Origin of the sequence: Sphingobacterium sp. UDSM-2020, assembly GCF_016132525.1 — a bacterium.
In the GTDB taxonomy this organism is placed as follows: Bacteria; Bacteroidota; Bacteroidia; order Sphingobacteriales; family Sphingobacteriaceae; genus Sphingobacterium; species Sphingobacterium anhuiense.
Genome location: NZ_CP066166.1, coordinates 4,173,819 through 4,231,489 on the forward strand (window position 1 = coordinate 4,173,819; position 57,671 = coordinate 4,231,489).

Genomic DNA, 57,671 nt, shown 5'->3' on the forward strand with positions numbered 1-57,671 from the left:
TACAACGGTGTGTCCAAGATTTATAATGTTATATTTACTGCTGATTAAGTCTCTAGATAAACCTAAAAAATAGATAAGTATTATGAAAATTCATGTAACAGGTATATACAGATCATCGTATTGGGTTTTACTTTTGTTTTTATTTATAAATCCAATTTATGGACAGCAAAAGGATCAGAAAGCAAAAAATCCGATCATCTTTGCCGATGTTCCGGATCTGTCGATGATCCGTGTAGGTGATACTTATTATATGAGCAGTACGACCATGCATATGAACCCGGGCTTGCCGCTCATGAAATCCAAAGACTTAGTTAACTGGGAAATGATCGGTTATGGACATCATACTCTTGCTGCTATTGATGAGCTGAATCTGGATCATAACCAAAGTACGTATGGTCGGGGATCATGGGCAAGTAGTTTACGCTTTCATCAAGGAACCTATTATGTCAGCACATTTGCACAGACTACGGGCAAGACTTATATCTATTCGACTCAGGATATCGAAAAAGGACCTTGGGAGCGAAAGGAGTTTAAGCCTGCTTTGCATGACCATAGCCTATTTTTTGAAGGGGATAAAATCTATATGATCTGGGGTGGCGGTCAGATCAATATGGTTGAACTGCTGCCCGATTTATCTGGAATAAAACCCGAGACGCAACGGGTATTAATTGAAAACGCAACGTTACCGACTACACCTGTGGGTGCGCAAGGTGGCCTTCCGGCCGAGGGATCACAGTTTTTTAAAGTAAATGGCAAATACTATCTGTTTAACATTTCCTGGCCTCCAGGTGGGATGCGGTCTGTGATTGTGCACCGAGCCGATAAAATAGATGGACCATATGAGGGGCGGGTGGTTTTGCAGGATCAAGGTGTAGCGCAGGGGGGATTGATTGATATGCCAAATGGTGCCTGGTATGCTTATCTTTTTCAGGATTATGGTGCTGTTGGAAGGATCCCATATCTTGTTCCTGTTACGTGGAAAGCGGGCTGGCCGGTACTGGGTGTGGATGGTAAAGTACCCGAAGTACTGGATCTTCCAGCCAGCAGGGGATTGATCCCGCATCTCGTTAATTCGGATGATTTTGACCGTAAAGCGGGAGAACCGGATTTACCGCTGGTATGGCAATGGAACCACAATCCTGTTGCTCAGTTATGGTCTGTAAGTGAAAATAAAGGAAAACTGAGGTTAAAGACTGGACGTGTAGATCCGCATTTTTTGCAGGCAAGAAACACCTTGACACAGCGCACCTTTGGTCCCACTTGTGAGGGTGAGACTGCAATCGATGTTTCTGCTATGAAAGATGGCGATTTTGCAGGTTTATCTTTACTGCAGCAAAACTTTGGCTTGCTAGGCATACGCATGGAAGGCGGTCAACATTTTTTAGTGAACAGCAATGCTAAGAAAGGAATCGAAGAAGAGCTGGTACGTATCCCGTTGGATCAGCAGAAAGTTTACCTAAAGGTGAAATGTGATTTTACCAATAAAAGAGATGTTGCTACTTTTTTCTATAGCCTGAATGGTGAAAAATGGGAACCCATAGGAACGGAATTTAAAATGACCTATACCATACCACATTTTATGGGCTATCGATTCGGATTATTTAATTATGCGACTAAAAATGTGGGTGGATTTGTGGATTTTGACTATTTCCACATCCGGCCCTAATTTTTTAACGGTCTTAGGACTTTACGGATTTTATAGCTGTATGTCCTTGCTTTATAAAATAAGCGATTCATCAATCCCCTACGTTATAAGACGTAGGGGATTGATTTTTTAGTGGACATCTGTTCAAAATGTAGGGATGAAACCTACACCATCTAAATTTTTAGTAAAGGGGGTTGTTTTTCCAAAAAACTTTCTTTTTAGCCATTTTCGGCCACCATTTAAACATTTTTATCTATTAATAACACATATGTATCATGTGCTAAATCGTCGTACTTGTAATTTTACAATTGTCATCATGAACTTGTGATACTGAACACATCGATAATCTTAAACATTATTGGTGGACCTAAAAAATATCAGGTATGCTTCAGCAGCTGCATGATGCATAAAAACCAATTATTTACAAGACAAAAATGAAAACTGAAACGCAAACTACAGGCGAACAGAAAGGTTTCTATAAACTTTCGTCGTTGCAACGAATAGGATTTGGATCAGGTGATCTGGTGCAAAACCTGATTTACCAAACGGTATCCATGTATCTGCTTATTTTTTACACGAATGTATTTGGGATATCTGCAACAGCGGCGGGAATTATGTTTCTCGTGGTTCGTGTTATTGACGTGATATGGGATCCAATTGTGGGTGCATTTGTTGATAAAAAGAATCCTAAAATGGGAAAATACCGGTCTTATTTAATTCTAGGCGGTATCCCATTAACTGGATTTGCCATACTCTGTTTTTGGAATGGATTTTCTGGATCATTACTCTATGCCTATATAACCTATGTTGGATTATCTATGATTTATACCTTGATCAATGTACCGTATGGCGCACTAAATGCATCGCTGACGCGCGATACGGATGAAGTAACAAAACTGACGTCGACCCGTATGTTTATGGCGAATATGGGTGGTCTGGCAGTAGGATATGGGGTACCTATACTGGTTCAATATCTTTCGCCAAATGGAAAGATCAATTCTCCCGAATCTGCGCAAGCTTGGTTTATTACAATGACGCTCTATGCTATCGCGGGCTTATTGTTATTGGTTTTCTGTTATACGCAAACTAAGGAACGTGTTGTCATGGATGTGAAAGAAACCGAAAATGTAAAAGTTTCGGATCTGTGGACAGCATTTAAACATAATGGACCTTTGCGCATATTGGCTTTCTTCTTTATTACTGCATTTGCCATGATGGCGATCGGAAATGCTGCGGGCTCATATTATATGATCTATAATGTCCAAGCACCAGAAATGCTTCCTTATTTTATGGCATTAGGATCTATTCCCGCCTTTATTTTTATGCCACTGGTGCCTGCGATAAAGCGTGCGATAGGTAAAAAGCAACTGTTTTATGTGTTCTTAACAATCGCCATATTAGGAATGATCATGCTTTATATTATTTCTGTCATACCCGCTTTAAGGAGTCAGGTTTGGTTGGTGTTAGTGGCACAATTTATTAAATCCACAGGCATCATAGTAGCTACAGGATATATGTGGGCATTGGTACCCGAAGTGATTTCCTATGGCGAGCATGCGACAGGAAAACGGATTTCAGGTATCGTGAATGCTTTGACCGGTATCTTTTATAAAGCGGGTATGGCCCTGGGGGGCGTTGTACCAGGTCTCGTGCTTGCATATGTCGGTTTTGATAAAGACAATACCATTACGCAATCGGCTTTTGCCGAGCAGGGTATCCTTTGGTTAGTGGTTGTTATACCTGCTATTTTATTACTGGTAGCCATGTTCATTATTTCAAAATATGAATTGGACGATGCGGTGATCGATAAAATAAATCATGAAATAGAATCAAGACACAAGAATTAAATCGTTAAAAATGAATAAAGTAAAGATCGTTTTTTTTGCAGGCATCGCTACATTGGGTTTGGCATGCACCTCGACTAAATCACAACAGGTAACGGGTGATCGAACCATTGAAGACCAAGTTATATTGAAGCATGCTTTCAAGGATAAATTTTATATCGGTACAGCTTTGAATCTGGAACAAATATGGGAACGCAATGCCGCCGCTATTTCGGTGGTAAAAGCTCAATTTAATTCCATCGTGGCCGAAAACTGTATGAAAAGTATGTACCTGCAACCCCGGGAAGGGGAGTTTAATTTTAAAGATGCAGATCGTTTTGTCGCATTGGGAGAGCAGCATGGCATGCATATCATCGGGCATACCTTAATGTGGCATTCGCAGACGCCAACCTGGTTCTTTATCGATGATAAAGGGAAGGATGTCTCGCGTGAAGTTTTGATTGAGAGGATGCGCAAACATATCCATACCGTGGTTGGACGCTATAAAGGACGTGTTCATGGCTGGGATGTGGTCAATGAGGCTGTGCTGGATAATGGTGAACTGCGGAAAAGTAAGTTTTACAATATCATCGGTAAAGATTTTATTAAGCTTGCTTTTCAATTTGCGCAAGAGGCAGATCCCAATGCCGAATTCTACTACAATGATTACTCAACAGCTATTCCTGCTAAACGAAATGGAATTATGAAGCTGGTCAAAGAGGTGCTCGATTCGGGTGTCCGTGTTGATGCTATTGGTATGCAAGAACATAATGGATTAGATAATCCTGCTCTAAGTGAAGTGGAAAAGACAATTGTCGATTTTGCTAGTTTAGGGACAAAAGTGATGGTGACGGAAATGGATATTTCTGTATTGCCTCATGTAAATCCCAATATGGGAGCAGAAATCAGTGAAACATATCAGTATAAAAATGAATTAAATCCATATAAAGAAGGTTTGCCGGATGCTATAGCGAAAGCTTTAGCTAGCCGTTACAAGGATTTTTTTAAATTATATCTAAAACATGACGATAAAATAACGCGTGTAACGGTGTGGGGGGTAGGTGATGGTGATTCGTGGAAAAATGGATGGCCAGTTCCCGGACGGACGGACTATCCTTTGTTATTTGACCGGGAGTATAAACCTAAACCTTTTGTCAAGGATTTAATTGAATTAGCAAAACAAAAATAACCCTATAATTTTATGAATAAAGGACGATATTTAGTACCCAATGATTTTATGGCTGATCCGTCGGCACATGTTTTTGAGAATAAAATTTACATATATCCTTCGCATGACTGGGAAAGTGGTATTCTGGAAAATGATCATGGCGATCATTTTGATATGAAAGATTACCATGTTTTTTCTATGGATGATATGGATGCCGAGGCGGTCGATCATGGCAAAGTATTGGACGTAGCAGATATTCCGTGGGGTGGAAGACAGCTCTGGGATTCGGATGTGGCGACAAAAAATGGTAAATATTATCTTTATTTTTCATTAAAAGACCAGACCGATGTCTTTAGGCTTGGAGTAGCGGTAAGTGATACCCCATATGGTCCTTTTATTCCGGAGGAGAATCCGATCAAAGGAAGTTATAGTATAGATCCCTGTGCTTTTCAAGATGATGATGGTAGCCATTATCTGTATTTCGGGGGAATATGGGGCGGGCAGCTTCAATATTACAGAAATAACAAAATGACTTATCCCATGGATTTGCCGCACTGGCATGATCTGGCGCTATGTCCAAAAGTTGTAAAACTAACGGAGGATATGTTGCAATTTGATGAAGAACCAAAAGATCTTGTTATTTTGGATCAAGAAGGTAACCCTCTTAAACAGGGAGATCTAGACCGCCGTTTTTTTGAGGCTTCCTGGATGCATAAATATGGCGACAAGTATTATTTCTCGTATTCTACCGGTGATACGCATTTATTGTGTTATGCAATAGGGGATAATCCTTATGGTCCATTTACCTATCAAGGTGTGATTCTGACTCCGGTGGTTGGTTGGACCACTCACCATAGTATACTGCAATTTAAAGAGAAATGGTATTTGTTTTATCATGACTGTGTGCCCTCTGGCGGTAAAACATGGCTGCGGAGTATGAAAGTAGTCGAGCTTGAATATGATGAAAAGGGATTAATCAAGACGATGGATGGGCAAGAATGCTGAACTTGAGGAACTTTTGTAGCCTAACCAATTATAAACCTGATTTTTAATCTTATGATGAAAATAAGTTGTTTTCTTTTGCTTTTTATTTTCCCTTTTTCTCGTATTCAGGCGGAGGACGGAAGTAAGCTATGGCTCAGGTATGTTCCTGTCTCTAAAGAAATAGCTCAAAGTAGATCCATCACGGTTGCTGCTGAAAACCCAATTGCGGTACGTGCACAACAAGAATTAATTACTTTTTGGAGGGGACAGTCCATTGGATTAGAACTAGATAAAAAATTGCCGTATTTAAAAGATGGTTTTAAAATAACAGGTCATCGAGATCGGATCAAGGTGACCGCACATGAGCCCGCCGGTTTATTATATGCAGCTTACCATCTGTTGCAATTACAGGAAACGGATCAACAGGTTTTAAATTTGAATGTGGAAGAAATACCATCATTTGATATCCGTATGCTCAATCATTGGGACAATCTTGATCGCACGATTGAACGTGGTTATGCCGGATATTCGTTGTGGAAATGGGATGAATTGCCAGGTGTCATATCTCCTCGATATGAAGAGTATGCACGAGCTAATGCTTCTATTGGTATCAATGCTGTTGTTATTAACAATGTAAATGCCTCTCCTCAAATTTTGAGTTCGGAATATGTGATTAAATTAAAAAGTCTGGCTGATATCTTTAGAAGATATGGAATCAAAGTTTATTTATCTGTGAATTTTTCTTCACCGAAGGTGTTAGGAGGAACTTCTGATTCGGATCCTCTAAATCCGGAGGTCATTTTATGGTGGAAGAATAAAGTCAAAGAGATTTACAGTGTTATTCCTGATTTCGGCGGTTTTTTGGTGAAAGCGAATTCGGAGGGCCAACCTGGTCCTCAGGATTATGGCAGAACGCACGCTGAGGGGGCAAATATGCTTGCCGCTATTTTAAAACCGTATCAGGGTTTTGTGATGTGGCGGGCATTTGTTTACAATCCTACGACCGAAGATCGTGCCAAGCAGGCCTATCAGGAATTTGTGCCACTCGACGGTTCCTTTAGCGATAATGTGATCATTCAGATTAAAAATGGACCGATCGATTTTCAGCCTCGTGAACCTTTTAATCCGCTCTTCGGAGCGCTCAAAAAAAGTTATGAAATGGTCGAATTTCAGATCACCCAAGAGTATCTGGGATTTTCGAATCATTTGGTTTATTTAGCGCCTTTATTTAAAGAAACATTAGCTAGTGATACCTATGCGGATGGAGCGGGAAGTACAGTCGCCAGATTAACGGATGGTACCTTACGGCCTGCGCGAAAGACAGCAATTGCAGCGGTGGCGAATATTGGCGATGATACCAATTGGACAGGTCACCACTTTGCACAGGCGAATTGGTATGCCTATGGAAGACTGGCGTGGAATCATCATCTCGCGTCTGAACAAATTGCGGAAGAATGGATCGCAATGACATTTTCGAAAGATAAGCAGTTTATAGCTGCTGTGAAAGAAATTATGATGACTTCACGGGAAGCTGCTGTAAATTATATGATGCCACTCGGGCTGCATCATATCTTTGCTTTCGACCATCATTATGGACCGGAACCGTGGGGCGATCAAAAAGGTGGACGTCCCGATTGGATGCCTTGGTATTATCATCAAGCAGATACAATAGGTGTAGGGTTTGATCGGACAGCAAGAGGGAGTAACGCAATCTCACAATACAGTCCTCATGTCGCGAACATATATGGTGATATCCTGCTATGTCCAGATCATTATTTACTTTGGTTTCATCATGTGCCGTGGAATTATACGATGAAAAGCGGCTTATCCTTGTGGGATGAATTATGCTATCAATATGATCTCGGGGTAAAGCAGGTACGCGACATGCAAAAAGTATGGGATAGATTGGAAAATCAGGTCGATCAGCAACGTTTTGCTGAAGTGCAATCGAAACTGAAGATTCAAGCTAAAGATGCGGTATGGTGGAAAGATGCCTGTCTCCTTTATTTTCAAACATATTCCAAAAGACCTATACCTTATGATATCGAAAGACCTGTATATGAATTGGAGGATTTGAAGAAAATCAAGCTGAATATGAAACATCATAATTAACGTCTTATTGCGCATAGCGGTAAGTGTTAGTAAGGGAAATGATCGGTTTTCTATGTTGAATGGACGATAACCTGTTTTACTTATGATGAATTAAAAAATTATTGAAAACATAAATAACAAAGATAAGATGCAAATCATGCAACAGAAAAAACATATAAAAATAGGATTATTGTCCTGCCTATTTGCTTTTACTTTACTATCATCCTGTCAGGCAATGCGCGCAGATGAGAGAAAAGAGCCGATCGGAAAAGTGGTAGGGCAGCCCTTGTACAGTAATTTTAAATACACCGGCAACGATGCTTTCTATAGTGAAAATCCAATTGTGCCAGGTCAATTTTACAGCACCATTTTACAGGGATGCTATCCTGATCCCAGTATCACCAGAAAGGGAGATGATTATTATTTAGTCGCTTCTTCATTTGTGATGTTTCCTGGCGTTCCTATTTTTCATTCCAAAGATATGGTCAACTGGAAGCAGATCGGCCATGTGCTAAACCGCGAGTCGCAGCTACAAGTTGGTACTGCAGGTATCAGTGAGGGGGTATATGCGCCGGATATTATGTATAATCCAAATAATGACACCTTTTATATGATCACAACGCAATTTGCTTCGGGGATCGGTAATATGGTTGTTAAAACTAAAGACCCGAAAGCAAACAATTGGTCTGATCCGATTAAATTACAGTTTGATGGAATTGATCCGGCTTTATTTTTTGATGATAATGGCAAAGCATATGTGGTGCATAATGATGCTCCGGATAAAGGAAAAGAACTGTACACAGGCCATCGGGTGATCAAGATCTGGGAATACGATGTCGCGACTGATCAGGTGATCCCGGGCACGAGTAAGATCATCGTTGATGGAGGAGTAGATCTAGCCAAGCAACCTATTTGGATTGAAGCACCGCATATTTACAAGAAAAATGGACAATATTATTTGATGTGCGCTGAAGGGGGAACGGGAGGGAATCACAGTGAGGTTATTTTTTCGAGCAGTCATCCAATGGGGCCTTATACTCCTGCGAAAAATAATCCGATTCTTTCACAGCGTCATCTCCCTGCAGATAGACCCAATAAAGTGGATTGGGCAGGTCATGCAGATCTAGTTCAAACTGCTGATGGGGAATGGTACGGTGTATTCTTAGCGGTTAGACCAAATGAAAAGAATCGGGTCAACACCGGTCGGGAAACATTTGTGCTGCCCGTTGACTGGTCTGGTGAATGGCCGATTTTTAAAGGTGGAATGGAGCCCCTTAAAGCATTGGTGCATACACCAAAAGGGATTGAAAGCAGTAAAGATAAATCCGGATTTTTCCCCAATGGAAATTTCACCTTTAACGACAAATTAAATGAAAAAACGTTGGATGAGCGGTGGATAGCTTTGCGGGGACCTCGTGAAAAGTTCTTAGTGGGTGAAAAGAAGGGATTGGCAATCAAACCTTTTGCTGTTACTGTTCAGGAAAAAAAACCAATTTCGGCACTGTTTTACAGACAGCAGCACATCGCATTTGTGGCGGAGGTAGAAATGGATTATACTCCAGGTTCTGAAAAAGACTTTGCCGGTATTACCTGTTTACAAAGTGAAAAATTCAACTATGTATTGGGTGTTACAAAATCCAATAATGAATATTACATCCAACTCGAACGGACTGAAAATGGCATAACAAAAGTACTTGCGCAACAGAAGCTCAGTAGATCGGGTAAAATGAAATTGCGTGTTAGCGCCACAGGCGATGATTATACATTTTCGTATGCGTTAGATGGAAGTTCTTTTCAGCATCTGGGCGGAACGGTATCTGGCGATATTCTGTCAACGGATGTTGCAGGCGGATTTACAGGAGCGATGATTGGACTTTATGCAACATCTGCATATGAAACACCGGTAGAAAAATAGCGTGACGGTCTTTATTGATATGCTTATCAAGGAAATTCGAATATGTATTTTCCCTGATAAGCATATTTTTTAGCTTAATTTAAAGCTTTTGTATTCCTATAGATTAAGGTTTTAAACCCAGCATGACCTGCGCATAATTAATCCCCAGCTTTCTATAGCCTGCAACGCTAAAATGCAGGCCATCTGCCACACCTTCACAATCTTTTGAAGAGACAATATGCGCATTTTTGAGGGTTTGGGGTAACGTGTGAATGATGGTATTCATGCTTGCACATCTGCCGCCTTGATCTGCCGCTAATAATTCACCAGCTAGGAGTGGAGTTTTTTCTTCCTGCAATGCTAGATCTTTCAATAGGTTGTGATATACTTGACTGACCTTGTTAGGCCAATCTTGGTCTCCCGTATTTGATTCGCCCTGATGCAGTAAGATGCCTTTGATGACTCCACTTTGCTGTGCGATCTTTCCCATTTCAACTAATCTATCATAGGGATTATTGTCGTACGCAGCTAACATACCCTTCATCCAGTTAGGGGCTTTTTCTACATAATTTGCCACACTATCTTGATCGAACAATTGGATATGGCATCCTCCAATGGATACATTGATGATCCCTATGCGAATACTATCGGGTAGATTTTCAGCTAAGGTTTTACCAAAATAGTCTGCAGGCGTAAGACCGGTATTACATCGGGTGATTGGAGGTTTGGCGAGGTACCATTCTCCTTTTTTACGATTGAGGTCCGGGCAGTCAACTGCTTGAAGTGAATAGAAACGGTTGTTGCCTAAGGTGTCTTGATCTTCAAATTTACTATGTCCTTCCATATTGGATTGACCAAAACACAAATAGATATGAAAGTTTTTGTCTTGTGCATAACCAAGCGTGCAAAAAAACAAAAACAATAAAAGAAATTTAAATTTTAAGGTGCGTTTTTTCATAGTTTTAATTTATCCTATTTTTTTTTAGAGAGGGAAATCTTCCCTCTCTTTTATTCTATACTTGCTTATTATTTTTGCTTTTGAAGTGCTTCTGCTACCGCTTGATATGCGGGTTTACGAACAAAGGATTCTGTCCAGATTCCAATCGGTTCGCCTCTTCTCCAAAAGGAGTTTTCGCGATCAGGACTGTCCAAAGGACTCCAGATGGTGATCCCATATTGTTGTGCTTTCGGGATAATTTCAAAGTATTTTTCAATGACAAATTTGTACATATCTGCTTGTTGCTGATACATTGCCGCTGTTGCATTGGCTGTTTTAATGTTGTCGCCAAGACCAATGTCAAGCTCCGATACTTTTATTAGTTTACCCGTTGCCGCCAGTAGTTTGTACATGTTAACAATGTCATCTTTATTGGCCGTGCTATTGATATGCATCTGCGTACCGATGCCATCTACCTTGGCGCCTTTACTTTCCACATAATTGACGTAGGCAATTAAACCTTTACATTTATTACCACCACCTTCCAGACCATAATCGTTTATAAAAAGGATATCATTGGGATTTCCGTATTTTCGGGCAAGTTGAATGGCTTTTACCGCATAGTCTTTACCCAGATAATCTTGCCAATAAAATTCGTCCTCCGCCAAGTCGGTTTTTCCAATCCCAGTTTTTAGGGCGTACTGATCAGGCCAATCGGACATGGGCTCATTGACCACGTCCCAAGCTTTGACATAATTTTTGGTTACAGACATCATGCCTGCAATAAAAGTTTCTAATGCTTCGGTAAGAATTCTTTTTTTCTCGTCAGGTGTTTTTTCAACTCTGATACCACCAGGTCCGCCATAACCTTCACCTACTGCAGATTGTGAGCGGGTAGAACTGTTGCCCCATCCTATCCATCCGCTGATGCCTTTTTCAAAATCTCCGTCAGGGATGAGCTCTACATTACTTCCAGCCTTTTTTAAGGAAATATTGTCTATGAAAACTGTTCCTGCAAACTGACCGAAATTAATGATAAATCGAGTGCGTGCTGCCGTGGTTTTCACTTTAAGTTCATACTCTTTATAGTCTGTAGTAAAAGCAATAGAACCAAAACTATCACCTGTATATTTAACTGTTTCTTGAAGATCTAGACCAATATTTCCAGCCTTACTGCCTCTTACTGTGATTTTTAGTGTGTATTCGGTGTTATCTTCTAGTCCCTTGGGATCAAAAGCTGTTTGTGCTTCCCACGCATTGGCAACTGATGGGTTAGTCATCTTTAGTGCATAACCCGAAAGTGATGGTACGTTGATACCTCCGGGTACTGGTGCCGAACCAGGTGGTAGTAATACTGGAGCAATCAAGCTATTTAAATAAGTGGCATTTTGCCCTGAATGCCAAGTAAGTGTATGCCCAAAAAGAGCCATGTTATTTTCTTGTGCAGCTTTGATCACACGTTCCAGTTTACTTAAGTTCAGTGTGCCATCGGCTTGTACAATAGAAGCATGTTTCATTTCGTATCCCATGACCATTTCTTCAAAGTTGCGATTTGCTAAACGGTACATCACACCTTTATTGAGGTAATCGTCCATATTGAGTGCTACCCCCCATTTGAAATTTGGATGCGCATTTTTATCGATGTAGGAGATCAATGGGCTATAGGTATCAATATTTTCTTGTGCAATAATACTTTCAGGCTTTTCTGTCCCATATTGGAGTATTTCATGTTTTGCGCAGGAACAGAATAGGAGACCAGCTATGAGGCCAACACCTATCTTTGTATGTAATCTTTTCATATTTTTATGGTTTTATTGCGACCGTAAAAGTTTCCATTTTAACACCTCGGTCACGCATGACTAAGGTATCTTTTGTACTCACATTCATCTTTTGCATATCGATTTGATAATCGAGATACAACACATCGCGATCGGTATTCCCCCAACTATTTTTATCACCCTTTTTTACAAAGCTTCCTTTTCCTGATGCTGTGACTCCCGTTGTATTAGAACTGATGACACAATTATTGTTATTATCGAAAGTTAACATTAAAGCACAGTTGATATTTGTGCCGTCTACATCCTTAAATGTTAATGGAAGTATTGTATTTTTCAACGACGCTGTTGTCAAGCTTTTTACCTCATCTTTCTCGACGTAAGCATTTCTTCTACTTTGCGTTTGGGTGAGCGCATTGTTTCCATTTTTACCAACAATCATATCGCGGCCACGGCGGAGGTAATTGCCTTGCCAGGTATTGATATATTTAATAGCATAGAAAATATAATCTTTAGGAGCAGTGTCCCAATCATCAGTTACTGCTTTTCGGCGTAAGCTTCCTGCTTTTGGAATTCCGGAAAGGATAGAGTCTGCATTTATGACATGGTCTAAACGGATCGGAAGTACATAATGGGTGGTGATAGCTTTAGGGTCAGCAAAGAAATCATCGGTCAGCTGTATTTCCACGCCACCTGTCAAGCTGCCTTTTGGTATCATTATTTTATTGGAGGCGATTGAATAGTAATTACTTGGCAGTGGTTTTACCTCTCCGCCATCTGGATTGAAAATGATTTTATCGGTCATGGCATTATCTACGGTAAAATCAATGGTGATGTCTTTTTTATTATCGTAGACACCACCTGTTGTAGCCATTACTTTGACTTTACCTTCATTATCTAATGCGGTATCAAATAGGTCTTCACCCATAGTAATAGTCCTTACAGGATATTGATATGCGAAGTATACGGTCTGATATTTAAAATCTGGAAATTCCCAGTCCTGATTTTTACAGGAGGTAAATAGGAATACAAGTACAATGGAAAATATATGTAATTTTTTCATCTGATTATTTTTAAAAATGTTTTACCACCCCATGTTTTGTTCAAGGTTACTGTATTTTAGGATTTCACTGTAGGGAATAGGACCGTATTGCATATAAGGTTCATACACCCGGTTTTCAACATTGAAAATCGTATAGCTATTATTTTGAATACTGACACCGCGTGCCGCTTCAGTGAGATTTTTATTCCATCTTCTGATATCCCAAAAACGAAAACCCTCAAAACATAATTCTAGCCTTCTTTCATTTCTGATGAGTTCGCGCATCAGTTCTTTATTGTTTTTGACCTGATTGAGGTAAGGGTCTCCATTGGTTGTCCCTACACCGGCACGTGTCCGGATTGCTTTAATGATATCGTAAGCCGAAAATGATTGTGTCCCAGTACCCGTAGGTCCCCAAGCTTCATTGGCCGCTTCGGCATACGCAAGATATATCTCCGTCATACGCAGGCGCGGTGTGATGTGATATTGCCCTGATGTAGAGGAAGGGTTGAGATTGACGTCCTGACGTAAAAGTTTGCGTAAATAATATCCTGTTCGGGTGGAAGTTTCTACTTTATTTAACCCATCATTGGTTGGACTGTTGACAGTTGTATTGATTGCCGTATTATTAACTCCGGCAGTACCGCCATTGACTAAAATATACTGTTTAAGCCTAGGGTCACGATTTTCGTAAGGGGCTTGAGCATTGAATCCACTATTTGCAATATCGGACACTGGATACCCGTTGGCCATTGGAAACGCATCGACCAGATTTTGGGAGGGATTAATCCGCCCACGTCCAAACAAAGTTGGTGGAAATTGATCGGCTTCTAAATTTGATGAAGGATCACCACGGTCTACACGCCATAGTATTTCCGAAGTATTGCGTCCTTCGTTCATAGCATTCACGCTATTTTGCTGATAAAATAATGCGCCTTGAGGGTCTATGCCAGATACACCTCCTTTTTGCTGGATCACAAGACCTGCATAGTTTGCGGCGTCAGCCCAGGTAGTTGTATTGCCACTTGCAAAAGCTGGACTTGCGGCCATAAGCGCAGCTTTGGCCTTGATAGCTTGTATAATTCGTTTACTCATGCGTAAACGAAAATGTTTGCCGAAAACTCGATTATAATCGTCCATTTTAATGGCTAATGCTTGATATTTAGCGGGAACTTCACTTTGCGATGAAATATCTTCATAATCTAGCGGTAATAAGTCCTCCGCTTTTTGAATATCTGCATAAATTTGTTTCATACAGGCTTCAAAAGAGGCTCTTTTATGATTGAAATCGGATGATAATACCTCATGTTCAAGTATAATGGGTACACCCATAAGTTCACCGCTACTCGTTTTTCCTGCGTGGGATTGAAGCAGATGAAACATAAATAAGGCACGGAGACCATATGCTTCACCTTTCATCCGATCACTGAACATGGTGGTGACCTGTTCTGTCGAGGCCCAACTTACTTTGTCCGTTAATGCTAAAAAGTTGTTGATATACTGTATTGCTGATTTGCTATTCCGCCATTGATCAAACGGATTGTTGATTGCAGTCCATTGCCCTGTAGAAATTTTTTGATAATCGTTAATTCTTTCATTAGTTACTGCATCATCTGTGGCCACATCGTTAAATGACCAGCTGTTTGTTGGGACTCTGTTGTAGCCATTTAGTAATAAACCTTGTGCGTACAATGGTCTGTCGTATGCTGTCTCGATATCTAAAATATTTTCGATAGCAGGCTCAAACATATCTTCACATGACGTGAATGAGAGGGCGGAGGCAATGCTGAATATGAATATGATTTTTTTCATGTCAATTAGTTTTCACTGTTAATTTAGAATATGGCCTTTACACCGAAATTGAAAAATCTTGTTCTCGGTGTACCACCTACGTTGAGTTGCATCGTTTCTTTTTCTTTGGCAATGGTCATCAAATTATAACCATTTGTATAGATACCGAGTTCTTTAACGATTCCCTTTCCGATAACACCTGTTGGGAAATCATAGGAAATCTGTACTTTGGAGAGGTCAAATCGATTGGTTTTATACATCCAAAAATCTGAACTTCGTAAATTATTGTCGCTGTTTCCAGTTGTCAATCGTGGATATGTGGCAGTTTCTTTATTTTCTTCCGTCCAACGACCACGTGCTATAATGGAGTATTTATCTTCGCCCTTCATCCAGAAATAAGAGCTGTTTTTCATTTCATATGCACCGTATCTTGCAGTTGCAACAGCAAATAATGTTACATTTTTCCATTTAGCAGTGATATTAAAACCCAGTGAAAATGGAGCTCCTGCCCAACCGGCTTTACCTAAATAAACTTCGTCGCGTGTATCAATAATACCGTCGCCATTTTGATCCTTATACTTAATATCTCCAGGTTTAACTTCTCCAAAAGCGGTTAAAGGTGCTTGGTCTATTTCTGTTTGGTCTCGGTAAAATCCGTCATTTTGAAGTCCCCAGATCGCATCTAAAGGTTTATTAGCACGGTTTTGATATGCACTTTCAAACAATTCATCGCGTTTTACTGCTTTCGTGTCATAATAAAGACCCGTTACTCCTAATGAAAGAAAACTATTGTTAAATGTTTTATTGATATTTAATCCAAAATCTATCCCCTGACGCTCATCTACATTATAATTTATAAATGGTAATTCTGAGTAGGTCGGCCAATAGGACATAAAGTACATCGGATACAGTGTATTTGGCTGTACCAGCATCCCATGCATCTGGTTGTAAAAATAAGAAGCATTAAATGTCACCAAGTTATTGTATAGGCCGGCTTCTATGCCAAAGGTGATCTCCCTACGTTGTGGATAGCGCATATCCATATTTTCACCTCTGAAACGATCAAAAGTGTGTACCAGTTGGCCATCACTCCAACTGTACCATGCCGCATTATTATAGGTGTAATATCCTTTATATAAATAATAATCCTCTATATCGAGGTCGGTATTGATAATACCAGCAGATGCCTTTAATTTTAAGTTGTTAAAAACAGTGTTGTCCTTCATGAATTCTTCTTCACTTATGCGCCATGCCATCGATAAAGTTGGTGAAATGGCTTTACGTTTGGCTTCTGGTAATTTTGCAGAGTGCGGTAAAGCGGCACTAAAATCGACATAGTATTTATTTTCAAAATGGTATCCGAGCTGCAAACCTAGGTTAGCATTGCTTTGTTTGTGATAAGCCTCAGACTGTCCAATCTGAAATGCATTGGCCAATACGATCGCAGACACATGATGTTGCTCGTTAAATGTACGTGCATAGTTTAATTGCGCTGTAAAACCTAAAGTTTGTCTGTATGCACTTCCGCCTATATTCTGTACTCCCGAAATACGGTCGTCACCATATTTGGTAAGACTACTGATGAGATCGGTACCATTATAGTTGTTCCAGTTGGCTTGGTATACGGCATAATTATTATTATACGATTGATTATACTGATTTTGATAATCGATCGCCATTGCCGTATTAAATGTTAAACCTTCCAGTACATCATTTAGATTAAAATTCAACCCCGTATTAAACTGAAATTGTCTGTTCAGATGTCGATTGCTTCCTCCCGCATAAATATTGGCAAATGCATTTGTCTGATCCAATTGACTACCGCCTAATAAATATTTGTTATCTACAAGAAAATTACTGTTGTTCACAAAAATCAAGGAGTTTTCGTCGCTGTCTTCAATCATGCTGATCGGTACAAGCGGAGAGAAGCGGTGTGGTCTACCAGTTGCAGCGGCAGCCCAATAATCTGCATTGACACCCTTGGAAGTATAGAAGCTCGCTGCTGCGTCTACATTTAATGAGATGACTTTGTTTAACTTTACATCAATATTGCCGCGCATATTAAAGCGATTGGAGCTGTTGTTGTCTACTGCCTCACCAAAGTTTAATAATGATCCCGCAGACCAAAATCCAAAATTGGTATAATATTGCGTCCTTTCGTTACCACCAGAAACTTCTGCGGTGGCATCGTATCTATTGTAACTCTTTTTAATGTAGTCAGAAGAATAATAATCTACATTCGGGTAGCGATAAGGATTCTCTCCCGTGCTATGCTTATAAATATTCTCCTGTGTGTATAGATTAGGAAGTCCGTCGTTGCGTCTAGCCTCATTATAGAGGGTCATATATTCAGCAGAACCGAGATATTTAGGATAACTGATGGGAGTATTGATCCCTGCATTGGTACGAATGTTTATTTTTTGATTACCTGCTTTTCCTCGTTTGGTGGTCATATAGATAACACCCTTTGCCGCACGGCTACCATAAAGAGCAATTGCGTTTGCATCTTTTAATACGGAGATCTGTTCAATTTCAGTGGGCATGACATTGTCGGCATCACGGGGAAATCCATCTACTAAAAGTAGGTAACCTGAAGATCCCCATATGTTTCCATTATAACCTGTAACAAGTGCATCTAGGTTTTCGAGACTATATGTTGTATAGTTTTTTTCCATTAACTGAGCTAGATTAATCGCTTGGACTTCGCCCATAAGATTTTGTTTTTTAACCTTACGAAAAGCCACCTGTATGAGCGTTGTACTATCCGTTTGCAACGTGTCTATTAATCCGAATCTTGCAGGTGATAGTGGGTTATAGCTTTTATATTGGGATAAGCGAGATGCCGATGCGTCAAGCGTACCCAAACCGACCATACTCAGGCACAATGCTATTTTTAATTTTTTATATTTCATTGTCTCATAATTTTATGAATTGATCGCTCATTTGAGTTACCATCCGGGATTTTGTGAAAATTCAGGATACATGCTAACATCAGATACTTTTAAGGGAAGCCAGTAATGCTTGCTTGTGAATTTTCGTTCTACTAATACTTTTTCTTTCATATTTACTACACGGTTTTGAGTAGGGTCAGCTGTATTAAAAGTCCCCGTTCTATCAAATTCAAGTGCAGTTTTTAGGGTGTATGGGCTTTCCGTAAGTAATAACCATCTTCTCAAATCATTGAAACGATGTCCTTCATAGGCAAGTTCAACTGCTCTTTCGCGGCGTAATTCACTCATAAAGGCATCGGAAGAAGCTAAGAATTTTGTGTTCACAGCATCGACTCCAGCACGTTTACGAATGATATTGACTGCTTCTACCGCAGTTTTATTATAATTTGTCGCTTTTCCATTAGCGGCATTATTTGCCATGGCTGCAGCTTCGGCATACATGAGGTAGACATCTGCTAGACGCATGTAGGGAACATAGATGTGCATATTCGATCCGTAGTCAAAAGCTCTGTCATAATCGTTTGTTGTTAAAGGAATAAATTTGCGCAGTGTATAACCCGTACGGCTACCATTCTGAATATTACGATAAGATCCATTGGTATAGAGTTGGGCGTATCGGTATTCATTTTCCGGTCTATCCTTGGGAGGTATGGTTCCTTTTATGACCTTAACGCCATCAAAGACGATATCATTGTAAAATCTTGGGTCACGTCCTTTCCAAGGGTATGCTGGATCATAACCGGACTCTGCGTCTGCTTGTGTGAAATCTTTAATCGGTAATCCGTTAGCCATTCCATAGTAATTGACATAATTGGCTGTCGGTACAAATTTCAGTGCATCGCCTTCGGTGATTAAGCTTGGCATATACTGCTTACTGGTTCCATAATGGGTGTTGTTGCCCGCATTGTAAGGACCTCTAAAGATAGCTTCAGTACTTCCTGGGAGTGCCCAATTTTCACTTATTGTATAGAAATTAAGGTGATAATTTTCAAAGTCCACCAATTTATATGGAGCCTGTCCACTTTCGGTCAGTGATAACAATTCTCCAAAAGCTTCCGCTGCTTTTTTGCAGTAATCGGTTTGATAGGTGCGGCTACCGGTCACCGTAAAATTCATCAATGGACTACCCGCCCACAGGTAATTTTTACCTAGATAACCCAAAGCCATTATTTTATTGATGCGCAGCGCGTTTTTCCCCAGTGTCCGCTTTCCCGGATTGGTATCATCCCAATTGATGGGTAAAAGATTGGCAGCTTCACGAAAATCTGCAGCGGCCAAATCTGCACATTCATGGTAATTGAGACGTGGAAGTGTTAGTTTTTCATCACTTGGCAATACTTTATTAATATATGGCATACCGCCGAAATATTCCATCAACCGATGGTGAAACCAACCTCTAAAGAAAAGCAATTGTCCTTTGATAAGATCCCGTTCTTCCTGAGTGGCTTCGGTCATTTTATCCATATTTTCAAGACCAATGCTAATTTTTCGAAGGCCGAACCAAGCAGCATTCCAAAGGTCTTTATTGATATTGCGATCGTTTCCTCCTATAAATTCCGTTGTAAAATCATTTTGTTCCATCCATCCTGCACCCCAGCCATCGTGCTGTGCCTGCCAGGCCCAAAAATTGCCATTATCGATTTTATGGATAAAGTGGTAATCGCCAGCGGTAGAGGTAATCTCGTCTTCGCCCCAGTTCCAGGAATTGGTCCAGTAGAGATTGCTGAAATTAACAATACAATGGTATAGCTCTTCAGTATAGCCTTGGAAATTATTGAAGTTTTTAAACGCTTCTTTTTCTGAAATAATAGATTGTTCTTCTTTGTCGAGGTACTTTTTACAAGAACTCATGTATGAAGAGGAAACTATAACACCAAAAGAAACAATAATTTTTAAATATTTTTTCATCATCATATCGATTAAAAAGTAATGTTCGCGCCTAGGTTAAAACGTTTGACGGTAGGGTAGGCGCCTTGTGAAGCCCATCCTGTACCTGCATAATTGGATTCTCGATCATCGGGCATTTTGGACCAGAATAAAAGGTTATGACCGTTGAGAAAGATGCGAATATGTTGAAATCCCATACGACGTATAAAATTGTTTTCAGCATTCAAGTTGTACGCAATCTCGGCAGTCTTTAATCGGATATAAGATCCATCGTACATAAAACGGCTCCCGGGCGTATAGTTACTCGGAGTAGCAAGCCAACGGGGTAAAGGTACATCTGCGTCTGTTTGCTCCTTGGACCAATAGGATCCTTCGTGATAAGCTAAATTGCGCTGTCTTTCAAAACTATTCAATACGACCTGACGGGTGACATTGTTGACACCATACCATTGTGTCATGATGCTGAAGTTTTTCCAGTCAAATCCGACCGTTAGGTTGTATGTGTTCTGCGGAGTAGAGGGGTAGGCATAGGGTATATTATCTTTGGAATCGATCAATCCATCGCCATTGTAATCCAGTATGTGATAGTTACCAGGTAGTTTATTCCCATCGTTATTATCATGTATGGTACTGGCATATAATTCATCCCAGGTATTGTAATATCCGCCACCGACATGTGTATAGGTTTGACTGATCTGCTTGTCATTGAGCTTTTGATAATCAGGAAGTAATTCGGGACTGTCTCCTTCTATCACTTTATCTTTGGCATGTGTAAAGTTCATATCAGCCCATAATCGCCAGTTTTGATTAATCGCTTTATTGACTTTTAACTCTACTTCATATCCCTTATTGGTCACGATGCCCAAGTTGGCTGCTGGTGCTGCGACACCGAAGTAGTCGGGTATTGCACGGTTATTTCCAGTGATCAACACATCGGTGCGCTTGTCACTGAATACATTCACCTGACCTGAAATAATTCCTTTAAAAAATGAGAAATCGGTACCAAAGTTGAATTTTCTTACTTTTTCCCAACGTACATTCGGATTACCCAGTTCATTTTCTCTGTACCAAGTATAAGTACTGCGCTCTGGAGCCTCTCCAACAGTCCCCATATGAGACTGACCGCCATATGACCATTGTGTCAAGTACAGATAGCGCCCATTAACATTGTCATCTCCGATATCACCATAGGAAGCACGAAGTTTCAGCATGTCTATAAAGGAAATATTTTTCATGAAATTTTCTTCAGACAATAACCAGCCTATACCTCCAGAATTAAAAAATCCAAATCGGTAACCGCGGGCAAATTTTTCAGATCCGGTATAGGCTCCACTGTAATCAAGCATATACTTTCCTTTGTAATTGTAGGTGGTGCGAAATACCCAGTCTTCACGATAAAACGGCTGCATACTTCCTGTAGCATATTGATTTCGGTTGAATAGACCCATCGCTGTAATGTTATGATCGTTTGCTATTCGGGTTGCATAATCCAATTGCAACTGGTAGAACAGGCGTCTATAGGTCATTCCGTTATTTACTGCTCCCGATTGTTGAGCCCAGTTGATCCCTTCTACAAAGTCAAAACGGCTGCCATCTATATTTTGTCCGTAAACGGCTAGTCCTGTTTCTGGATCAATCCATTTACTTTGTACATTATTATACAGATCGTTAACTCCTCTTCCTGCCTCGACAAATGTATTATCGAGCGATATGCTTCCTCTCACTTTCAACCCATCGACAAACATTTTGAGATCTTGCTCTAATATAAAATCTGACGTTATTTTACTCGTAGTTGTCAGTTCTACTCCGGATGTTGCGAGTGCTTGTGCTGAGTTGATACCGACTTGTGAATCAGGTTTGTAAAATCCCCATGTGCCGTCGGCGTATCTTGGGTAAATGACGTCAGGAGGTACGGTATAGGCGGCGATCCAGTAACTGTAATCATTTCCGCCACCCCAAGGACTTTTTCTTCTTCCATGCGACCCTGCTAGATTTGCTGAAAATTTTGTGGTTGGCGTGAGCTGAAAATCTAAGTTAGACCGCATGTTTAAGCGGTTAAAACCATAACCGGGTTTGTAACCGCGATTGTTATCATTTTCGCGAAACATATCGCCTTCGTATAAATAATCGGCACTGGCAAAGTATTTTACAAAATTTGTACCTCCTGCAATATTGAGGTTGCTATTTTGTGAGAAAGCATGTTTCTTGAATAGTTCCTCTGCCCAATTGGTGTTAACATACCGCTCTCTTTCTTCCAGATTGGCCGGGAAGCGGTATTTGTTGATCAGATCTTGAGGTTGGTATGAAACCCAGCTATTGGGAGAAAGTGCCAATTCGTTTTCGATGACACGATTGCGGAGCATCATGGCATCATATGAATCCATTTTCCCGGGCAATTGGGACACTGTTTTTATGATATTATTCACCGTACCTCTTACGGAAGCTTTTCCTTCTTTACCTCTTTTAGTGGTAATGAGAATGACTCCGTTGGCTCCACGTACACCGTATACGGCAGTAGCGGTTGCATCTTTTAATACGGATACGGTTTCAATCGAACTGATATCGACACTGCTCAAAGGACGTTCGACTCCATCTACCATAGTTAATGGATCGGTATTGTTCCAAGTGCTGCGTCCGCGAATCACAATCCGTGGATCTTCTTCTCCCGGCATCCCGGTACTTGCTGTCGTGACTACCCCAGGGACATTACCGGTCAAGGCCGCACCAACACTGGCTACACCGCCAGCTCTTTCTAAGACTTTCCCAGAGGTTTGTGTAACTGCTCCCACGACAGTTTCTTTTTTCTGGGTGCCGTAACCCACCACAACAATTTCGTCAATATCGATATTGGCACTGTTGAGTACGATCTGTAATTCATTTTTATTATTAATTTGGACTTCTGTTTTTAGGTATCCAACTTTGGTAATAACCAGGGTATTCCTGTTTTTGGGTACCTGAATAGTGAAAGAGCCATTTATATCTGTTGAAATTCCTGTTGTTCCTTCTTTGACTTTAACGGAAGCATTTTCTACTGCTTGTTGCTTTTGGTCAACGACTGTACCCCGGATTTGTCTTAGGTCTTGTGCATATAGCGGCGATGTTGTTGCAAGCAATAAGAGCAGAAGTGCTGAGGTATAGAGCAGGAAAATACCCCATAGTTTTTTCTCATACCAAATGAGTGTGATGGTATATTTAATCATCATAATAATTTTTACTGTTTAGTTATTGGTTTGAAATCATAAATCGGTTTGCTCAATTGTAGCGCATTGATTAAAGGTGATAGTGATCTATCATAGTAGGTTTTAGGGACTGTTCTGTGTGCTCATAATTTTATTTTAATCTAAGTGGTTTGTGTAAATGCCATGCATAAAATTTCCAGTTGCTATTAGGTAGGTTAGGTCTAATAACAAGTAGTGAAATTTATTTTTGACGGTTGGTTTATAATTACTAATTCAAAACTAGCTGATGTAACATTCTCGTTGAGGTAAGAATGTTCAAATGATGAGTAAGTATGTTAAAATTGGATTTAAATCATCAAATAATCTATTTTTTTTGATAGTTTAGGATAACGGTGACCGCTATTCAAAAGTATTGTTGTACACCTTTAACCATTATCTTATTAAACCTAAATATGTTGAATATATTGAAGTGTAAAATTATTATTGTTATTACCCTAATTTTCTGCTCTATTGCTAACGCGCAGGAACTGCCGTATTCGTTTGAGCATTATACGATAAAAAATGGTTTATCGTCCAATACTGTTTTTAGTACTTATCGAGATAGTTATGGTTTTTTATGGATTGGAACTGAAGATGGGTTAAATCGATTTGATGGATACACGTTTAAAGTTTATCGTTATAATGCCGATGTAGAAGCGGGTTTGAAATCTAATCATATCACAGCTTTATGTGAGGATAACCTAGGACGTGTTTGGATAGGTACCAATGGCGGAAGCTTAAGTTATTATGACCGTAAATTGGATAAAATTGTCAGTTATGATAAACATGTGGATGGTAAATGGTTGAGTACCGCAATAACAACCATTAATACGGATATTGCAGGGAATATCTGGGTAGGTTCATATGGTGGACTCTTTATTATCAATGTCAAAGATATTGGCAAACCACTTGACGTACGCTATACCGATATCGAAAAGAAGTTTTTCAAAATGACCTCCAGATATATTTTTAGAGACAGTCAAGGACGCATGTGGATTGCCGCTGAAAATAGAATATATCAGTTTGCATCGAATTTGAAAGAAAGTAAAGTTTATCCTGCTCAGGATCCTTTGACATCTGATAAACAACTCATGGAACTGACCTGCATTGAAGAAGATGAACAGAAACGTATTTGGGTTTCCTCACTACAAGGACTTGTTTATAAGGGTGATCATGAAGATCAGTTTTCTTTGTTTCAAGAATCGGGGGGAGCTAAATTGGGGAGTAAACGAATTTACAGTATTGCTAACGATACTAAAGGTGGACTTTGGATTGGTACGGATAATGGATTAGGCGTATTGAATACAGAGAATTTTGAGCTTAAAATTTTTAATAAGGATCCTCGAAATATTAGAAGTATAAGCCATAAATCGGTCCGTTCTGTTTACGTGGATAAATTTGGAATTTACTGGGTGGGTACCGTACAAGGAGGTTTGAATAAATTTGATGTGAATCTGAATCAGTTTAACCTTAAAACGATCGACAGTTATGGGAAAAATGAGGTCAGTATGATCACTTCATTTTTGCCTTTTAAGAGTCAGGTTCTGCTAGGTACAGATGGTGGTGGTCTTTTTCGATATGACCGTAGCTTGGATAAGCTGACAGCTATTCCGATTGGAGATCAAAATCTAACGGTTTTAGCATTGAAAAATGGAGATTCTCCTGGCGATATATGGCTGGGAACTTTTGGTAAGGGAGTGATCAAGTTTAATTTGGAAACACAATCACGTACGCACTACTTGACAGGATCTGGGGAAAACCAACTTAATAATAATGAAGTTTTTAGTTTAGAGAAAGATATCTATGGTGATATCTGGGTAGGTACAAATGGTGGTGGAATCAACGTGATTCAGCTTAAAAATGGAGTGGTTAAAAAATTTCGTCGTTCTGACAACCCCAAAGCGGATGAGATTGCACCTTCTGCAGATTTTATCCGTGCATTGAGAAAGGATCACGAAGGTAATATGTGGGTAGGTACCTACGGAGCAGGTATCTTTGTATACAATCCATACACCCGTAAAACCGTGTATTATAATAAAAATGCAAACGCTTTGCCGAACAATTATGTGTTATCGATCTATACTGACCGGGCTGGAAATGTGTATGCAGGTACAAATGGCAATGGAGTCGGGTTGCTGCAAAAAGATGATAAGCAGTTTAAAACGTTGTCTGAACGGGAGGGTTTGATCAATGATGTAGTACAGAGTATTGTTGAAGATAATACTGGGAAAATGTGGTTCAGTACGAATAAAGGATTGAGCTGTTATGATCCCTTGCAAAAAACGTTTAAAAATTATGCCTATTCTGTTGGACTACAAGAGGGCGCATTTGCGATAGGGGCAGGTCTCATGCTACCTGATGGAGAAGTATATTTTGGTGGTCAAGAAGGATTTAATCATTTTTATCCTAAAAATTTAAAAATTAATACAAATCCTTCCAAACCCGTATTAACGGAATTAAAGATTGATAATAAGGTGATTAAACCTTCTGAAGAAGGCATACTATCTGAATCATTGTTAACGGCAGAAAGGATCAATTTGAAGTATAAACAAAACTTTTCAATTTCATTTGCTGCATTGAATCTGACGGTATCAGAAGACAATCAATATCAATATCGCTTGAAAGGGCTTGATAAGGATTGGATTAAAGCTAATGGGGATCACGCTGCTTATTACACCAATCTGGATCCAGGAGAATATACATTTGAAGTAAAAGCGAGTAATAACGATGGGATATGGGATGATGAAATCAAATCTATAGTTGTTTATGTTGCACCTCCCATATGGTTAAAAGGTTATGCATTTGTCTTTTATGGGATTTTGCTTTTATCGGGGTTATATTGGTTAAAGAGTCGCGGTGTGCGGAAACTAAAACAAAAGTTTGTTTTGGAACAGGAGCGTCGAGATGCGGATAATCTCCATCAGTTGGATCAGATGAAAATAAAATTTTTGACGAATTTAAGTCATGAATTTCGAACGCCTATTTCTTTAATTACAGGTCCAATTGATATTCTACTACTTAAGGAAAAGGATAAGGAAACTTCGCAACAGATCGCGCTTATCAAGCGTAATGCCCACCGGTTGCTTAATCTTGTTAATCAATTGCTCGACTTTAGAAAAATGGAAGAAAATGAGCTTAGATTGCATAATACGAAAGGGGATTTAGTATCCTTTGTAAAAGATATGTATGAATCCTTTAGTGATATGGCCATTCAAAAGGAGATCAACTATCGTTTTATTTCTTGTGAAGATCATGTACTAACCGCTTTTGACCATAATAAAATTGAGCGCATTCTTTTTAATTTATTATCCAATGCGTTTAAATTTACTGCAAAGGGAGGTCATATTTCTGTGTATATAAAATCGGTGGAAGTACAGGAGGAGGGTGATAAAATAAAAGTTAAAATGGTAATCAAGGATGATGGTATCGGTATACCAAAAGAATCGCATGAAGCGATTTTCGAGAGTTTCTACCAGCATGATACACAGGGTAATATTTTGAATCAAGGATCTGGAATCGGTTTGTCAATCGCAGATTCATTTGTTAAAATGTATGGTGGTAAACTTTACGTGGAGAGTGAACCAGGCTTTGGAAGTGCTTTTTCTTTTGATCTGTTTTTAGAAAAAATGGAGGTCGTTAATGATGAAGTTGTACAGACTGTTATAAGTGTCGAACAGGATAATGTTGATCCGCATATTCGTCTGAGACCCGTTGTATTGATTATTGAGGATGACGATGACTTTCGGGGTTTTCTAAAAAGTAGGCTCGATCCTTTATATCAAACTTGCGAAGCGTCAAACGGCCAAGAAGGATGGCAAAAAGCACTATTTCATCACCCCGACATGATTATTTCTGATGTGCAGATGCCAATCATGAACGGTATGGAATTGACTCAAAAGCTGGTGCGGGATAAACGGACAAAACATATTCCTATTATCTTATTGACAGCTTCAAGAGTAGAAAATGGTTTAGTCTGCGGTTTAGAGTCGGGAGCAGTAGATTATATTTCTAAACCATTTGATATGGCTGCATTATTAGCAAAAGTGAATAGTTTATTGCTCCTTAATCAAGCTTTTAAAGATACTTATAGTAAGCAGCTCTCTTTTGTTTCACCAGAAGTTGAGGTGATGTCAGAAAAAGAGAAATTTTTACAGAGTGTATTTGAATATGTTTATGAAAATTTAGATAATCCACAGTTATCTGTTGAGTTATTGAGTAGTCACTTGTCCATTAGTAGAACATCGTTGTATAATAGATTACTTGAATTTTCGGGTATGAGTCCTGTAGATTTTATACGTTCGGTAAGGTTGGAACGTGCAGCAAATTTATTGGAAAAAAATAGTAATTCGATATCGGAAATTGCGTATGAGACCGGATTTTCAAATCCTAATTATTTTACCAAAGTATTTAAGGCAAAATATAAAATGACACCGTCGGAGTATATACAGGCACAAAAGAATCTGGTTAAATAATGTTATTGGCGCGAATTATATAGGAGAGAAAGGTCAGAAATAGTATTAAATAAGGGGTTGCAGATAAAAGGAAACGATTGCTAAAAAGGCTTATCTGTGATGGGATAAGCCTTTTTAGCATTAAGAGAATTAACGGGTTGCTAAGCTTTATTTACGCTTTCTTTTTTTTCTTTTTACGTCGATTGTACCAGATGTAGAAACCGGTGACAGGTAGGCTGGCGGCAATCAACGATGCCAAAAATACCAGCATCTTGCCCGGGATTCCCAGAATACTTCCTAAGTGGATGTCGTAATTTAAGGCCCGCATTTTCTCACCATAATTTTTACTTGAAAAATCGATTGTTTTTTGCAGATAACCTTTCTTTACATCATATTGTCGGATGATAGAGGCATAGCTTTTTTCATAGCGGATATACACGTTTAACGATGCTTCTTCCTTCTGTGGGAAATAAAAGTAATAGGCATGTGCATCGGGATAAGTTACCTCTACTTCGTTCAGAATGTTATCGTAGACCGAAAGATTTGTATTGAAATGAGCCTTTGACTGAATAGGTTTCGCCAGAACTGTTTCCGGAGCCTTATTTTCGATTTTATTGAGTACTTGCTGTACCGACTCATCAAACCAGGGGAAGGCCCAGATCATACCGGTCAATCCCAGAATTAAAGCGATTGTGAAGGAATAGAATCCTAGAATATTATGCAAATCGTAATTTTTCCGTTTTATGCCGGTTTTATTTTTCCAGCGAAACCAAAACCGAACACGTCTTGCTTTTTTGTTTTTTGGCCACCACAGATATAGACCTGTTAAAAGTAAGAGCACAAAAAATAGCGTTGCAGTGCCTACAATGGGTTGGCCAATGTCATTTTTGAACAGCAATGACCAGTGGAGGTAGAGTATGACCCTGAAAAATTCAAATTCAGCATTTTCACTGTATACGTTTGCTGCGGTATAGGGATTGATGAAAACAGACTCATAGTATTTTTTCTCGTTCCAGTACCAGATTCCATCGTTATCATCTTCTTTATATGCCCTAAAATGCCAGGTCCGTTGTGGATTGTTTTCAATTTCTACGGCCGAGACCTGTTTTTCAGCACCCCAATGCTGTTCTGCGTGGTCCAATAAAGTTGAAAATGACTGACGCTCATGATCTGGACTCGTGGACTCCACGTAATAATGATTTTTATAAACTACGGGTTTGATTTCATCAACAAATGCCAATATACAACCGGTTATGCCCAGTATAAAGACGATAAGTGATGAGAGTAAACCCATCCAAAGGTGTGTTTGATGTAATATTTTCTTTAGCACAATTTACGATCTAATAAAGCAGACCGCTCGCTAAAAGCGGTCTGCTAGTTGCTATACAATTTTTAGAAACGATAGGAAAGGTTTGCCGCCACACTGGATGGTGCCTGCAAATTGCCCCAGCTGTCCCAATATTTTTTATTAAAGATATTGTTCGCTTTCAATTGAATTCCCCAAGCTTGTTTGTTATAAAACACAGTTGCATTGGCCAGCGTATAGCTGGGGATAAAAAAGGTATTTGTCGAAGCGCGGTACATTTTATCAACATAGTTGACTCCGGCACCGACACCGAGACCTTTTACTTTTTCTTGGAAAGTGTAAGAAGCCCAAAAACTGGCGACATTTTCAGGCGCAAATTCTGCCTTGTTTCCTTCAACAGCAGTATCAGAAGCTTTGATGATGCGATTATCATTATAGGCATAACTTCCGATGATGTTCAGTCCTGCGATGGGGTTGGCAATGACCTCCAGTTCTGCACCTTTGCTCACCTGCTTTCCATCCTGTTCGGTAAACATGTCCGCATTGACACGGGTGGCATTATCAATCTTGATATAATAATAGCTGGCCGTCAGACTTAATTTTTTATGAAAAAGCTCCGATTTTATTCCACCTTCTGCTTGATTGGCAAATATTGGATCTATGACAAATCGATTTCCATCTGGCTGGATGACCGGAGCAACATTTTGGAAACCACTCATATAATTGGCAAATGCAGAAATACGCTCGGGAAGAATCTGATACACCAATCCTAATTTAGGCGCTAATGATGTTTGTTTGAATCCTTCTTCATCTTCCACTTTGTTCCGATTGAAATGATCAACACGTAGTGAAAGCATGGTCGAAAGACGTGGCACGATGGTGATCATATCGGATACATATGCACTGAGCGTTTGTTGCGAAGGAGTGGGGTACGGTGCAAATTCGGCATTTTTATCGATTTCCTGTCTCAACAGGGGCGTGAATTTTTGGGTCACATCTACTTTGTCGAATAGCTGTATATCTCCGAAAAGGAAACTGCTGCTGAGGGTTCTATAATTGGCTCCGACGAGCAATTTATGTTTGATACTTCCTGTGTTAAATTCGCCATTGATATTTTGCTGAATATTTGCGTATCCATTATAGACATCCTTATATATGGACGCGGCTCTAGTGACCTCTGTAGGAGAACTGACGAGCACGACACGCTGATAGCTGTGATCCACATTTTCCGAAACGTACGAGAACACGGTGGTGGACTGGAACTTATCCGATATTTTATATTTTGCCTCAGCAAAGATCCTAGAAGCGCTATTTTGTACATCGGCATCGCTATAATACAAGCTTTTGCGGTAATCCAACTTCAGATCTTTAGGTTGAAGTACATCTTTGGCCCGGATAACAAAATTATTGGGCTGTGTATTGTGAACCTTTAGGTATTCGGCATCTAAGTTTAGGGTCAGCTTCTCATTGACCTGATAGCTTAAACTAGGTGCGATTAAAAAGGTATTGTTAAAAGCATCCGAGAGGTAACTTCTTTCCTTATGGATAGCGGTATTCAAACGAAATAGGACACTTTTGTCGGCCTTTAATGGCGTATTGAGATCTATGGATAAACGGTTTAAGTCATAGCTCCCCGTAGTGTAGTTTACTTCCGTACGTTTTGCTTCAATTGGTTTTTTCGTAACGAGATTGACTACGCCACCAAATGAAGATACGGATGCTCCAAATAGTGTTCCCGATGGACCTTTAAGTACTTCTATGCGTTCTACATTGGCAAGATCCATCGCAGATCGGTCCGAAGTGGACTCCATACCGTTGCGGGCATTAATTCCAGTACTAAATCCTCTTAAATGGGCACTCAGTCCGCCAGAAGGATTGATCACGGGCACAGTACCACCTGCATTCCGCATGGCTTCGGCGATGGTATAAGAAACTTGTTCTTTCATCAACTGCTGTGTTACCACCTGATAGACCTGCGGATTCTCCAAATTGCGCAGTGGCATACGGGCTACAAAAGGGGTCTCTTTATTTGCAAAGCGGTTTTTACGTTCGCCGTTGACCACTACTTCCTGTAGTGCTGTAGCATCTTCATAGAGCACAAGGTTGACTGTAGATGTTTTATTTGCTTCAATATGTACCTGTTGCTTTTGGGTCAGCAAGCCAACATATTTTGCTTCTACGGTATAGCTGCCGGCTTCCATATTACTGAACGAAAATTTACCGTTTTCATCGGCCTGGACTTGTCTGCCCGCAAGGGAGATGCTCACATATCCAGCAGGGTGACCATCGCTGCTGTGTACCTGTCCGTTCAGATTGCCTTTTCCAGAAGAAGGCTGTAAATTAATGCGATTTCCATTGGTCTCTACGCGTTTTACAGCATCGCCCAGGATCTCCTGCAAAATTGTTTCTAAGCGTGCGTTTTGCAGGTTTACCGATACTTTTTTTTGTGCGTCGATCAGGTTCGGGCTGTAGATAAAAGAACAGCCTGTTTTTTCTTCAATTTTTTCTAGCGCCTGCGCTATTGTTTGGTTTTTGATTTGGATGCTGACCTTGGTCTGGAGGATACCCTGTTGCGCCTGTGTTAAGAGACAGGAGAAAGAAAGTGCTAATAAAAGGCTATTTTTTTTCCATGTTCTGGGAAATAGCGGTGTGCTAAGTAGCAAAAAGTTCATATTTTTACAAATGTGATTAAGTTAATGTATTTAATTTCATCCCCCGGTGGACAATTTTGGCGATGCGTACACCGGGTTATTTTTTGCGGATCGATTATCTATATAAGCTGACCTCCTTATCTTTGATGGTATATTTGATGGAGGTTGCAAAACTGATATCATGTAAAACTGATGCTAAAGAAGCCTGCTTAAACTTCCCTCTCACCTGATCATTCAGTATTGCTGTATTGTGACAGGTGATCTTTACATTATACCAGCGTTCAAGTTCCGGAATCACCTGTTTGATGGTTTTGTTGTCGAATATAAGTTGTCCTTCCATCCAGGCAGTCGACAGTTCACTGTTTACGGTACTTGATTTCATCTTTCCTGCAGCATAACTGCTTTGCATATTGGCTTTTAAAATAAGGGTGTCCGGACAATTTGCTGCGGTAAATTGTACTCGTCCTTCTTCCACAGTAAGCATATCGGACTGTCCGGTACGGCTTAGCAAATTGAATCGGGTACCCAGTACGCGGGTACTGGTATTTTTAGTCTGGACAATAAAAGGTCGTTTTGGATCTTTGCTCACCTCAAAAAAAGCTTCACCATCTAAGGTCACTTCTCTTTTCGCTGCATCAAATTTTTCGGGATAGCGTAATTTTGTTCCGGAATTGAGACTTATGGTCGTTCCATCGCTGAGGATGAGTTTTTGTTTTTTTCCAAAAGGTACTTCGATCTGTACAAAGCGGGTGGTTACGATCGGTTCTGCTGTTATTTTATCCGATCGAAGATAGAGCCAAGCTGCGGATAGGATACTCACGATACTGGCTGCTGCGACGAGTTTAGGCCAGCGTATACGGGTTGATTTTTCTGCAGAAACCCTATCGGGGATATTAGCTTGATGGCGAATATTTTGCCATAAGATCGCTTTTTTCTCTTCGGTTGTATAGTTACTTTTCTTGCGTGGAAATTCTTCATCAGGAATACCATCAGCCATCCAAGCTTCCACAGCTTGTTTCTCAACAGGTGTGCACTGGCCTGACCAGTATTTTTCCAAGAGCTGATGATCGATCTTCATATATTTTTATATACCAGTCGTCGTTTAGCTGTTTTACCCTTAGTCTAAAAAAAAATTATTTTTGTTCTGATGTCGCGATCTTATTTCTCAGGAATTTTAGGGCTTTCGTGAGATGTGCTTCGACAGTCTTTTCGGACAAAGACAATGCTTCGGCAATTTCGGGTATGCTTAGACCGCTATTGCGGCTCAGGGTATACACCTGACGGCAACGGCAGGGGAGTCGGTTGACCAAGCCATCTACAAAATGATCAAGATCTCTGAAATAGATGGTCTCCTCTGTGTTGTTGATGCTGTGGCAGAAGGTCTCTGTTAATTCATGTGTCTGATCGATGCGCTTATACTTTTCACGGTAATAATCATTGATCCGTATTCGCGCAGCGCGAAAGAGATAGTGTTCGATCTGAATAATTTCTTCCATCACTTCTTTACGTTTCCAAAGCGAGCAGAAAATATCCTGTACCATATCCATAGCGATTTGCTCATCATTACAATGGTGTTCACAAAAATCAACAAGTCGATTCCAATAGGCATCGAACCACTCCTGAAATATTTGTTCAGGTGGTTTTTTCTGCTTGTTTTTTTTTGTAAAAAATAGTTTAAGGCTCACTAAGCAAGTCGTTTTAGATAGATAGGTTCAAATATAGGTTTTAATCTGGAATTGTTCTAAATAAAATTAAATTTCACTGATTTTAATATTTGGATGGCGATTATCTCCTAACATAAATTTGTGCTGTACAACATATTCCTCCCGATGAGGAATTTTTCACCGAGATTATAGCCTCTGATGCAGGTTTTATTGGGAAATATTGCGGACATCATGTTCCATCTGGACGAGTTTTTAGCTGTTGATATAAGCGCATACAGCATGGATGGCTATAACCGGGACAGTCGTGGGTTATGCGACGAGCCGGATTGATTAACGGTATGAAAGAAAGTGCACAAGGTTAATATTGCTGATCAATTATATAAAACGTACCGGTCTTCTCATGCAATATTACAATTGTAGTCAATGGCATGTTTATTGAACTACTGAAAAACAATATAATTTAATAACATGAAATATACATTAATTAGTACTGCTGTTACCTTGCTTATTTTATATATCGGTACTGGTTTCTTACTGTTGTCGGATTTTGGTGCCAATAAAGCCTTCAATCCGAGTGAACAGATAAATACCTGGTTATTTGTTTTTGGTTGGTCAATGGGGAAGCTCGGTTATGTGCTCATGGCATTTCTAATACTTCTTTTCTTTGTATTTATAAGATGGTTAATCTTGAAAATCAGCAATAAAATAAATCCAGTGGATTAATGGTTATTAATACCGACTATTTGATCGTGAATGCAGGAATAACTTTTGGCAAAGTGGTTACATTCATTTTCTATTCACAGTGGTCATCTCGTAGGTATTTCTATCGGGGTTAATTTAAATGTTAGAGTCTCCTCCTGATTTTTGATCATCATTTTTGATATTGGAGTCTGCTTCAAAAATGCTTAAAAGTGGTTTTGATGTAGACATGATTTGTGATTTTTTGTCGTTAGCACCTGAAGAAGTTGAAATAGGCTTTTGTTAAGCTATATAATAAAGGGACATACTTTTTTTGTATGTCCTTTTTGCTTAAAAGTTTTAACAGAATTGCTGTTACTTATTTTAAGAATTACTGAACTTTGCGCCACTGTACGAAAGATCTCATAGGTGAATTGATCTCCTGCTTGTCATCTTAACTTTTATAATATCAGTGCTCTACCTTAATTCCATCCGATAATACTTTCTTTTGTGCTTTTATAAAACCCGCTTTATCTTTCTTAACAGCTTTAATGATCTCTTTCTGTTCTTTGGGTACCGTGTAATATTTGTCTACCCATAATTGCATCTCAATCAATATGGGGAGTAAATCGACACCCTTCTTAGTAAGGGTGTATAAAACTTTTGCTTTGCTTTCCGGATGATCCAGTTTACTGATCAGTCCATTTTCTTCCAGCATTAATAATCTTGAAGCTAAGATATTGGTCGCTATCTTCTCGCCAGATTTTAAAAAGTCGCTGTAGGTGCATTGTTTCAAGCGCATTAAATCCCGGATGAGCAATAAGGACCATTTATCTCCTAAAATATCTAATGAACAACTGATAGGGCATTGCGATCTATTTTTCATAATAATGTATTTTTTTTAAAAAACACTTGCGTTTTGCAAGTTGAATTTTATATTTGTACTTGCAAAATGCAAGCAAATTTACAATTTTAAATTATTAATACCATGGAGAACAGTGTAATATTTAATTCTTACCATAAAAATGGATTACAATTGCGGAACCGGATAGTGATGGCTCCCATGACCAGAAGCCGTTCTGATAATCCTGAAAATAAAGCAACAGCGTTGACTGCGCTGTATTACAAACAGCGTGCTTCTGCTGGACTGATCATTACCGAAGGTACATTTATCAGTCCTGAGGCAGTAGGTGTTATACATGTTCCTGGAATTTATACGCAAGAGCAGATCGCAGGCTGGAAATTGACCACGGAAGCAGTACATGCTGAAAACGGAGTCATCTTTGCCCAGCTCTGGCACACTGGAGCATACTCGCATCCTGATCTTCATCAGGGTAAAAAACCGTTGGCCCCTTCGGATGTAAATCCAGAGCAGCAGGTTTTTACAGCAACGGGATTTAAACCTACTGTCGCTCCTCAGCCCATGACGGTTGCTGATATTAAAAGAACGGTTAATGATTTCAAACAAGGGGCGCTTCATGCTTTTGAAGCTGGATTTGACGGTGTTGAACTTCATGCTGCCAACGGCTATTTACTGCAGCAGTTTTTTAGTAAAAATTCTAATCTGCGCAACGATGAATATGGGGGTTCGATCGAAAATAGAGCGCGCATTCTTTTCGAGATTTTGGATGCCATAAAAGAGGTTGCCGATATCCGTAAAGTTGCGGTTCGTCTCAACCCTTCTTTAAACGGTATTATGGGTATTTTGGTCGACGATGAGACCATTGCACTTTACAACTATCTAGTCAATAGGCTGAATGATTACGATCTGGCTTATCTGCACTTGATAGAACCTTTTACTGATGTTTCCGGAAACGCCAATGCTATCCAGGAGGTTGCCAAGCATTTCCGTCAGCTGTATACAGGAACGATCATCATTAACCGCGGCTTTAATAAAGATACGGCCAATCAGGTTATAGGTGATGGTGATGCCGATCTGGTATCATTTGGTGTACCCTTTATTGCAAATCCTGATTTAGTGGAGCGTTACAGAACCGGAGCGACACTAAATGTTCCGGATCAAAATACATTTTATACGCCGGGCGAAAAGGGTTATACAGATTATAAAACTATAGATCAACAGTAACAATATGAAAACAACAGGAAATACCATATTCATCAGCGGCGGAAGTGCCGGAATAGGATTAGCGATCGCTAAGAAATTAAATGCAGCAGGAAATAAGGTTATTATCAACGGCAGAAATGAAGAACGGCTTCAAAAGGCGTTAAAAGAACTGGATCAGGCAGTGGCTATTCAGGGAGATCTGTCGGTTGAATCTGATAGAATCCGTATTGCCAATGATTTGAAAACAAATTATCCGGATGTTAATATCATCATCAATAATGCTGGTGCTGCATTTGCTTATCTTTTGAGTGAAACTATCGGAGCACATGAAAAAGCAGCTATTGAGATGAATACCAATTATTTCAGCGTCATCCATTTTACAGAATTGCTCATTCCACATCTTCTTCAGAAAGCTGAAGCGGCTGTTATTAATATTTCATCAATAGCAGTGTTCGGAAGCCATGTGATGCTGCCCACTTATGGTGCTACTAAAGCAGCGCTCCATAGCTATACTGCCGCATTAAGACAGACCTATCAAGATCAGAAAAAGCTGCAGGTCTATGAAGTTTATCCGCCTTTGGTCGATACCGAATTCTCCGCAGAAATCGGAGGGGCAAACGGTATTCCTGCTTCTGAGGTTGCTGATGAATTGTTTTTAGCTTTGGAAAAAAATCAATTTGATGTTCCTGTAGGAGATACCAAACAGTTTTTCCAGGAAACTCACTAGTCACCAGAAACGGTTCTTCATTTTAGCAAAAAATGAGGAACCGTTTTAATTAAATGCTCCTAATTTCAAAGTAAAAGTAAAACGATCATCATTACAGTTTGAATATAGGGAATAGGACTTACTATTGGGCGCGTCCTCGCCATTCATTTACGCTGTTATGCATCTATGAACGTTGTTAAATTTCAAAAACCTGAGCTAGATGTGCCGGATAGTCTTTAAGGCTTGTTGCGATATCACCCTCTTTAAAAATATCAAAACAGTTGTAGTCCGAGACAACTTCTACGCCGCAGAATCTGTAATTACTTGTTATATGCATTAAATAATCAGCAGTGCTTATGCCTCTAAATAACTGTTGGTTTTCATCATTAAAACTTGCTTCAGGTGCATTCCAGGTACTACAGACCATAAATTTTTTACCTTGCATTTTACCTCCTGTTCCATATTGTCGGTAGGGATCTTCTCTGGTTCTGCCATCACCTGAAAGAAATTTTTCACTGAATAAGCCGCTATTGAATACTTCATCTACATATTTTTTATAGATCCATGGAGCGCCAAACCAATTAATCGGTGTTTGTAAAATGATGATCGCGGCTTCCAAATGTTTTTCTACTTCCTCGTCTGCGTTGTATCCTTTCTCGATACTCGTCTCGATGACCTCGTAGCCCTTTGATAAGAAAAATTCGTGCGCCACCTGTATAAAAGCGCTATTGAGTGTTCCCTCTGACCAATTGGGATAGGGCAGATGTGCATTGATTAAAAGTACTTTTTTTATAGTTTCCATTTTATATTTAAGCATTGATAATAAAGACTGTTTTCTATTTTGGCATATCCCCTGTAAAAGGTGTGCTATTTTATCTTGCAGACAAAAAATAGTATAACTGTACAGGGGTTAAATAAATCTGTTCGCGTTGTTTTTTTAATGAAACAAAATTATTAGATGACAGCTGCCGGCAAGGAAACAGACTACTACAAAAAAGGAAACAAATTACAGGGCGTAAATTTTTTAGAAATTTGGGATCAGAATTAACGGATTATTTATTGATCAGGGACTGACGGTATTGCCGAGGGGTAAGATTCACCTGTTTTTTAAAGAACTTGGCAAAATAGTTCGGGTACTCAAATCCAAGTTCATACGCAACTTCGGTACTATTCAATTCTTTTTTGATCTCAAGCAATTCTTTAGCTTTTTTTACTACAAAATCATGAATATTTTCAAGGGCAGATTTATTTGTTAAATGTTTGATTATATCGCCCAGATAGTTGGCCGACAAACCTAATTTATCTGCGAAATACTGTACTGTTGGAAGCTGCTTGACGGGTTGTCTATAGTACTCGTGAAGGTGCTGCTGAAAATCTGTCAGGATTCGGTTGTACTGCTTTGGATCTGTTGAAAACTGTCTTTTATAAAATGCTTCTACTAAAGAGACCAGTACGTTGACGTAGGATAATAAAACAGTATTATTCTTCTTTTTACTGTTATAATAAGGCGTCATCAATTCAAATACCGTACGGATTTCCTTCGCTTCCGTTTCGGTCAGGTACAATGCTTCATGTTGTCCATAATCCAGGTAATTTTTGAATAAAAATCGGTTCTCCGCAATGATCTTCTTTGAGAGCTGTAGATACATTCCTGTATAGGTGGGGAGCGGTGCTATATCCCAACCATTTGCGAGGTTAGGACTATTGAAAAAAACGGCTGTAATGGGCGTTGCATCTGGCGTATTACTATAAACCAGGTTTATCTTTATGGAAATTCGATAAAAATCTATTAAAACAGGATCTGATGTAGCCCTCATGCGAAGTGGCTGATAATAACCGATATCTATATCGTCATCTAACGGTTCTTTTAAACCTACATACTGATTATAAGACGCAAAGTTTTCGAACCGTATCATACTACAAATATATATAATTCAAATGCTGCACGCGTAAATTATTTATTGCAGAGGACAAGAACGTTCTCATATTCTTGATTTCTTAAATGTATACGGTATTTCATACCAGATCAGTAATATTGGTAGTTTAAAGAGTAATATGTGTAATTTATTCTTCTAAATCATGCTGAATTTTGTTATTAGGATTGGCTTTGTTTATGATCTATTCTATAGCATGTGACATTGCTATTATTTAATATTTGAGCTTTTGGTAATGAATTTAAAACAAGGTGAAATAGTTTGGGGTTTTAAAGATGTGAAACTCCCACGGATCGCAGGATTGCTAACATCAAGGCATTATCTTATTGACAAGTGCATGTGACGAGATAGGATTTTTCCCTAATTAACCGATAGTGAAAAGTAGGAAATAAATGCTAAAAAGGCTTTTTAATGTAAGCTGGAAGAGTTGAACAATAATAAATGATGGAAGAATGGAGACAATTAAATTAAACAATGGCGTAGAAATGCCGGTACTTGGCTTTGGTGTGTTTCAGATACCGGATGCTGCTGTATGTGAGGAATCTGTTATAAATGCAATTGAAACAGGTTATCGGCTAATTGATACTGCAGCTTCTTATGGAAATGAAAAAGCGGTAGGTGAAGCGATTAAAAAAAGCGCTGTTTCGAGAGATGAACTTTTCATCACAACCAAATTATGGATACAGGATACAGGTTATGAAAAAACTAAAATAGCCTTTCAGAAGTCATTGGATAGATTGCAACTGGACTATCTGGATCTGTACCTTATTCACCAGCCATATGGCGATATTTATGGTTCGTGGCGTGCCATGCAGGAATTATATAACGAAGGGAAGATCAAAGCAATTGGTGTATCCAATTTTCATCCAGATCGAATTATGGATATTATCATAAACTCTGGATTTACACCAGCGATTAACCAGGTTGAAACGCATCCATTTCACCAGCAGATTGAAACACAAAAATTCCTTCAAGAAAATAATGTACAGATCGAGTCCTGGGGACCTTTTGCAGAAGGGAAAAACAACATATTTCATCACGAACTATTATCGGCTATTGGTGAAAAATACAACAAGTCCATAGCCCAGGTAATCCTTCGCTGGTTAACTCAAAGAGGTGTTGTTACGATCCCGAAATCCATCCGTAAGGAAAGGATGGCTGAGAATTTTAATATTTTCGATTTTGAACTTTCATCTCAGGATTTTGATGCCATCGCATCCTTAGATACAGGATCAAGTTTGTTTTTTGACCATAGAGATCCAGAAATGGTGAAATGGTTAAGTGAACGTAAACTGGATATTTAAATCTGCAAAAGAAAAAATTGCAAGGATTGCATGAAAATAGAGACAGTATCTTTTATAAGAGGTGTAAACTGATATGCGCATTTATAAAGTAATGCCGGAAAATAAAATTTTAAGATGAAAAAAGAATTATGGAGATATTTAGGTGCATTGACGGTGTTATTGACGACCTCAATATCAATTAATGCCCAAAACAGACAGAAGCCAATCACCATTGCAGAGCAGGGAAGTTTTGCTATTGGTGGTGTAAAGGTGACGCAATCTGGAGTTTTTGATGTAAATAATGCTTTGAAACCAGACGGACAGACCTTTCATGGTGACCACGCCTATGCATTTTATCAAATTCCGGTAAAGTCCCGAAAATATCCGTTGGTTTTTCTTCATGGTGCAGGACAATCGAAAAAAACTTGGGAAACAACTCCCGATGGCAGATCAGGGTTTCAAAATATTTTTCTTCGCCGAAAATTTTCGGTTTACTTAGTTGACCAACCAAGACGTGGTGAAGCAGGAAAGAGTACTGTTGAAGGAATTGTTAAACCCACGGCAGACGAACAGTTTTGGTTTACACAGTTCCGAATAGGAAACTATCCAGATTACTTTCCAAATGTTCAGTTCTCAAAAGACACAGCTTCGCTCGAGCAGTTTTACAGACAGATGACCCCCAATACGGGCGCCTTTGATGCACAGGTTGTAACAGATGCGATCTCAGCGTTATTCGATAAAATTGGTGAAGGCATTTTAGTGACGCACTCGCAAGGTGGTGGACCGGGCTGGATGACAGCAATAAAGAATGAAAAGGTTAAAGGGGTGATAGCATATGAACCTTATAGCGGTTTTTTGTTTCCAGCAGGAGAACTTCCACCCCCGATCGCATCAAATGGCCTTTTTGGTGCATTAAAAGGTGTGGAGATACCTTTGTCCGACTTCAAAAAATTGACTCAGATGCCCATTGTCATTTATTATGGTGACAATATTGCAAAGGAACCATCGCAAGTTTGGAACAAAGATCATTGGCGTTCAGGTCTTGAAATGGCAAGGCTTTGGGCGGCAACTGTCAATAAACATGGTGGTGATGCAACGGTTGTACACTTGCCTGAGATCGGGATTTTTGGCAATACGCATTTCCCTTTTTCGGACTTAAATAATGTCCAGGTGGCCGATGTGTTATCAAAATGGTTAAAGCAAAAAGGGCTTGATCAATAATCGGGTCTCCCTAAAATATGGCGCAAAGGATTTTACCCAGAGACTGTAGCACGCTATAAGAGATGAAATTTGGATCGCGTGAAGGTTCATGTGAGTCAGAGATGCTAAGCATGTGCGATGGAACTGAAAGAAATATTATTAAAAGCTGAAGCAATATGAAACGAATAATCTATTTAACAGTCTTACTGTTTACCACTGTTACAACAAATGCGGTAGCGCAAGATCAGTCTATTTTTGCTTTAGGTGAAAAAGCAAAAAATGTTAATCATACAGGAGATGTATGGTTACGTGAATTAAACGCAGCCGACAAGAATATTAACGCGCATATATCTTTGGCGGTATTTGCTCCGAATGCTAAACTGAACTGGCACACGCATGCTGCGGGACAGATCTTATTGATAACCGATGGTATCGGATATTATCAGGAAAAAGGAAAACCGGTACAGATCGTACAGAAAGGTGATGTTGTTAAATGTTTACCAGATGTAGCGCATTGGCATGGTTCAACACCTAAAACTGGTGTTACCTATATTGCGGTTTCACCGAAAAGTACAACAACATGGCTACAGCCGGTCCCTGATGAAGAGTATCAGAAACTTGAAAAACCAGTTGAACATGCTACAGCCTCAGAGCAAGAACTGAAAGACCTGTCCAATGAAAAATGGGCATGGATGTCTGATAAAAATATTAATAAATTAAATGACCTCTTTCACGAGAAATCCATGTTTGTTCATATGGGAGGATCTTGGGGCAAACAGCAAGAACTTGATGTCATTAAAAGTGGAAGTATCTGGTATAAAAAAGCAACAGTATATAGTACAAGCATCAATATAATAGGCAATACTGCAATACTTTTAAACGACATTGACCTTGAGGCAGTGGTCGGGGGCAATACGGTCATAAATCCTTTTATGGTAACCGAAGTATATGTGAAAGAAAATGGCGCATGGAAGATGGGCTCCCTTACTTTTTCCCGTTTAATGCGTTCTGTTAAAATAAATAATGAAAACAAAAACTAAAATAAGCATGTAAAAGCGGTCAGAAAATTTATTAAAACTGAAAGCTTGTTTCCAGCTAACACTTCATTTTGTGTTAGCTGTTTTTTATATATCAGTAATATTGGTAGTAAAAACAGTAATGTATATACCGTTTAAGCGTCGCCGAATCGAGAACTTTGTATAACAATGTTTCTTTGAGGCAAGTAGATTGAATCATTACAAAAAAGGGCAAATTATGGTCAAATTCTTAAAAACACTATTTTTTATCATGGCAATTATTTTTACAGCAACTGTAAATGGCCAAACGAATGGAATACAAAATTTAAGTAAAAAACAACGAGCCATAGTCGGTATTGGATCTGTCACGGGAAAGGGAGATCTGACCAAACTAACGACACAATTGAATGCGGGACTTGATGCTGGATTGACTATCAATCAGGTTAAGGAAGTGCTGATGCATGTATATGCTTACGCAGGATTTCCGCGGAGCCTACGCGGTCTGCAGACTTTTATGGCTGTGCTAGAGGAACGTAAAGCAAAAGGAATTGAAGATATAATGGGGCCTGAAGCGACACCGATTGTGGATGACGGTTCTAAATATGACCGTGGCAAGGCCATACTGGAAAAGTTAAGTGGAGTTGAAGAGACTGGACCAAAAACAGGTTACGCGGCATTTGCACCTACTATTGAGGTTTTCCTGAAAGAACATCTTTTTGCAGATATTTTCGAGCGTGATGTGCTGACATATCAGGAAAGAGAACTGTTAACGGTATCGGTTCTCTGTGGGGTAGGAGGCGTAGAGCCTATGCTACGTTCGCATTTCAACCTTTGTTTGCATGTGGGTTTGCAACCAGAGCAATTGCAAGAATTTATTGGGGTTATTGGGCAAGCCATTGGAGAAAAAGAAGCCGCGTCAGCACAGATTGTATTGGACGAGGTATTAAAAAGTAAGAAATAATATGAAGAAGTTAACATCAATATTCGCAATAGTTGCATCGATGATTGTTACTGATCAAGTGCATGCACAATCTAAGCAAAATAAGCATCAACAAAATCCCTGGACCTTGGTCTACGATGGCGCTATCGTAAAAAATGAAGCGGGGAAAGTAAATATCCATCCGGTTACCTATAAACTGAATGGTATTGATATTGCTGCTAATGTATATACACCTGCTCATTACGATGCATCCAAAAAATATCCAGCCGTAGTTGTTGCGCATCCAAATGGTGGTATCAAAGAACAGACAGCGGGACTGTATGCACAGCGTTTGGCAGAGGCGGGCTATATAACTATTGCTGCAGATGCGTCCTATCAGGGAGCAAGCGGGGGGGAGCCACGGCACACCGACAAACCGCAATTCCGCACGGAAGATATTCGTGGTATGGCTGACTTTATCATGCAATATGCAGGGGTTGATGCCAATCGCCTGGGTGCTTTAGGCATCTGTGGAGGGGGTGGCTATACTTTAAAAGCAGCTCAGTCGGACAAACGTTTTAAAGCCATTGGAACATTAAGTATGTTCAACTCCGGAGAAGTAAGAAGAAATGGCTTCCTAAATTCGCAGCTAAATACCATTCAGGAACGCTTAAAACAAGCTTCGGACGCTCGTGCACAAGAAGCTGCGGGTGGAGAAATTTTGCTCTCGGGCGTAGCAAGTGTGACGGATGAAGAAATTGCAAAAACTCCCGCAGGTTTATACCGTGAAGGATTTGAATACTATTACAGGACTCATGCACATCCCAATTCAACTTTTTTATATACGACAAGCAGCCTCATGGATCTGATGACCTGGGATGCAACCGATCAGCTTGATCTAATTGATCAGCCTTTGTTAATGATAGCCGGCAGTAAAGCCGACACAAAGTACATGTCCGACGAGGCGTTTTCCAAAGCTACAAATGCAAAGCACAAGGAGCTGTTCCTGATTGAAGGGGCTACACATATACAGACTTATTGGGTGCCGGAGTATGTTACGCAGGCCGTACATAAGCTGGTTGAATTTTACCAAACGAACCTTTAAAATTAAAAAATATGAATTTTAAAAATTTTGCATTGCTGTTTCTTTTGGGTATCTCAGTGGTTTCCTGCTCCCAAGAAACTCATTCTGAAAATACCCAAAACAAAGAATTGATTTTTGCCAAAGGTGAAAAGATAACCAACAGTAATTTTACGGGTGATGTTTATTTAAATAATCTGGTGGAAGCAGACAGTCTTAATCAAAATGCAGTCGGTAGTGTCACTTTTGCTCCGGGAGCAAGAACCAGATGGCACTCACACCCCGCAGGGCAGATAATTCTAGCTCTTGATGGGGTTGGTTATTATCAGGAAGAGGGAAAAGAAAAGGTTATGATAAGAAAGGGCGAAACTGTAAAATGTCCAGCAGACATCCCTCATTGGCATGGAGCAAGTGCAGATAGCGCTTTTGTTCAAATAGCAATTACAGGTAGAGAAAAAGGGGAAACAAGATGGTTAGAGCCCGTTACGGATGCGGAGTATACACGTTCGAATTAAGATTCACGTTGCTTCTAATGGTGTTTTTTGAGACTTTAGCTTGCCGTTTTTGATGAAATAGCGTGTTCCAGACATGGGGTAGGTTAAGTCAATGTAAGAATATTATTGTCTCAATAATCGGGTTTTCCGCAGCTTTTTTTGGAAGATATTTTGTAATTTTAGGAACCAGTTTGCCATTCCTTTTAAACAATTATAGCGGTTCTATAATGATTCGGTAGGAAGTCAAATTGCGGTTCCAGTTAGATGATGATGAAGAACCGGATATATTTTTGAATGTGTTGATTCTAAATAATTTTTAACAATCACTTGATCGTATTCCTATTTTTCACTGAAAGAATTTTATGCCAGTTCCAACAAATAAATCTGAGCTACAATTAGCAATAAAAACAAATTACGATAAACTGAAAAAGGACTTAAGTACTGTGCCCTATGAGCGGACAGCGTTGAAGGATCTGGAAGGTCATGGTAAAGGTACATTAATGAGTATCAACGATCTGCTTGCTTATTTGGTAGGGTGGGGAGAGCTGGTACTCAAATGGAATAGGCTAAAGGATCATAAGGAGGAGGTGTCTTTTCCGGAGTCAGGATTTAAATGGAATGAACTTGGTCGACTGGCACAAAAGTTTTACGAGGACTATAAGGATGACGATTTTCATATATTAATGGATAAGTTAAGTCATACAGTAGAGGCGATATTAGCATTAATAGCTAATAAGTCAAATCATGAATTATATGAAACAGCCTGGTATGAAAAATGGACCTGCGGAAGAATGATCCAGTTCAATACTTCTTCACCTTATGCCAATGCGAGAAATCGAATTCGCAAGTGGAAAAAAGAAAATGGTCTAAAGTAGACAAAGCACCTTACTTTGATAAGGTGCTTTGTTTATTGCAGGCGTGATCATATCTGAGGAGGCCTATTCCATTTTTTGTTTCAATACACAACGATCAAAAATAGGAGGAAATGCGAATGCCACCATGCTAAACCTAACTATCATATTTCTTTTTGAGCCAAAGACTGGCACGTACTAAGAGGATGAGGACCGGTACTTCAATCAATGGCCCAATAACGCCCACAAATGCCTGTGGGGAATGTATGCCGAAGACGGCTATAGCTACTGCAATGGCTAATTCGAAATTATTTCCGGTAGCCGTAAATGATATGGCCGCATTCTTATCATAGGCGACTTTCATCGATTTATTGATGAAAAAACTTATAAAAAACATCAGTACAAAATAAATCACCATTGGTATTGCTACTTTAACAACCTGTATGGGCAATTGAATGATCTGTTCGCCTTTTAAACTAAACATCAGCACAATGGTAAATAATAGCGCGTATAATGTAAATGGCGATATTAGCGGTATGAATTTTCGATGATACCAGTTTTCACCTTTTATTTTGGGGAGAAATCTGTGACTTAAAAAACCCGCTAAAAAGGGTATTCCTAAATAGATTGATACACTTTTTACAACTTCGCCCATCTCTATCGATATCGCATACTTCGCAAATCCAAAATAGGAGGGCAAAACATTGATAAACAACCATACGAATAAGCTATAGAACAGGACTTGAAATACGCTATTTAAAGCAATTAGAAGTGCTGCATATTCGCGGTTTCCTTTTGCTAAATCATTCCATACGATCACCATCGCAATGCATCGTGCGAGTCCGATCAGAATTAACCCGACCATATAATCGGGTTCATTTCTTAAAAATAGCACTGCCAGTATAAACATCAAGATGGGTCCCACAATCCAATTCAGTAAGAGGGATAAACGCAGCACTTTTTTATCTTTGAATGCCAAGGGCATTAAATTGTAATTTACTTTAGCGAGTGGAGGGTACATCATAACGATTAATCCAATTGCCAATGGTATATTGGTGGAACCAATGGACAGCTGATCCATTACATCTGAAATACCGGGAAATAGATTGCCTATTAGTACACCTGATCCCATCGCCAGGAAGATCCAAAGGGTGAGATACCGGTCTAGAAATTTCATTTTTACCTGCATCTTATATTTTATTTAATTTGTGAAAAGACGTAAAACATTTCGGAGGCAATCTGTAAACTTCTGTTTCTGTAGACCTCGTCTTGTTCTGCTGTATTGTCCGATATTTTAGGATCTTCAAACGTAACCGGTACGCGTTTTTCAGCTCCTGCAATAAAAGGGCAACCGCCATCTGCCTGTGAACAGGTCATGACTGCCGCAAAGAGGGATTCAGGATTGAAAGGGGAGTCGTATTTTTTAGAGAATCCAATAATAGGCAGAGCATTTTCATCGTATTTGAAGGCATAAACCGGATTTTCGCTGTTTGAAATAATACTGAAGGCAATACCTGCATTTTCAAGTGTTAAGGCAACTTTAGGAAACAGTGCTGTCTCTTCAGTACCTCCTGAATAACAGGTGACGTTTGGTATTTGGTAATGCGCAGCAGCGATTTGTGCCCAGACCTGAGAGAGGTGACTTCGACGGGAGTTATGCGTACAGATGAAATTGATGTTGATAGCTGAGCCAGCTGTAACTTTATCCTGGATATAATCAATCAGGGGCTGCAACGTAGATTTGCGCCCTTGATTGATCGTTAATTTCAGTATTTCCGAAATGGTATTTACTAGTTTCGCGTTCATGTCGTTCTTTTGATTAACAACAACCAGATCCTGGTGTACAGCTGTTTGAATTTGAACCGACTACTTGCAATGGATTGGGGATACCACAGGCATCTTGTGCCAGACAGGCTGTGGTTTTGTTCGTTAAGACGAAATTCTTACCATTGAATGTTAAACCGTATTTTCCAATTGTACCACGCTGATATTCTACTTCTATCTCATGATCTCCAATATTCAGTTTTGTTTCTGAGAGTTCGATGATGTGGATCAATTTTCCGGGTTTTAAGCGGTGCTCATAATCGTCGGCATTCCATAATTGGAAATTTACCGTGTTTTCAGTACGCGTAACTCCGCCACAATCAATAAAAGTTTTGTTGATCTGACCGACTTCGGTTACATGGAAATGCTCTGGTACAAATGTTCCATCTTCTAATTGGAATTCAACATTTTCTAATGTTGGAAGGATCTGTTTGATTTCTGATAATTTCATAGTATTTATGTTTTATTATATCGTTATATTACGATGGTTATGGGTAAAAAAAATAAGTTATTTTTTAAAAAGCATCAGCCTTAAGCAGTTCTTAGCAACATTTTTGATTGTTTACAGATAGGATTATATTACCAAAATAGGCTTTTAAGACTGCGAAAGTATTCTCATCTATACAGTAACAGATGGATGTTCCTTCGATATTTCCTTTGATTAATCCCGCATTTTTTAATTCTTTTAAATGTTGCGAAATCGTGGATTGTGCTAATGGTAATTCATCCACAATATCGCTACAAATACAGGTGTTGACCTTTAAGAGATATTCAATAATAGCAATACGAGCGGGATGGCCAAGTGCTTTCGCAATATTGGCGATATGATTTTGCTGTTCTGTAAAGTGAACTGTTTTTGTAGCACCCATGGTATTATGATTTGTATATCGCAATATTACGATTAATGAATTGAATTCTAAAATTTTTTTCTCAAAAAGATTTATACATGACAAAAATACTCGTCGGGTGATATGAAGAGTATCTTGACGAAGCCAAGCTACAGTTAGCATTGCGCTGTTCTTTATTCCAGACTTAGCAACGGGTATGACTTTTTTTAACGCTATGTTCAAATAATGTCAGAGAGGAAGTTGCACATATTGTCTTTTACGCGATCAATCGGCATTTTACCTGTTAAATAAATTGGAAAATTTGAGTAAATATGACAGGTTTGAAGGCTCATATTAGTAGATAAAACCTTACCTTTGTTTAGAATCAATCTACACAAATATTAAAACAAAAATGAAGAAAATTATCGTCCTATTGTTGTTAGCACTTGGCAGCGGAAGCCATGGTATTGCACAACAAAAAGCAAAAAGAGAAGTTTTACCTGCAGCGGTCCAAATTAAAATAGCAGTACAAGCAGCACCGACAGAGTTTAGAGAAGGAGCACAGGTATATGGTTATGATAGTGAAGGAAAGTTTGTTGTTTTAAGAGCGGGTACTAACGATTATATCTGCCTGGCACCAGATTATAAACTTCCCATGTTGTACGCTTATGCTTATCCGAAGAGTTTGGAACCATTTATGGCTAGAGGTAGAGAATTGATCGCGCAAGGAAAGCGTAGAGAACGTGATGATATCCGCGAGCAGGAGTTTAAAGATGGTAAATTGATCATACCACAACAGCCGACGATGCTATACGGTTATTGGGGTTCTTTGGAACAGCTTAATAAAGAAACCGGCGAGATGGCTGATGCGAAACGCCGTTATGTACTGTATGTTCCTTTTGCTAAAGCAGCCGATTTAGGTATGGCAAATAAACCTACTGTTCCGGGTATTCCATGGTTGATGGATGAGGGTAGTTACAAAGCACATATCATGATTAATCCTGCAGATATGGGCCATTCGCACGGACCTGCAAAATAAATTTTTGAGTATAAAAAAAGTGCAGCCTTGAAAAAGGCTGCACTTTTTTTATATCCTATTTCTTTTCTTTTTTCATGACATGTTTAGTCTTGAGTGCTTGATCTTTTACTGCTTGGGGAACTTTATCGTCCTTTAGGAGCTGATCGCAGGTATTGAAAATGGCTTCTCTTTGATACGAAAGGGGAAACCAGCTCATTGCTTCTAATGCCGCAATGCGGATCGTTTCGGATTCAGATGGGTCTGCAATAAGCGTGAGCACCGTTGGTACTAAGCGATGGAAGCGGTAAAGGCGCAATGTTGTGATCTCGCCAAGGCGTTCTTTCTCGGTCTGTTTTTTGTCGCGTATGTTGGCTTCCATTTTCTCTACCTTGGTGCTGTTATAGTCAATATCTTTCAAAAGTTGGTCACTTAAGTTTGCAGCATTATAGATGCTCTTATTTTGACGCACTTGATTTTCAATTTCTTTTTTTAGCAATTCAGGATTGAAAAATGTCATATTTGTTCTCAATCGATAATTTATACGCTCGGAATGCGGGTCACTGACATAGAATGCAATAAGATCTTTTGCAAAATCATCGCCTCCAAACTCTCCTAAATCATACACTGCTCTACGTCTGATAAATTCGTAAGAATCATTTTTTGCAGCATGTAATACTTCAAAATATTGCTCGTTTTCATAGTTTCTAAGAAGTGCAAATGCTTGCATTCTTGTCGTTTCGAAAGGTGAGTTAAAGTAGGTATTCTTTAAGATCTGCGCCATCTCGGCTTCAGGTAACTGTTTCTGTAAATATACAAGAGCTAATGACTGTAGGTCGGCATCATTTTCTTGCAGTAATTTTTTCCAGTAAGAAATTTTTGCTCCACTAACGATCGCATTATTGAGTTCCTGACTTCTTTTACTTGTAAAATGAAAAGTAGGATCGCCGAGGATATGGGTCTCGAGATAAGCAATGTGTTTGAACCAATTGCCTACACGGACACCATGTTGCAAAGTACCCATCAGTTCTGCTGGCCACAAATCTTGCAATACGCCAATACTATTGGCAATAGCAGCAACATTTTTATTTTCCGAGAAGGGGTAATAGCCTGCTAAATAATTGTCCAGGTGGAATGAACCGGTTAAACAAGAATTGAGGTATACCAATCTTGCTTGTATAGCTGCATCTTTGACATCCCATATTTGAACGTCAAGGTTGTCATTGAAAACCGAATCTGAATCCATAACCGCTTTTTCAAACGCGTTGGTCATCCATTTATCCGAAACTCCTAATGAAGTCTTGAAACTTTCTTTTACTTTTTCGACATCTCTTCCATCTTCTTTTGCAGCTCTGATTTTGGAACGTAAATAGCGTCCTACATTTTCCATAGAAGGCTGTGGATTAGATGCGAGTGGATAACCATTGATCAATTGTAGTGTTGCGGTTCCATGTCCGGTCATAAATGCGAAATCAAGTCCTTCTCGTTTTAATTCGCGAAGCAGGTTGTATTTCATGAAATCAGCGTTTCTGAAATTCAAAAACTTGATGGAATTTCCGGGTTTGTACAGATCTGGAAATTGTGATTTCAACGCCAGTACATCGCCAGCAAACGAGTTCATTGAATTGGAGTTATAGCCATGACCGGTAGAGGCTACCATATCAGTAAGCGGATTATTCTCTTCACGCAATGTTACTAATTTATTGAGATAAGACTTGATTTTTTGCGTGGCATCTTCACCTTTTTCAACAGGTGGTTTGATACGGGCAGAGTAGATGTCCATCTCAATGTATTGTGGCGAAGTGCCATTAAGACTATAGTAATAATAGTGGGTACGTCCTTTTGCTGTATCTTGTTTTATGAAATCCAGCTGTAGATCGAAATCATCGTAATAACGGTCGGACGGTACGGAGGATTTATCCCATCTTATTTTTTGATTCATCTTGAAAGCAGATGTCAGGTACTGCGCATCGCGGATCATAACGATAGGAATATCGCCAATTAGGACTGTTCCTTCAAGAGCTTGTTTACCTTTATATAATTGCTGCAGCTGTTCGCGGATCTGCTCGGGTTTCTGCCAATTATGTGCTATGATGTAGGTGCCTAATCCATCTTTCTCGATGGATTGGCGATAGGCCATAACTTCAGCACGTGCACTTTCAAAAGTTTTGCTGTCAATAACAATTGCAAAGCTTGTTTTTGATTGTACAGATGGACGGATCAGCTCTTGGCCGTAGCTATAGGCAACGGCGGCGAAAGAACTTAGCAGTAGGATTGCTTTTTTTATTTTAATGGTATTCATCATGTCTATTTTCCGGATCTTTTTTGAGTGTAAATTAAAATGTATTGATGCCAATTGATAATTGTGTCATGTATCGGTTGTCTCCTTTTTGAATGATGCCGCTGTTATTCATAGCGCTGCTGATCAGTCCGGAAGCTTTTATGTAAAGCTGATTTTCTCTTTTTCCAAAGGGTTTCAAATGGTATTTGATATGTGCTTCATTTGTCCAGGTATTGACCTTGTTGTAATCGTGCATGGGAAGAAATACTTCATGGGCAACGAAATTACTGGAGTAGGATTTGTCGGTGTACAAAATTTCATCGTGAACAAGAAAGTCATAGGCAGATTTAAGCTGCAAGGATAGGGCTCTTTTGTTTGACAATGGATAGCGTTTATCAAAGCTCAGATCCAGATTGATTTTATCGATCAGCTGTTTGTTCTTTGGGTTTGCATATCTATTATCAAGACTATGATAAGCGGCAGTCCCTTTTAACCACCAATCAACCTGACCATCTTTTCTTTCTTTACTCAATAAATAGGAGAGACGGGTATTGTTTCTTAACATTGTGCTCATGATACTGGAGTATACGGTCTCATACTGCTTGGTATCTGGATTTTGTATTTGATGATATTCCGTATTGTCCATGTCTTTCAATGTCCATGTTAGCCCGATCTGATGGGAAGTTCTATTTATTTTCCAATCGAAGGAAGAAGATGCCTGATATTGTTTAAAAGCGTGTTTTCCTGCTTGCTGTAAGTAGATGCTCCCATCTGTGACGTCCTCGTATCCATTGCGGTAATCCAAGTTTATTGTCCATTGTTTTCCGGCACTGCGATGAACGTAATCCACTGCTCCGCCCAATGTGCGGCCTTCATAGGTGCGATTGTAACCTACGGTTAAGATATAGGGCGCACTATTCTGGTACTCGCCGGCTCCTAATAAGCGATATAAATTAAACTGACGGTTTTTTCCAACTGTTTCTATACTCAGATCTTCTTTATAGAAAAGGTAATGTCCTGTCAGCCCAACGATATTTTGATCATCAAGTTTATACGTGATGCTGGGCGACAGGCTGAGGTTGCTGGTATTGTCAAGTGGCCGTGGATCTTTCTGCCGAGCTCCGGTCTGCATATCGTACTGAATACGGATACCCGCATTCATGCGATCATGTGCAAAAGTCGGTGTGGCGACCTGAAGCTGTAAGCCATATTTTTGTTTCTTCCAATCGGCAGATAGTGAATCGATCAGTTGGTAAGGGTTGTCACGGTAGGGATCGGTATGTGCCGTGAGTCCCACTTCTTTATCTTTGCTGGATTGAAAATTGAAATGACCATAGAAGGTCCAATCGTTGAGACGCTGATAACGAGCTGACGAAAAATTGACTCCCTGGGTTGACTTTGAGCTGTAAGGCGAGCGGAAGTCTCCGCCTTTGTAGTACGCTCCAATTTCATTTTCTCCCTCTAATGGAAGGGTCATATAGCGTAATAGTGCCGCATTGGAACTTTTGAGTAGGGGTTCTTTGATTTTAAAATAATCGTATGTTGGTACTGTTTGTGCCGTAGCAACATGACCAAGACCGAGTATCAGATATATGCTGGCAAATAGGTTCTTTTTCATGATTACTATTTAATTTTTCTTGGTGTTGGATTGTTGTTTACTTCAAAATCTTCGGATGAATTGTTGGTATCCATCAGTACAGCCCGTTGTCCGATTGTACTTTTGACTTTTCGGATCACCGATCTGCCGGAATTAGCAACCCCGACGTAAGTCAGTCCGGCATCTACCGTTTCTGGCAATCGTTTCTTGTCCATCGTGATGGTTGAATTGCCGACGCAATCTACGGCGTCGAGCACCGCGCTGACTGGTACCTGTAGAAAACGTGTTGTACCGCTTACATTAGGCTCTGTCATCGAGGGAAAATCAGCTACTGAAGCATCTCTGAATAAAACTAATCCTGCACCATTGATACCAATATTCCAGTCAAATCCAGCAGTGGTGTTGTAATATTGATGGATCATGTTAGGGACATCGGGGTTGTCGGTATCCCGAATATTAGTACCTGTAGGATTGAAATAGGTCTCAAAGTCAGCAATACCTTTTCCAAGGTCGGTAGGGGAATTGGGGTTACCGTTTGGATCTGTTTTGTGATTGATTGCTGTTACAGCAATTACAATAGATGCTCCAGGCTCTACCGGATATTCTTTACCTGTGCCGGGAACCATCCAAGCTTGTGCGAGGTAAACATAGTTTTTGTCTGGATAAAATCCATAGACTGAATTGGATGATGTTTTCGTATTTCCAACCACGAGACTATCGGCATATTGCAACGCTGTGCTATTGTTGTATATTTCGATGAAGCCGTCATAGAGATAGTTGGTGCCTGCAGGAGTTTTTGATCCGGTATAGTAGAATTCCTTGATCACAAATCCGCCTGCTATACTCCCAGTTAGTTGGATCGTACTGTTTGCCGCTTCGGTGATCCGAAGGGTGGGGATGTTGCCATTGCAGAAGATTTCTTCGGCAATACCTACCAGTTGTTCTGCTTCTGCAGGGTTGATGGTTTTGGAAGCAGTAACGGTATAGATACCGGGTGTGATATCCGTAATACTGATACGGCCTTCACTATCGGATCTGTATTCTTCACTGGCGCCAGTGATCGTATTTTTAAGGGTGACTTTGACTTCGCTTGCCAGTTTTGTGCTGTAATTTTCGGGATAATGTACGGTAAAATTATAGTCCAGTGTATCGTAGCTATAATAGTCTTTACGACAGGAAGTCAGCAAGAATAGCAGCCCGCTTAGGATCAGTATATGAGTGTTTTTCATGTCAGTTTAGAATTTAATCGTTATTTCTGTTCCGTAGAACATGCTGATATTACGTTTCGAATATTCTTGTGGATATCGCGTGCTTGCTTGTAATGGACGATGGTTGAATACATTGTTGGCGTAGAATGAAAAGCCCATGTTATTGGCAAATTCTTTTGTCATCTTGAGGTTGAAGAGCCATAGCGGTTTCCAGCTTTCGGCCTTGAAATAACCATCATTTAAACTCAGGTAAATATCGCGATCTGCTTCTGTGATGGATTGGCGTTCGGTTTCTGTAAAATAAGTGATCTGAGGTGAGCTGCCGGCAGCACCTACAGGGATGTAACCAACCGGTATGCTGGAATAATTGAGATATTGATGTTTATCTTTCCAGATGGTCTGTGCGGTGGCGGTAATGATAAACCTAAATTCTGGGATGTTATGTATCGCCCTTAAAGTGGTTACAAATCGCTCTTGCTGCATACCTCTTGCTTCAAATACACCAATTCTCTTTAGGGGCATATTAGGCGCATTTTGTAATAGGATATACGGATTAGCGGTCGTTAATTTCGTGGATAGGTATGCTCCATTTAAAACAAATGATGTACGGATATTGTCGAATCGACCAAAATCAAAATCAAACTCTATTCCTTTATTGAGGATATTTCGATCATTACTCGGGGCGTTGAATGTTGAAACAATGACGCTTTCGCCAACTTCGGTGCTAAGCACAGGAGGCTGACCTACGGGCGACTCCAGGACAGAATACGTTGGAATGGAGAAAAATTTAACACTATTGAGGTTGGTGTTCATCTCATAGCCGTTTTTGGTCTCTTCATAGTAGCCTGTCACCGAAAATCGTTTTTTACCGCGCGTATAATCCAGTCCTAATTCTTTTTTTGTGGCTTTTGCAATCTTCAAATCTGGATTTGCGGTATCAAAAACCCGTGTGCTGATGATGGCCATTGCCTCTACAGGATTTTCCTTATAATGATTTAAGCTGAATGCGTCATAATAAGCGCGATCAGGATAAAGATAGAGGAGCGTAGGCGATTTTGCAGTCATACCATATCCACCGCGGATGGTAAAGTCTTTGATGAATTCATAGGAAGCATTGATTCTCGGGGCCAGTACGGATTGCGAGAAACTTCCGAAAGGCTGTATCTGGTCCCAACGTACTCCTGCCTGTACATGTAGGTCACGATCAAAAATCTGCATGGAATAGCGATCTTCAAGATATACTCCGAATTGATTTAAGGAAGGGATATCTTTGTAAGAACGTGGTCTAAACCCTAAAGGATCGGCTGTTCGGTAAGGATTGTTTGGGTCAACTGTTCGACCGGAGCCAAAGTTGGCATCTAGGCGATAGTCTGCTCCGAGAAGGAAACGGTGTGTACCTTCACCTGTTTTCAGGTAAAAATCATCAGAGAGCTTGGCAAAGATGTTGAGAGGCTTGCCCTCGATCCATAACTGATTGAGGAATGTCGCCGGCAGATAAGGGACTTGCTGCGTTACATTTTCGGTGGCCATACTATTAGCTGACACACTGAGGGTGTTTAAACGTTGCTGATATCCTTTTTGTAAACTGTAGTTACCCGATAGGGTATAATTAAGATTACGGGCAAACTGCTTGTTTAATTTCCATTTACCATTGGTTGAAAACTGGTAAGCGTAATTTTGTGCCTTATTGATGATCTGCTCTGCTTGATAATCGGGATCTACTTTGTTGTCATCCAGATTCATGCCGAAGGAGAATGTCGTATTGGAATATAGCGGACGTTCTTTTCCAAAGGTATTGGTATACTGCATGGACCCGGTCATGCGTTCGTATGCAGAATAAGCAGTTATCTGGTTGTCGTAAGCCTTTGTAAAATCCAGATCGACAAATAAATTGCCTTTATTTTTTCCGAGGCTAAAACCTTGGCCAGCCCAAAACTGTGTGAGTTTGGGATTGAGTCTGGCTTTTACCTGTAACGGTTCTACACCGGCTTTGGTACTGACAAGTATAGCTCCGGAGGTAAGATCGCCGTATTCAACGGACGGAATCCCGCGTATGACTTCTACCGATTCAATGTTGTCTGTTGAAAGTTGACGCATGTCTGTACCCATACCACTGGATGTAGAAAAACCAGCAAGCACACCGGAGGTGACTGTGTTCATGGACTGGAGGTTGGCGTTGTTAGACTGCGGAGCACCATTGACAATAACCGATGTACCCATTGAACTCATATTGTCGCCGGGAGATGCGGCATCTCCTGAATATTGGCGAATACTCGTTTTATTGGGGTTTGTGAAGCTCGGATTGGAGACTATCGCTCCCGGTAACAGCTGTAGGATCTCGCCCAAATGTGTTGCCTGCATATGCTCGATAGCCTTACGGGAAATCACTGTTGAAGTGGCACCATCTCTACGTTGTTCTTTTCCAACAACAACGACATCTTTTAGGGTAATGCTGTTTTCTGTCAACAGAAACTGAAGCTCACCGGTTGGAAAGCTAATTTTTTGTTGTTCTTCCAGCATACCGAGATATTGTACGACTACGGTATAAGTACCTTTTGGGATTTTAGAGAAAGAGAATTTGCCCGATGCATCGGTTTTACTGTATAAACCCAGTTCTAAAATTTGAACGGTGGCTCCGACTAAAGGATCTTTATTGCTGTTTCGTCTCACAGTTCCTGTCAGATTTTGTTGTTGCGGCGATAGCTTTGTTTCTATTGATGCTGACTGTTGGGCCATTGAATCATCAATAAGCGTGGTTTGCAAAGATAAAAGCGCAAAGAAAAGTATAGGTTTTCTCATTGTACTCGTATATCAGAATAAGTTAATATTGTGCATGTTGGTGCAGATTATAGGTGATGTGCCAGCAAAGATAGGTAAATCATTTTATTTAGAAGCTGTCTAAATAAAATGATTTGTCATTTATATGTCGGCTTTACATTTCTCTGACGATTGAAGCGAAATACGTTGAAAGTATTAATAGACGCTCAGGCTACCTATTTATAGGAAGTAGCTATAGTTGCCACTTTTAGCTTTTACCGCGGGTAACATAAGATTTTATTGCTCGTAAAGACGCTAGGTTTTGGGAGTACGTACTGAAAAGCTTATTTTATTGTTAGCATAATCGGCAAAATTCGGCAGAATAGAAATAGTAGAATTCATTTGTCACAGGTTCTGCTAAATATGATTTGAAAGGAAATATTGCGGCGTTAACCTAAGATTGAATAAGTAGAGGACATTGGGTATTGCTGATTTTTTTAATTGTTGTTTATTGGGGTTTCCTCTAGACTGTGCAATATAGCTAGCAAGAAAAAGGGTTTGATAACAACATCAATATTGCTGTTATCAAACCTTGATAGGGATGTATGTGTTTGGACACTTGTTGGCCAGCATGGAATAGTGCATGACTGTTTCATA

At 39.7% G+C, this 57,671-nt stretch carries 41 protein-coding genes (1 of these 41 only partly in view); 19 read left to right on the plus strand and 22 right to left on the minus strand.

Annotated features, from left to right (window positions below):
* From JAZ75_RS17565 to JAZ75_RS17595, 7 genes are all read left to right on the plus strand, one after another.
* Positions 1–48 carry the final stretch of a hypothetical protein gene (locus tag JAZ75_RS17565; RefSeq protein ID WP_208697098.1) on the plus strand. 2,040 nt of this gene lie to the left of the window's left edge, so the window shows 48 of its 2,088 coding nt (coding positions 2,041–2,088); its start codon lies beyond the left edge, outside the window; its stop codon occupies positions 46–48.
* Positions 49–82: 34 nt separating this feature from the next.
* The gene (locus JAZ75_RS17570; protein ID WP_208697100.1) at positions 83–1,666 is read left to right on the plus strand and encodes a glycoside hydrolase 43 family protein; all 1,584 of its coding nucleotides are present in this window, start codon (positions 83–85) and stop codon (positions 1,664–1,666) included.
* A 413-nt stretch (positions 1,667–2,079) separates the two neighbouring features.
* Positions 2,080–3,492 carry an MFS transporter gene (locus JAZ75_RS17575; protein WP_208697102.1) on the plus strand — a complete coding sequence of 471 codons (1,413 nt, stop codon included), beginning with the start codon at positions 2,080–2,082 and terminating at the stop codon, positions 3,490–3,492.
* A 10-nt stretch (positions 3,493–3,502) separates the two neighbouring features.
* Positions 3,503–4,657, plus strand: coding sequence for an endo-1,4-beta-xylanase (locus JAZ75_RS17580; protein ID WP_168126239.1), 1,155 nt, complete (start codon positions 3,503–3,505; stop codon positions 4,655–4,657).
* Positions 4,658–4,669: 12 nt separating this feature from the next.
* Entirely contained in the window at positions 4,670–5,641 is a 972-nt protein-coding gene (locus JAZ75_RS17585; protein ID WP_168126240.1) for a glycoside hydrolase family 43 protein, read from the plus strand.
* Positions 5,642–5,692: 51 nt separating this feature from the next.
* Positions 5,693–7,732 (plus strand): alpha-glucuronidase, encoded by a 2,040-nt coding sequence (locus JAZ75_RS17590; RefSeq protein WP_208697104.1) that lies wholly within the window; start codon positions 5,693–5,695, stop codon positions 7,730–7,732.
* Between the two features lie 136 nt (positions 7,733–7,868).
* A complete protein-coding gene (locus JAZ75_RS17595) occupies positions 7,869–9,626 on the plus strand; it encodes a glycoside hydrolase family 43 protein (RefSeq protein ID WP_168126242.1) in 1,758 nt (585 codons plus the stop codon).
* A 103-nt stretch (positions 9,627–9,729) separates the two neighbouring features.
* Here the strand turns inward: JAZ75_RS17595 and JAZ75_RS17600 are convergent, their stop codons facing one another.
* From JAZ75_RS17600 to JAZ75_RS17630, 7 genes are all read right to left on the minus strand, one after another.
* Complete coding sequence (locus tag JAZ75_RS17600; RefSeq protein WP_168126243.1) at positions 9,730–10,563, minus strand: sialate O-acetylesterase; 834 nt, start codon at positions 10,561–10,563, stop codon at positions 9,730–9,732.
* 68 nt (positions 10,564–10,631) lie between these two features.
* A complete protein-coding gene (locus tag JAZ75_RS17605; RefSeq protein ID WP_168126244.1) occupies positions 10,632–12,341 on the minus strand; it encodes an endo-1,4-beta-xylanase in 1,710 nt (569 codons plus the stop codon).
* 4 nt (positions 12,342–12,345) lie between these two features.
* Positions 12,346–13,380, minus strand: a complete 1,035-nt coding sequence (locus tag JAZ75_RS17610) for a DUF5627 domain-containing protein (RefSeq protein ID WP_168126245.1) — start codon at positions 13,378–13,380, stop codon at positions 12,346–12,348.
* A gap of 21 nt (positions 13,381–13,401) precedes the next feature.
* A complete protein-coding gene (locus JAZ75_RS17615) occupies positions 13,402–15,171 on the minus strand; it encodes a RagB/SusD family nutrient uptake outer membrane protein (protein WP_168126246.1) in 1,770 nt (589 codons plus the stop codon).
* Positions 15,172–15,194: 23 nt separating this feature from the next.
* The gene (locus JAZ75_RS17620; protein ID WP_168126247.1) at positions 15,195–18,062 is read right to left on the minus strand and encodes a SusC/RagA family TonB-linked outer membrane protein; all 2,868 of its coding nucleotides are present in this window, start codon (positions 18,060–18,062) and stop codon (positions 15,195–15,197) included.
* 36 nt (positions 18,063–18,098) lie between these two features.
* Positions 18,099–20,015, minus strand: coding sequence for a RagB/SusD family nutrient uptake outer membrane protein (locus JAZ75_RS17625; RefSeq protein WP_232789248.1), 1,917 nt, complete (start codon positions 20,013–20,015; stop codon positions 18,099–18,101).
* A gap of 5 nt (positions 20,016–20,020) precedes the next feature.
* Complete coding sequence (locus tag JAZ75_RS17630; RefSeq protein ID WP_208697113.1) at positions 20,021–23,191, minus strand: SusC/RagA family TonB-linked outer membrane protein; 3,171 nt, start codon at positions 23,189–23,191, stop codon at positions 20,021–20,023.
* A 428-nt stretch (positions 23,192–23,619) separates the two neighbouring features.
* On the opposite strand from JAZ75_RS17630, the gene JAZ75_RS17635 reads away from it, so the two are divergent.
* Positions 23,620–27,678 carry a two-component regulator propeller domain-containing protein gene (locus JAZ75_RS17635; RefSeq protein WP_208697115.1) on the plus strand — a complete coding sequence of 1,353 codons (4,059 nt, stop codon included), beginning with the start codon at positions 23,620–23,622 and terminating at the stop codon, positions 27,676–27,678.
* A 151-nt stretch (positions 27,679–27,829) separates the two neighbouring features.
* On the opposite strand, the gene JAZ75_RS17640 is transcribed toward JAZ75_RS17635, so the two are convergent.
* From JAZ75_RS17640 to JAZ75_RS17655, 4 genes are all read right to left on the minus strand, one after another.
* Positions 27,830–28,987: a PepSY-associated TM helix domain-containing protein gene (locus JAZ75_RS17640; protein ID WP_208697117.1), complete on the minus strand. Its 1,158-nt coding sequence runs from the start codon at positions 28,985–28,987 to the stop codon at positions 27,830–27,832.
* Positions 28,988–29,049: 62 nt separating this feature from the next.
* Positions 29,050–31,635, minus strand: a complete 2,586-nt coding sequence (locus JAZ75_RS17645; RefSeq protein ID WP_208697120.1) for a TonB-dependent receptor — start codon at positions 31,633–31,635, stop codon at positions 29,050–29,052.
* 94 nt (positions 31,636–31,729) lie between these two features.
* On the minus strand, positions 31,730–32,692 hold the full coding sequence (locus JAZ75_RS17650) for a FecR family protein (protein ID WP_208697122.1): 963 nt from the start codon (positions 32,690–32,692) through the stop codon (positions 31,730–31,732).
* 55 nt (positions 32,693–32,747) lie between these two features.
* Positions 32,748–33,299, minus strand: coding sequence for an RNA polymerase sigma-70 factor (locus tag JAZ75_RS17655; RefSeq protein ID WP_183913864.1), 552 nt, complete (start codon positions 33,297–33,299; stop codon positions 32,748–32,750).
* Between the two features lie 447 nt (positions 33,300–33,746).
* Between JAZ75_RS17655 and JAZ75_RS17660 the strand changes: the two genes are divergently transcribed.
* Positions 33,747–34,001, plus strand: coding sequence for a hypothetical protein (locus JAZ75_RS17660; RefSeq protein WP_208697124.1), 255 nt, complete (start codon positions 33,747–33,749; stop codon positions 33,999–34,001).
* A gap of 424 nt (positions 34,002–34,425) precedes the next feature.
* Here the strand turns inward: JAZ75_RS17660 and JAZ75_RS17665 are convergent, their stop codons facing one another.
* Positions 34,426–34,842 (minus strand): winged helix-turn-helix transcriptional regulator, encoded by a 417-nt coding sequence (locus JAZ75_RS17665; protein WP_208697127.1) that lies wholly within the window; start codon positions 34,840–34,842, stop codon positions 34,426–34,428.
* 102 nt (positions 34,843–34,944) lie between these two features.
* Between JAZ75_RS17665 and JAZ75_RS17670 the strand changes: the two genes are divergently transcribed.
* Entirely contained in the window at positions 34,945–36,042 is a 1,098-nt protein-coding gene (locus JAZ75_RS17670; protein WP_208697129.1) for an alkene reductase, read from the plus strand.
* 4 nt (positions 36,043–36,046) lie between these two features.
* Positions 36,047–36,748: an SDR family oxidoreductase gene (locus JAZ75_RS17675; protein WP_208697138.1), complete on the plus strand. Its 702-nt coding sequence runs from the start codon at positions 36,047–36,049 to the stop codon at positions 36,746–36,748.
* 175 nt (positions 36,749–36,923) lie between these two features.
* Here the strand turns inward: JAZ75_RS17675 and JAZ75_RS17680 are convergent, their stop codons facing one another.
* Together JAZ75_RS17680 and JAZ75_RS17685 are read right to left on the minus strand one after the other, a co-directional pair.
* Complete coding sequence (locus tag JAZ75_RS17680; protein ID WP_208697140.1) at positions 36,924–37,529, minus strand: NAD(P)H-dependent oxidoreductase; 606 nt, start codon at positions 37,527–37,529, stop codon at positions 36,924–36,926.
* A 250-nt stretch (positions 37,530–37,779) separates the two neighbouring features.
* Positions 37,780–38,643, minus strand: coding sequence for a helix-turn-helix domain-containing protein (locus JAZ75_RS17685; protein ID WP_208697142.1), 864 nt, complete (start codon positions 38,641–38,643; stop codon positions 37,780–37,782).
* A gap of 470 nt (positions 38,644–39,113) precedes the next feature.
* Between JAZ75_RS17685 and JAZ75_RS17690 the strand changes: the two genes are divergently transcribed.
* From JAZ75_RS17690 to JAZ75_RS17720, 7 genes are all read left to right on the plus strand, one after another.
* Positions 39,114–39,965 (plus strand): aldo/keto reductase, encoded by an 852-nt coding sequence (locus JAZ75_RS17690; protein WP_208697144.1) that lies wholly within the window; start codon positions 39,114–39,116, stop codon positions 39,963–39,965.
* Between the two features lie 114 nt (positions 39,966–40,079).
* Positions 40,080–41,165 (plus strand): alpha/beta hydrolase, encoded by a 1,086-nt coding sequence (locus JAZ75_RS17695; RefSeq protein WP_208697146.1) that lies wholly within the window; start codon positions 40,080–40,082, stop codon positions 41,163–41,165.
* Positions 41,166–41,320: 155 nt separating this feature from the next.
* Positions 41,321–42,184 (plus strand): DUF4440 domain-containing protein, encoded by an 864-nt coding sequence (locus JAZ75_RS17700; protein WP_208697148.1) that lies wholly within the window; start codon positions 41,321–41,323, stop codon positions 42,182–42,184.
* 247 nt (positions 42,185–42,431) lie between these two features.
* Positions 42,432–43,121 (plus strand): carboxymuconolactone decarboxylase family protein, encoded by a 690-nt coding sequence (locus JAZ75_RS17705; protein ID WP_232789249.1) that lies wholly within the window; start codon positions 42,432–42,434, stop codon positions 43,119–43,121.
* Between the two features lies 1 nt (position 43,122).
* Complete coding sequence (locus JAZ75_RS17710) at positions 43,123–44,184, plus strand: alpha/beta hydrolase (protein WP_208697152.1); 1,062 nt, start codon at positions 43,123–43,125, stop codon at positions 44,182–44,184.
* Between the two features lie 11 nt (positions 44,185–44,195).
* The gene (locus tag JAZ75_RS17715; RefSeq protein WP_208697154.1) at positions 44,196–44,675 is read left to right on the plus strand and encodes a cupin domain-containing protein; all 480 of its coding nucleotides are present in this window, start codon (positions 44,196–44,198) and stop codon (positions 44,673–44,675) included.
* A 341-nt stretch (positions 44,676–45,016) separates the two neighbouring features.
* Positions 45,017–45,529 (plus strand): ClbS/DfsB family four-helix bundle protein, encoded by a 513-nt coding sequence (locus JAZ75_RS17720; RefSeq protein ID WP_208697156.1) that lies wholly within the window; start codon positions 45,017–45,019, stop codon positions 45,527–45,529.
* A 133-nt stretch (positions 45,530–45,662) separates the two neighbouring features.
* On the opposite strand, the gene arsB is transcribed toward JAZ75_RS17720, so the two are convergent.
* The 4 genes from arsB to JAZ75_RS17740 form a co-directional block, all read right to left on the minus strand.
* Positions 45,663–46,694 (minus strand): ACR3 family arsenite efflux transporter, encoded by a 1,032-nt coding sequence (gene arsB / locus JAZ75_RS17725; protein WP_208697158.1) that lies wholly within the window; start codon positions 46,692–46,694, stop codon positions 45,663–45,665.
* An 8-nt stretch (positions 46,695–46,702) separates the two neighbouring features.
* A complete protein-coding gene (locus JAZ75_RS17730) occupies positions 46,703–47,311 on the minus strand; it encodes a low molecular weight phosphatase family protein (protein ID WP_208697160.1) in 609 nt (202 codons plus the stop codon).
* A gap of 13 nt (positions 47,312–47,324) precedes the next feature.
* Positions 47,325–47,780 (minus strand): DUF6428 family protein, encoded by a 456-nt coding sequence (locus tag JAZ75_RS17735; protein ID WP_132840455.1) that lies wholly within the window; start codon positions 47,778–47,780, stop codon positions 47,325–47,327.
* A gap of 91 nt (positions 47,781–47,871) precedes the next feature.
* A complete protein-coding gene (locus tag JAZ75_RS17740) occupies positions 47,872–48,198 on the minus strand; it encodes an ArsR/SmtB family transcription factor (RefSeq protein WP_208697162.1) in 327 nt (108 codons plus the stop codon).
* A 370-nt stretch (positions 48,199–48,568) separates the two neighbouring features.
* Here JAZ75_RS17740 and JAZ75_RS17745 point away from each other — a divergent pair, with 370 nt between their 5' ends.
* Entirely contained in the window at positions 48,569–49,195 is a 627-nt protein-coding gene (locus tag JAZ75_RS17745; protein WP_208697164.1) for a hypothetical protein, read from the plus strand.
* A 55-nt stretch (positions 49,196–49,250) separates the two neighbouring features.
* Here the strand turns inward: JAZ75_RS17745 and JAZ75_RS17750 are convergent, their stop codons facing one another.
* From JAZ75_RS17750 to JAZ75_RS17765, 4 genes are read right to left on the minus strand one after another with little or no spacing between them, the layout of a single operon-like run.
* The gene (locus JAZ75_RS17750; RefSeq protein ID WP_232789250.1) at positions 49,251–51,476 is read right to left on the minus strand and encodes a HEAT repeat domain-containing protein; all 2,226 of its coding nucleotides are present in this window, start codon (positions 51,474–51,476) and stop codon (positions 49,251–49,253) included.
* Between the two features lie 31 nt (positions 51,477–51,507).
* Positions 51,508–53,070, minus strand: a complete 1,563-nt coding sequence (locus JAZ75_RS17755; RefSeq protein ID WP_208697172.1) for a DUF6850 family outer membrane beta-barrel protein — start codon at positions 53,068–53,070, stop codon at positions 51,508–51,510.
* A 5-nt stretch (positions 53,071–53,075) separates the two neighbouring features.
* Positions 53,076–54,278, minus strand: a complete 1,203-nt coding sequence (locus tag JAZ75_RS17760) for a DUF4876 domain-containing protein (protein WP_208697174.1) — start codon at positions 54,276–54,278, stop codon at positions 53,076–53,078.
* 6 nt (positions 54,279–54,284) lie between these two features.
* Entirely contained in the window at positions 54,285–57,056 is a 2,772-nt protein-coding gene (locus JAZ75_RS17765) for a TonB-dependent receptor (RefSeq protein ID WP_208697176.1), read from the minus strand.
* Positions 57,057–57,671 lie beyond the last annotated feature (615 nt).

Excerpts from the sequence above, each read along its gene's own strand:
- JAZ75_RS17670 (WP_208697129.1), top strand. The coding sequence starts at position 34,945 with ATGGAGAACAGTGTAATATTTAATTCTTACCATAAAAATGGATTACAA.
- JAZ75_RS17710 (WP_208697152.1), top strand. The coding sequence starts at position 43,123 with ATGAAGAAGTTAACATCAATATTCGCAATAGTTGCATCGATGATTGTT.
- JAZ75_RS17600 (WP_168126243.1), bottom strand. The coding sequence starts at position 10,563 with ATGAAAAAACGCACCTTAAAATTTAAATTTCTTTTATTGTTTTTGTTT.
- JAZ75_RS17720 (WP_208697156.1), top strand. The coding sequence starts at position 45,017 with ATGCCAGTTCCAACAAATAAATCTGAGCTACAATTAGCAATAAAAACA.
- JAZ75_RS17765 (WP_208697176.1), bottom strand. The coding sequence starts at position 57,056 with ATGAGAAAACCTATACTTTTCTTTGCGCTTTTATCTTTGCAAACCACG.
- JAZ75_RS17675 (WP_208697138.1), top strand. The coding sequence starts at position 36,047 with ATGAAAACAACAGGAAATACCATATTCATCAGCGGCGGAAGTGCCGGA.
- JAZ75_RS17705 (WP_232789249.1), top strand. The coding sequence starts at position 42,432 with ATGGCAATTATTTTTACAGCAACTGTAAATGGCCAAACGAATGGAATA.
- JAZ75_RS17615 (WP_168126246.1), bottom strand. The coding sequence starts at position 15,171 with ATGAAAAAAATCATATTCATATTCAGCATTGCCTCCGCCCTCTCATTC.
- JAZ75_RS17630 (WP_208697113.1), bottom strand. The coding sequence starts at position 23,191 with ATGATGATTAAATATACCATCACACTCATTTGGTATGAGAAAAAACTA.
- JAZ75_RS17570 (WP_208697100.1), top strand. The coding sequence starts at position 83 with ATGAAAATTCATGTAACAGGTATATACAGATCATCGTATTGGGTTTTA.
- JAZ75_RS17685 (WP_208697142.1), bottom strand. The coding sequence starts at position 38,643 with ATGATACGGTTCGAAAACTTTGCGTCTTATAATCAGTATGTAGGTTTA.
- JAZ75_RS17660 (WP_208697124.1), top strand. The coding sequence starts at position 33,747 with ATGAAATATACATTAATTAGTACTGCTGTTACCTTGCTTATTTTATAT.
- JAZ75_RS17700 (WP_208697148.1), top strand. The coding sequence starts at position 41,321 with ATGAAACGAATAATCTATTTAACAGTCTTACTGTTTACCACTGTTACA.
- JAZ75_RS17585 (WP_168126240.1), top strand. The coding sequence starts at position 4,670 with ATGAATAAAGGACGATATTTAGTACCCAATGATTTTATGGCTGATCCG.
- JAZ75_RS17610 (WP_168126245.1), bottom strand. The coding sequence starts at position 13,380 with ATGAAAAAATTACATATATTTTCCATTGTACTTGTATTCCTATTTACC.
- JAZ75_RS17690 (WP_208697144.1), top strand. The coding sequence starts at position 39,114 with ATGGAGACAATTAAATTAAACAATGGCGTAGAAATGCCGGTACTTGGC.
- JAZ75_RS17575 (WP_208697102.1), top strand. The coding sequence starts at position 2,080 with ATGAAAACTGAAACGCAAACTACAGGCGAACAGAAAGGTTTCTATAAA.
- JAZ75_RS17625 (WP_232789248.1), bottom strand. The coding sequence starts at position 20,015 with ATGATGATGAAAAAATATTTAAAAATTATTGTTTCTTTTGGTGTTATA.
- JAZ75_RS17730 (WP_208697160.1), bottom strand. The coding sequence starts at position 47,311 with ATGAACGCGAAACTAGTAAATACCATTTCGGAAATACTGAAATTAACG.
- JAZ75_RS17745 (WP_208697164.1), top strand. The coding sequence starts at position 48,569 with ATGAAGAAAATTATCGTCCTATTGTTGTTAGCACTTGGCAGCGGAAGC.
- JAZ75_RS17760 (WP_208697174.1), bottom strand. The coding sequence starts at position 54,278 with ATGAAAAACACTCATATACTGATCCTAAGCGGGCTGCTATTCTTGCTG.
- JAZ75_RS17750 (WP_232789250.1), bottom strand. The coding sequence starts at position 51,476 with ATGATGAATACCATTAAAATAAAAAAAGCAATCCTACTGCTAAGTTCT.
- JAZ75_RS17740 (WP_208697162.1), bottom strand. The coding sequence starts at position 48,198 with ATGGGTGCTACAAAAACAGTTCACTTTACAGAACAGCAAAATCATATC.
- JAZ75_RS17590 (WP_208697104.1), top strand. The coding sequence starts at position 5,693 with ATGATGAAAATAAGTTGTTTTCTTTTGCTTTTTATTTTCCCTTTTTCT.
- JAZ75_RS17635 (WP_208697115.1), top strand. The coding sequence starts at position 23,620 with ATGTTGAATATATTGAAGTGTAAAATTATTATTGTTATTACCCTAATT.
- JAZ75_RS17735 (WP_132840455.1), bottom strand. The coding sequence starts at position 47,780 with ATGAAATTATCAGAAATCAAACAGATCCTTCCAACATTAGAAAATGTT.
- JAZ75_RS17580 (WP_168126239.1), top strand. The coding sequence starts at position 3,503 with ATGAATAAAGTAAAGATCGTTTTTTTTGCAGGCATCGCTACATTGGGT.
- JAZ75_RS17665 (WP_208697127.1), bottom strand. The coding sequence starts at position 34,842 with ATGAAAAATAGATCGCAATGCCCTATCAGTTGTTCATTAGATATTTTA.
- JAZ75_RS17755 (WP_208697172.1), bottom strand. The coding sequence starts at position 53,070 with ATGAAAAAGAACCTATTTGCCAGCATATATCTGATACTCGGTCTTGGT.
- JAZ75_RS17645 (WP_208697120.1), bottom strand. The coding sequence starts at position 31,635 with ATGAACTTTTTGCTACTTAGCACACCGCTATTTCCCAGAACATGGAAA.
- JAZ75_RS17605 (WP_168126244.1), bottom strand. The coding sequence starts at position 12,341 with ATGAAAAGATTACATACAAAGATAGGTGTTGGCCTCATAGCTGGTCTC.
- JAZ75_RS17650 (WP_208697122.1), bottom strand. The coding sequence starts at position 32,692 with ATGAAGATCGATCATCAGCTCTTGGAAAAATACTGGTCAGGCCAGTGC.
- arsB (WP_208697158.1), bottom strand. The coding sequence starts at position 46,694 with ATGCAGGTAAAAATGAAATTTCTAGACCGGTATCTCACCCTTTGGATC.
- JAZ75_RS17595 (WP_168126242.1), top strand. The coding sequence starts at position 7,869 with ATGCAACAGAAAAAACATATAAAAATAGGATTATTGTCCTGCCTATTT.
- JAZ75_RS17620 (WP_168126247.1), bottom strand. The coding sequence starts at position 18,062 with ATGAAATATAAAAAATTAAAAATAGCATTGTGCCTGAGTATGGTCGGT.
- JAZ75_RS17695 (WP_208697146.1), top strand. The coding sequence starts at position 40,080 with ATGAAAAAAGAATTATGGAGATATTTAGGTGCATTGACGGTGTTATTG.
- JAZ75_RS17680 (WP_208697140.1), bottom strand. The coding sequence starts at position 37,529 with ATGGAAACTATAAAAAAAGTACTTTTAATCAATGCACATCTGCCCTAT.
- JAZ75_RS17715 (WP_208697154.1), top strand. The coding sequence starts at position 44,196 with ATGAATTTTAAAAATTTTGCATTGCTGTTTCTTTTGGGTATCTCAGTG.